The sequence below is a fragment of the Rhodoluna sp. genome (genome assembly GCF_049276775.1).
Taxonomy (GTDB): Bacteria; Actinomycetota; Actinomycetes; order Actinomycetales; family Microbacteriaceae; genus Rhodoluna.
In genome coordinates, this window is sequence record NZ_JBASXC010000024.1 from 1 (window position 1) to 50,483 (window position 50,483).

The window sequence follows — 50,483 nt, forward strand, 5'->3', positions numbered from 1 at the left end:
GTTTGTGGGATCGAGGATCTTTGGAGTTGAGCCGAACGCCGTGACTTCAGACATGAGGGCCCAGGTAAAAGCAATGAGTTACGGGCTGGTCTATGGGCTTAGCGAATACGGGCTTGCCAAGCAACTGGGGCTTGCGAACGCCGAAGCGAAGCAGCTCATGAAGGACTACTTCGAAAGATTTGGGGGAGTTAGGCGCTATTTGGCCAAGGTAGTTGAAGACGCCAAGGCGGTTGGGTATACCAAAACCCTCCATGGCCGAAGAAGGCCGTTTGATGACCTAAATAGCTCGATTTTCCAAGTGAGGGAAAATGCACGCCGGGCGGCTCTAAACGCACCGATTCAGGGCACTGCTGCGGACCTCATGAAGCTTGCGATGAATGCAATCCAAGTCCAGATGCTAGCCACAGGTCTGAAGTCCAAAATGCTGCTGCAGGTTCACGATGAGCTGGTCTTCGAGGTTGCCAAGGGCGAACTGGAGACTCTGAAGAAGCTGGTTGTGGACAAGATGTCAAACATTGTGGAGCTATCCGTGCCCCTAGATGTGCAGGTTGGGACCGGACGAAGCTGGGACGAGGCTGGCCACTAGCCTTTGTCAGGCTTCACTATTGTCGCTAAGCTTGTAGGGCGCCTAGGCGCATAACCCTTATCCGCTGTTGCGGTGGAGCTCATCTTTTGAAAAAAGGTTTTGAACACCATTGCGACCTGAGAAAACAAAAAATGGAGTCACTATCTCTATGACCACCGAAACGACCGCAAAGGCACCCAAGCAGGTAGCTGTAAACGACATCGGCACCGCTGAGGAATTTCTAGCTGCAGTCGAAAAGACCCTCAAGTTCTTCAACGACGGAGACCTAATTGAGGGCACCGTTGTAAAAATTGACCGCGACGAGGTTCTACTCGACGTTGGATATAAGACCGAGGGTGTTATTCCCTCCCGTGAGCTTTCTATTCGCCATGACGCTGACCCGGGGGACATCGTCTCGGTTGGCGACAAGATCGAGGCACTTGTTCTTCAGAAGGAAGACAAGGAAGGCCGACTAATTCTCTCCAAGAAGCGCGCCCTCTACGAGCGCGCGTGGGGTGACGTTGAAAAGGTGAAGGAAGCCGATGGCACCGTCACCGGTACCGTCATCGAAGTTGTAAAGGGTGGTCTGATTGTTGACATCGGGCTGCGCGGATTCCTACCGGCGTCTTTGATTGAACTTCGCCGCGTTCGTGACCTAGGTCCATACCTTGGCCAGGAAGTTGAAGCGAAGATTCTGGAGCTTGACAAGAACCGAAACAACGTGGTTCTTTCTCGTCGTGCGCTTTTGGAGCAGAGCCAATCTGCTTCTCGCTCAACTTTCCTAGCCGATCTTGCCAAGGGCCAGATCCGCACAGGTGTTGTTTCTTCGATTGTCAACTTTGGTGCATTCATTGACCTAGGTGGAGTCGATGGACTTGTACACGTCTCAGAGCTGTCCTGGAAGCACATTGAGCACGCCTCTGAAGTTGTTGAGATTGGTCAGGAAGTCACCGTTGAGGTGCTCGAAGTCGACCAAGACCGTGAGAGGGTCTCACTGTCGCTAAAGGCAACACAGGAAGACCCATGGCAGGTATTTGCTCGCACCCACTCAATCGGTCAGTATGCTCCTGGAAAGGTCACCAAGCTCGTTCCGTTCGGCGCATTTGTCCGAGTAGCTGATGGCATCGAAGGACTCGTTCACATCTCTGAACTTTCCACGAAGCACATTGAGCTTGCCGAGCAGGTAGTTGCTATCAACCAGGACGTGTTTGTAAAGGTGATTGACATCGATCTGGATCGTCGCCGTATCTCGCTTTCGCTCAAGCAGGCTTTGGAGGAAGTTAACCCTGAGGGTACCGACTTCAATCCAGCTCTCTACGGAATGTATGCCGAGTATGACGACAAGGGGCAGTACAAGTACCCTGAAGGTTTTGACGCCGCAACCGGTGAATGGCAGCCAGGTCACGAAGAGGCAAGGGCTAAATGGGAAAAGGAATATTCCGAGGCCAACGTGCGCTGGGAAGAGCACAAGAAACAGGTTGCCGAGGCGAACAAGCTTGCTGCTACTCTTCCTGATGCACCTGCAGCCTCTGAAGGAAACGCGTCAGAGTCTCACACCAGTGAAACGGCTGACACCGCAAGCGCGGGAACTCTATCTGAGGATGAGTCACTTAGCGCACTGCGCGATAAGCTCAGCGACAAAGAGTAATCCAAGTCCTAATAGAACGGGGGCCAGCGAATGTCTGGTCCCCGTTTCTTTGTTTGTAGGCTTGTACCGTGTTTCTAATTGGCTTAACAGGCGGTATAGCATCGGGTAAATCCACCGTTGCTAAACTGCTCGCTTCCCACGGAGCGGAAACTATTGACGCCGACCAAGTGGCCCGCGAAGTAGTTAAGGCCGGATCTACAGGGCTATCCACCGTTGTTGAGGAGTTCGGGGAAAAAGTTTTATCGGACAATGGAGAACTGGATCGTGAGAAGCTTGGAGCTATTATCTTTGCCGATCCAGATAGACGGCTAAAACTTGAGTCGATACTGCACCCTCTCATCAAAACTCGGACGACCCAGCTGATTGCTGAAAGTAAAAAGATGGTGGTGGTTTACGCAGTTCCACTTTTGGTGGAGGCAAATGTCGACTACCAGTTTGACATGATAGTCACGGTAGAGGCGGGAGTTGACAATCAGATCGCTCGCATAGTTAAATCCAGAGGCCTTACCACTGACCAAGCCAAAGACCGCATCCATGCCCAGGCATCAAGGCAAGAGCGTGAAGCTATTGCCGATGCCGTGATTGATAGCTCCGGAACCCATGAGCAGCTCGGCACTCAAGTAGATGCTCTGTGGGAAAGAATTCAGTTGGCTTTACCGAGGAAGCAAACCTGATGGACAGAACCAGGTCCTTCACCCCGTTTAAGGTAATAAGCGATTACCAACCCGCTGGTGATCAGCCAGAAGCTATCGCCCAGCTAACGAGTCGCATTCTCGCGGGTGAAAAAGACGTTGTCCTTATGGGAGCAACCGGAACCGGTAAATCTGCAACCACTGCATGGCTCATTGAGGCGCTTCAACGACCAACTCTAGTGATGGCCCACAACAAGACCCTGGCGGCACAACTTGTCACGGAGCTTCGCGAGATGTTCCCCAATAATGCCGTTGAGTACTTCGTAAGCTACTACGACTACTACCAGCCAGAGGCATACGTACCGCAGACCGACACCTTTATTGAGAAAGACTCGAGCATAAACGAAGAGGTTGAGAGGCTTCGGTATTCAGCAACCATGAGTTTGCTGTCTCGAAGGGACGTCATTGTGGTTTCCACGGTGTCCTGCATCTACGGTCTTGGAGCCCCGAAGGAATATCTAGAACAATCGATCCCACTGCAGGTCGGTCAGTCCTTAGATCGAGATGACCTTATTCGCAAGTTTGTTGCCATGCAGTACCAGCGCAACGACTTCGACTTCTCGCGAGGGAACTTCCGGGTCAAGGGGGACACCCTTGAAATAATTCCCGTTTACGACGAGTTCGCCACCAGGGTGGAGTTCTTTGGTGACGAAATCGAGGCGATCTACTCGCTGCACCCCTTGACCGGTGATGTCATCAAGCAGCTCGACGCCGTTGCAATTTTTCCAGCCAGTCACTACGTGGCATCCCCAACCCAGATGGGTCGGGCAATAGAGGCGATTGAGAACGAGCTGGCCGAGAGGCTAAGGGAGTTTGAATCTGCGGGCAAGCTACTTGAAGCACAGCGAATCAAAATGAGAACTAATTTTGATCTTGAAATGATCCGCGAACTCGGTTTTTGTTCTGGGATTGAAAACTACTCCAGACACATCGATGGGCGCCAACCAGGTGAACCGCCATCTTGTTTACTGGACTATTTTCCCGACGATTTTCTTACAGTCATTGATGAGTCTCATGCTACCGTGCCTCAAATTGGTGCTATGTATGAAGGCGACTCATCTAGAAAACGTACCCTGGTTGAGCACGGCTTCCGACTGCCATCAGCCCTAGATAACCGGCCTTTGAAGTGGGCGGAGTTTCAGGAACGCGTCGGGCAGACCGTTTACCTCTCGGCAACTCCGGGCAAGTATGAAATGAATGTAGTGGACGCCGTGGTTGAACAAATCATTCGACCAACTGGCCTCGTTGACCCTGCAATTATTCTCAAGCCAACCAAGGGTCAGATTGATGATCTGCTGGAGGAAATACGCGTGCGCTCTGCCAAGCAGGAGCGTGTCCTCGTGACTACGCTTACCAAAAAGATGGCCGAGGAGCTAACTGACTATCTGTCCGAGTCTGGTGTCAAGGTTCGTTATCTGCACTCTGATGTTGACACCCTAAAAAGAGTGGAGCTTTTGCGACAACTTCGACAGGGAGTCTTCGATGTTCTAGTCGGAATCAACTTGCTCCGGGAAGGTCTTGACCTGCCTGAGGTCTCGATGGTTGCAATTCTCGACGCCGACAAAGAAGGCTTCTTGAGGTCATCAACTTCGCTCATTCAAACCATTGGACGAGCTGCTAGAAACGTAAATGGTGAAGTACACATGTATGGCGATAACCTCACCGACTCTATGAAAAAGGCCATTGATGAAACTAATCGCCGGAGAGAAAAGCAGGTTGCGTACAACAAGGCTCGAGGTGTTGATCCCCGGCCGCTCCAAAAGAAGATTATCGACATTACTGATCAGCTCGAACGGGAAGAGCTTGATACTGCCGAACTGATCGCCGAGTTTGGCTCTGGAAAAGGAAAAAAGAAGCAGGCTGTTCCACTTCGCTCAACCAGGGGAATAGCGGCAATGGCGGAGGATGAGATCATGGCCGTGGTTATTGACCTGGATGCTCAGATGAGGCACGCGGCCAAGGAGCTGCAGTTTGAACTGGCGGCGAGGCTTAGAGATGAAATCGGCGAGCTAAAGCACGAACTTCGCCAGATGAAGCGGGCCGGACACATCAAGTAGGGCTCTAGCTGGCGATTAGGCTGGTACTCGTGAATCCCAAGGTAGATAGCTCCCTCGATAACCTTGTCGTCAAGGGCGCGCGAGTTCATAACCTGCAAAACGTGACAGTTGAGATGCCCCGAAACTCACTCGTTGTATTCACAGGACTATCTGGATCGGGAAAATCCTCGTTGGCGTTCGACACAATTTTCGCCGAGGGTCAAAGGCGCTATGTTGAGTCGCTCTCCGCTTACGCGAGACAGTTCTTAGGACAGGTAGATCGGCCCGACGTTGATTTTATAGAAGGTCTCAGCCCAGCGGTTTCTATTGATCAGAAATCAACAAACCGAAATCCGCGATCAACGGTTGGAACGATAACCGAAATTCACGATTACCTCAGATTGCTTTGGGCACGGATTGGCGTCCCGTATTGCTCGGAGTGCGGCGAGAAAATCGTCAAACAGACTCCTCAACAAATTGTTGACCAGATTCTAGAGAATCCGGAGGGCACCAAGTTTCAAGTGTTAGCCGAACTCGTGGATCAGAAAAAGGGAGAGTTTGCAGACCTATTCAAGGACCTGATTGCCCAGGGTTACGCAAGGGCAATGGTTGACGGCGAGACAATAACTCTGGCAGACGCCAAGCCTCTAAAAAAGTCCTATAAACATGACATAGCTGTTGTTGTTGATCGACTCGCAATCAAGACAGGGGTTATTGGGCGCCTAACCGATTCGATTGAGACCGCACTGAAGCTCGCTGGTGGCAAGGTGACCATTGATTTTGTTGACCGGAAGGGAGCTGATTCAAGGCGGAGCTTTTCAGAGCAAATGTCCTGTCCAAACGACCACGCGCTAGCTATTACTGAAATCGAGCCGAGAACATTTTCCTTCAACGCACCCTTTGGGGCGTGTCAGGAGTGTTCGGGGCTGGGAACCAAAATGGCGGTGGACTCGGACTTGGTCATCGGTGACCCCGAGGCTTCGATTATTGATGGGGTCATCATTCCCTGGTCCACCCAAGGAAAAGGCCTATTCCACTATTTCTCAAGAATGTTGCAGGGCCTTGCAAAAGACCTCGGCTTTTCACTAAAGACACCGTGGCAAGACCTCCCGGAAGAGGTGCAGTATGCAGTTCTGCACGGCAATGATTTCGATGTTCAAGTCCGATGGAAAAACCGATACGGCCGGGAGCTTAGATACACCACCGGCTTCGAGGGTGTTTTGAACTACATCGAACGCAAGTATCTCGAGTCCGAAAATGACTACGCCCGTGGCAAGTGGGCGGGATTTCTAAGAGAAATTCCCTGCCCGTCTTGCGAAGGAGCAAGACTTCGTCCGGAAGTTCTAGCCATTAAAGTTGCGGACACCTCTATTTCAGAAGTTGCCGCGCTTAGTCTGGGCGACTGTGTGGAATTTTTTGCCAGAATAAAATTAGATAAACGAGACGAGAAGATCGCGGCTCAGGTGCTGCGCGAAATTAGGGCAAGACTGGATTTCTTGATGTCCGTTGGGCTTGACTATCTATCCTTGGAGCGATCTGCAGGTTCTCTGTCGGGCGGTGAGGCCCAAAGAATTCGGTTAGCAACTCAAATTGGTTCGGGACTTACAGGCGTTCTTTACGTCCTGGACGAGCCTTCAATTGGTTTGCACCAGCGCGACAACCGTCGACTCATTGACACCCTTGTGAAACTTCGAGAACTTGGTAACACCCTGATTGTCGTAGAGCATGACGAGGACACGATAAGAACCTCGGACTGGGTGGTGGACATTGGTCCCGGCGCAGGAATCAATGGCGGAAAAGTAGTGCACTCCGGTCCTTACAAGGAACTGCTTAAGAACAAGCAATCCATAACCGGCGATTACTTGTCCGGTCGTCGCAAAATTCAAACCCCTTCCAATAGAAGACCAGTAGACACGAAGCGAAGCCTCTCTGTTGTTGGCGCGAGGGCAAACAACCTTAAGAACCTGACCGTGAGTTTCCCACTCGGAACATTCATCGCGGTCACTGGGGTCAGCGGCTCCGGAAAGTCAACGCTGGTTAACGACATCCTCTACAACGTCTTGGCAAACTCACTGAACGGAGCCAAACTTGTAGCTGGAAAGCACACCCGAATTACCGGCTTGCCCTTGCTAGACAAAGTAGTCCACGTCGATCAAAATCCAATTGGTAGAACGCCAAGATCTAACCCCGCTACATACACTGGGGTTTTTGATCACATCCGGAAACTGTTTGCCGAAACGTCTGAATCTAAAGCTCGCGGCTACCAGCAGGGGAGATTCTCATTCAACGTCAAGGGAGGCCGTTGCGAGGCGTGTAGTGGGGACGGCACTCTAAAAATTGAGATGAACTTCCTACCGGATGTCTATGTCTCTTGTGAGGTGTGCCACGGAGCTAGATACAACAGAGAAACTCTTCAGGTTAAGTACAAGGGAAAATCAATCTCGGATGTTCTGGAAATGCCCATCGAGGAGGCGGCCACTTTCTTTGAAGCGATTTCTTCGATTTCTAGGTATTTGAGCACCTTGGTTGATGTTGGGCTTGGCTATGTCCGACTTGGCCAATCCGCGACCACGCTTTCGGGTGGCGAGGCCCAGCGAGTCAAGCTGGCAACGGAACTACAGCGCCGATCAACCGGCAGAACTATCTACGTACTTGACGAGCCAACCACCGGGCTCCACTTCGAAGACGTAAGAAAGCTCTTACTGGTTCTAAATTCTCTGGTCGAAAAAGGCAACACCGTGATCGTAATCGAACATAATCTCGACGTTATCAAGTCTGCCGACTGGATTATTGACCTGGGTCCAGAGGGTGGCTTTAGGGGCGGAGAGCTGGTCGCCGAGGGCACTCCCGAGCAGGTTGCCAAGAACAAAGCTAGCTTCACCGGTACCTTCCTAAAGGAAATTCTTAAGTAAATGGCAAGCGATCTTTCGTTTCGACCAAAGACATCCGAGATCCCAACTAGACCAGGGGTCTATCGCTTCTTCGATGACAAGCGTCGAGTTCTCTATGTTGGCAAAGCGAAAAACCTTCGCGCCAGACTTCAAAGCTATTTCGTGCCAGTTGATTCACTCCACGAGAGAACGAAGCGGATGGTGCTATCGGCTTCCGATGTTGATTGGACGATAGTAAAAACCGAGTTTGAAGCTCTTCAGTTGGAGTACACCTGGATAAAAGAATTTAATCCACCTTTCAATGTTCGTTTTAAGGACGATAAGTCCTATCCCTATCTCGCTGTTTCGCTTAACGAGAAAATGCCAAGGGTCTTTGTCACCCGCAATCGTGACCTCAAGGGCATAAAGTATTTTGGTCCCTATACGCAGGCTTGGGCAATCAGGCAGACACTTGATACTTTGCTAAGGGTTTATCCAATTAGGTCTTGTTCTGCGGGCGTCTATAACTCCGCAAAGCGAGCTAATCGCCCGTGCCTACTGGCGGACATCGGCAAATGTTCGGCCCCCTGTGTCGGTCGGGTAAACGAAGTGGAACATCTCGAGATTGCCAAGGAACTTGTCGGCTTTATGAATGGAATGGATCCAAAACAGGTCGCAATTCTGCAGGAGCGAATGGAGAAGGCATCGGAAGCCCAGAACTACGAGCTCGCTGCAAGACTTCGAGACAACATCGGGGCTTTGGAAACAGTTCTAGAAAAAAGCACGGTGGTGTTCAACGACCTGACTGATGCCGATCTGTTTGGCGTCGCTCACGATGAGCTGGCCGCGGCGGTTTCGTTGTTTTCGGTTCGGGGAGGCCGAATCAGGGGAGTGCGAGCATGGGTTGTAGACAAGGAAATCGAACAACCACTTCAAGAGCTTGTTCGTCAAATTATTCTCTACGCATACACCGCTTCCGAAGGTGTCGAGGCTCCCAGTGTTCCAAAGGAAATTTTGGTTCCCGCCCTTCCCGAAGACGCAAGTGATTTAGAGCTGTTCCTGGAACAGTCCCGCGGAAGCTCGGTTTCGCTGCGCGTTCCAAAACGTGGTGATAAGGCAGCTCTTGCAGCAACTGCACTAGAAAATGCAGAACATTCTCTGGCTCTTTACAAGACAAGACGAACCGCGGACTTTACATCGCGATCGGAAGCACTCAGTTCCCTTGCAAAAGCACTAAATCTCTCTGAGGCACCCCTACGCATCGAATGCTATGACGTCTCTCACTTGTCTGGAACGAATATCGTGGCGTCGATGGTGGTCTTCGAGGACGGGCTTCCCAAGAAGTCTCAGTACCGCCAGTTCAACATAGAGTCCGCAGCTGACGACACCGACGCGATTTTCCAGGTACTAAGTCGGAGACTGAAATACCTCCGGGACCCAGAAACTCTGGACGATGGACGCTTTAGCTACCTACCCTCACTCATTGTCGTCGACGGTGGAATTCCTCAGGTCGGAGCGGCGGCTAGGGCGATTGCCGAAAGTCCCGTTCCTGAGCTTTCCTTGTGCGGCCTCGCAAAGAGACTAGAGGAGGTTTGGCTGCCAGGTTCCGAGTTCCCCGTGATCTTGCCGAGGGGCTCCGAAGAGTTGTTCTTATTGCAGCGGGTTCGGGATGAGTCTCATCGCTTTGCACTAACGGCTTCAAGAAAGAAGCGCTCCAGTAGCATCTCAAGCTCCCTTCTGGAGATCCCCGGCCTTGGTGAAAAAAGGGTGACGGCTTTGCTAAGAAGATTCGGTTCTGCAAAGCGTCTTCGGCTTGCAAGTCTCGAGGAGATTTCGGACGTTGCCGGAATCGGGCCGGCCCTTGCCGAAGAGATTCTGAAGCACTTGAAGTAGTCCCAAAAGAAAGTCTCGGGCGTGTCGCCAATTGGTTAGACTCTTCTAGAACGAGGGGACCCAACGAATGCCTGAGAATATGGGCCATGAACTGCTTATTGTGACCGGCATGTCCGGCGCAGGCCGTTCGACCGTTGGAAACGCCCTAGAGGACCTCGGCTGGTATGTGGTGGATAACTTACCACCCCAGATGCTTGGGCCGATAGCTGATCTTTTCACCATCACCAAAAATCCCGTGCCAAGGCTCGCCGTAGTCATTGATGTTCGAGGCGGAGAGTTCTTTAGCGAACTTGAGGAAAACCTCTCACTACTTGGTGGCAAGGCTGTGGCGGTTCAAGTTCTATATCTGGAAGCAAACGATGCAACCTTAGTTCGCAGATTCGAATCAGTTAGAAGGCCTCATCCTCTGCAGGGGGACGGCACCATTTTGGACGGAATAGCAGCAGAACGGAAAAGGCTGCTGGCGCTTAGGGAATCTGCCGATGTTGTCATTGACACTTCTGATTTGAACATCCACCAGCTCTCCACAAAAACAGCAGAACACTTTTCTGTAAATTCAACAGTCAAGCTGCAACTTACAGTTTTAAGTTTCGGTTACAAATATGGAATACCGGCAGACGCTGACAACGTCGCGGACGCGCGGTTCCTACCAAATCCTTTCTGGAACGAGGAATTGCGGCCTTTTACCGGTCTTGATTCCCAAGTCAGCGAGTACGTGTTGGGTCAAACCGGAGCCATGGAGTTTATCGACGGCTACGTCAAGGCAATTGAGCCTGTTCTGGCCGGATACCTTCGTGAGAATAAACACTATGCAACTTTTGCCATCGGTTGCACCGGAGGTAAGCACCGATCGGTGGCAATTTCAAACAAACTTTCCGAAATGCTTTCCGGAAATAATGAGATCAACGTGACGGTCAGACACCGTGACCTTGGTAAGGAGTGAGAACTTGGCACTAACCGCCGACATCAAAGACGAGCTAGCGAGAATTGACGTTGCAAAGAACGGCGTTCGCGCTGCTGAGCTTGCAACGATTCTAAGGCTTGCTGGGGGGCTTCACCTAGTATCCGGCAAGGTCGTGATCGAAGTAGAAGTCGATTCCGCCCAAGTTGCGAGACGCATACGAAAGGACCTCACTGAACTGTTTGGTTGCGATAGTGAACTTGCAGTCATTTCGGCAGGTGGAATTCGAAAGACAAATCGCTACCAAGTTCGTGTGCTTGGCCAGGGAGAAGTCCTGGCAAGGCAAACCGGTTTAGTGGACAGCCGAGGACGACCCGCCAGGGGACTACCCGCTGCTCTTGTCACAGGCTCGATCGGTGAAGCCCAGGCTGTTTGGCGAGGTGCCTTCTTGGCACACGGCTCTTTGACTGACCCCGGGAGGTCGGCTGCTCTTGAGGTAACAGCACCAGGGAATGAGGTGGCAATGGCCCTTGTGGGTGTTGCCAGGAGGCTTGGAATTATTGCGAAACCCCGTGAGGTGCGCGGTGTGTTCAGGGTTGTCATCCGAGATGGCGACGCCATCAGCGCGATGCTAACTCAAATGGGAGCACACGGGCAGCTTCTGAGGTGGGAGGAGCTAAGGCTACGTCGGGAGGTTCGGGCAACCGCGAATCGACTGGCTAACTTTGATGATGCAAACCTTAGAAGATCCGCTCAGGCGGCTGTGGCAGCAGGAACGAGAGTTGCAAGGGCGATTGAAATCCTCGGTGACGATGTCCCAGAGCACTTAAAGTACGCGGGAGAGCTAAGGCTAAAGCATAAGCAGGCCAGTCTCGATGAGCTTGGACGTCTAGCGAATCCACCAATGACCAAAGACGCAGTTGCCGGCCGCATCAGAAGACTGCTTTCAATGGCTGATAAAAAGGCCGAGGATTTGGGTATTGAAGGAACCGACGCTTTTTTACCTGATGATTTGGACAACGACTAACTACTCCAGCACAAATCAACGCATAATAGAAATAGACCCCGAGACAAAGGACAAGACAAATGGCCAACTACTCACTCCCAGACCTTGAATACGACTACGCGGCACTAGAGCCACACATCTCGGGTCGAATCATGCAGCTACACCATGACAAGCACCACGCGGCCTACGTCGCAGGTGCAAATGCGACCCTTGATCTAATGTCCGAGGCCAGAGAGAAGAATGACCTCACATGGATCAATAAGCTCCAAAAAGACCTTGCCTTCAACCTCGGAGGCCACGTAAATCATTCGATTTTCTGGAAAAACCTGAGTCCCGATGGCGGCGACAAGCCCACCGGCGAACTAGCCAGTGCAATAGACGAGTTCTTTGGAAGCTACGACGGTTTCAAGGCCCACTTCACCGCAAATGCGATGGGGATCCAGGGTTCGGGTTGGTCAATTCTGGCCTGGGATGTCCTCGGACAGCGCCTGATTATCGAGCAGCTCTATGACCAGCAGGGAAACCTAGTGGCTGCCTCCGTGCCTCTTTTGATGCTTGACATGTGGGAGCATGCTTTCTACCTCGACTACCAGAATGTCAAGGCAGACTACGTGGCCGCCTTCTGGAACATCGTCTCCTGGGGAGACGTTCAGGCACGCTTTGAGGCCGCGAGAGGCCAAACCAAGGGGATACTGCTAGTCTGAGCTAGGCTGTTCCACCCAAGGGCGCGTGGACCTAATTTACACAGAATCCGCGCGTAGCGCGCCCTAGGAAAGGCAGAATCATGGCAATCAAAGTAGGAATCAATGGCTTCGGCCGAATCGGTAGAAATTACCTTCGGGCCGCCCTCGCTTTGGGTGTAGATCTTGAGATTGTTGCCGTAAATGACCTTTCGGACCCCAAGGCCCTGGCTCATCTTTTGAAATACGACTCTGTCACTGGACGTCTGGACCAAGAAGTGAGCGTCGAGGGCGATTCAATAATCGTGGGTAAGCACAAAATCAAGGTTCTGGCAGAAAGAGACCCTGCCGCTCTTGGTTGGGGCGGACTCGGCGTAGACATCGTAATCGAGTCAACCGGACGTTTCACCGATGCTAAGGACGCCATCAAGCACATTGAGGCCGGGGCAAAAAAGGTTCTTATCTCGGCTCCTGCCACCGGTGAGGACGCCACATTCGTTATCGGAGTAAACGAGCACCTTTACGATCCAGCCAAGCACCACATCATCTCTAATGCCTCCTGCACCACAAACTGTTTGGCTCCTCTGGCTAAGGTCTTTCATGATGAGTTTGGGATTGAGAACGGTTTAATGACCACTGTTCACGCCTACACGGCCGATCAGAACCTGCAAGACGGGCCGCACAGCGACCTGCGTCGTGCACGTGCGGCCGCTATCAACATTGTTCCTTCGTCGACGGGAGCAGCCAAGGCCATCGGGCTTGTAATGCCTGAGCTCAAGGGAAAACTGGATGGCTACGCTCTCCGGGTACCAGTTCCAACCGGTTCCATCACAGATCTGACACTGCTTTCCAAGAAGAAAGTGACTATCGAAGAGATCAAGGCGGCTTACAAGAAGGCAGCCGATGGTCCACTCAAGGGCATCTTGAAATACACCGAGGATGAGATTGTCTCTTCGGACATCGTGACAGACCCGCACTCGTCTATTTTTGACGCTGGTCTTGTAAAGGTAATTGACCAAACCGTAAAAATCAGTTCTTGGTATGACAACGAGTGGGGATATTCAAACCGCCTTGTTGACCTAACCGTTTTGGTAGCCAACAAACTTTAGAACCTTGAGAACTATTTCCGATCTCGGCGATCTCGCCGGTAAACGTGCGCTGGTGCGCTGCGACTTGAACGTACCGATTCAAGACGGGGTTATTGCCGACGAGGGGCGCATCATTGCGGCGCTTCCAACAATCCAGATGCTTCAAAAGGCGGGCGCTAGCGTGTTGATCTGTTCACACCTTGGCCGACCCGATGGCCAGGCTGACCAAAAGTATTCCCTGCGTCCAGTTGCGCTCCGTCTAGGAGAGCTACTCAATCAAGAAGTGTTCTTTGCATCCGACAGCGTTGGAAGCGACGCCAAAGGGGCCGCCAAGGCTCTGTTGCCCGGGGGAGTAGCGGTGCTCGAGAATCTCCGTTTTAGCGAGGCAGAAACCAGTAAGGATGAGGCCCTGAGGCTGGCCTTTGCAAGCAAACTGGCAACCCTGGCAGACGCGTTCGTTAGTGATGGCTTCGGTGTAGTACATAGAAAGCACGCAAGCGTCTATGAACTGGCTCAATTATTGCCATCAGCTGCTGGACTCTTGGTTGAAGCTGAAGTCCGAGTGCTTCAACAGCTGAGCTCGTCCGAGGATCGCCCATACACTGTGGTCCTTGGCGGATCAAAAGTCTCCGACAAACTCGGAGTCATAGGTTCACTGCTACCAAAGGTCGACAATCTGGTAATCGGCGGTGGAATGCTTTTCACTTTCCTAGCTGCAAAGGGGTTGAGCGTGGGCTCCAGCCTTCTTGAAGCGGATCAAATACCAATAGTGCAGCAGTACCTTGAGCGAGCAAGCCAACTGGGTGTGAACATAGTTTTGCCAACCGATATCAAGATGGCTGGAAAATTCGCACCAGACGCTGAGTTCGAACTTGCAAAAGTCGAAGCGCTCGAAGCTACTTCTTTCGGCAAAACCGGTATCGGGTTGGACATTGGACCCGATTCTGAGATGCGCTTTGCAGAGATCATCGCCGGATCAAGAATCTGTTTCTGGAACGGGCCGATGGGAGTTTTTGAGTTTGAAGCCTTCGCCTCTGGTACCAAAGCAATTGCAACGGCGCTGAAACAGCTGTCTGGGTTCACTGTGGTTGGCGGCGGAGATTCCGCGGCAGCTGTTCGTGCTCTGGGCTTTGCGGACAACGATTTTGATCATATCTCCACCGGTGGTGGAGCTAGTCTTGAATTCTTAGAAGGAAAACCATTACCAGGCCTGGAGGTTCTAAATTGAGCGACCGTATACCGCTGATCGCAGGCAACTGGAAGATGAATCTTGACCACCAACAGGCCATTGCTTTGGTACAGAAAATCGCATGGACACTAAAGGATGTGGGCCACGACTACGACAAGGCAGAAGTTTCGGTCTTTCCTCCCTTCACAGACCTCCGAAGCGTTCAAACTCTTATTGATGCTGACAAGCTTCAGCTGGTTCTTGGTGCACAGGATCTTTCAAAGTACGAATCCGGCGCTTATACGGGGGAGATTTCAGGAGCTTTCTTAAAAAAGCTTGATGTTAGATACGTTCTGGTTGGCCACTCCGAGCGCCGGCAATATCACAGCGAGGATGACGAAGTAATCCAGGCCAAGGTTGCCGCTTGCTTCAAGCACAACCTGATACCAATTATTTGCGTCGGGGAGACACTCGAAGAGCTTGAATCTGAGGGTGCGGCAGCTGTTCCAGTTAGGCAGCTCGCCAAAGCTCTTGAGGGGCATAAAGACATTGGCGAGTTCGTGGTTGCCTATGAGCCGGTTTGGGCTATAGGTACCGGAAAGGTCGCAACCTCCGAGCAGGCAGCGGAAGTTGCCAAAAAGCTCCGTGAATCAATCAATGAGCTTGTTTCTGAGGAAGTAGCCGCGGCAACCCGCATTCTTTACGGAGGATCTGTAAAAAGTGCCAATGTGGCGGGTTTCTTGCTTTCTGAGGAGGTTGACGGGGTTCTGGTTGGTGGAGCGAGCTTAGATGTCGATGAATTCACCGGTATCTGCCGCTTCCAGAAGCATGTCACCTTATAATCGTCTAGTACCAAAAATAGAACAGGTAAATTCATGGCCGCCATTCAAATAGCCCTCCAGGTGCTTCTTGCTATCACTAGCTTGTTGCTTATCCTTATGATTTTGCTTCACAAAGGGCGCGGAGGCGGACTCTCAGACATGTTTGGCGGTGGGGTCACTTCCAACGTTTCATCATCAGGAGTTGCAGAGCGCAACCTGAACCGAATCACGATTATTTTGGGTCTGGTTTGGCTATCCACCGTGGTTGGTCTTGGACTATTCACGAGATTCGGATTTTAGGGGACACCATTGGCTAACGGCGGTTCAGCAATAAGAGGTTCTCGAGTTGGAGCTGGCCCGATGGGCGAGCAGTACCGCGGATTTAAATCCGAGCGCGTCCAGCGAAGCTATTACTGCGTAAACGGGCACGTCCAAGAGCCAATGTTCGCCGCTCACATTGACCCGGTTGAGATTCCGGACCTGATCGACTGTCCAAACTGTGGAATGCCAGCTGGGCAAGATAAGAAAAACCCTCCTGAAACGGCCAAGCACGAGCCCTATAAGACTCACCTCGCGTACGTTAAGGAGAGAAGAACTTCTGATGAGGCCAAGGCACTTCTCGACGAGGCCCTTGCATCAATCCGAGAAAGACGCCAGAAATTGGCCCAAGAGGCCACCAAGCAGGCCAAGCTGGCAGTTGCCAGAGCGGCTGCGGCAAAGGTGGCAGCGGCTAAGGCCGCCGCAGCTAAAGCCGTAAAGCCAATCAAGCCTGCCAAGCCAGTCGCAAAGACTGCCAAGCCCGCCAAAGCCACCGCCAAGGCCGCTACGAAGACTGATGCAAAGAAAGCTACTGCGAAGCCGGTTTCAAAGAACGCCGCAAAGCCGGCCACCAAACCTAAGACTCAACGTGCTTCAAAGGTAGCGCCGAAATCAAAACCTAAGGCTTCTGCAGCTAAGGGCAAATCAAAAGTGGTGGCTAAGCCGACCGCAAAAAAGGGAACTAAAAAGTAAGTTTCTTACCCGCTGCGGCATCCAGATACCAGCGAGTGAGCTCTTTCCCAGTCACACGTGCCGCTGGCAATTCCTTTTTGACGAACACCTCTGAAACAGCACATGCCTTGTCCTCGCCTGCCACCAGGAACCAAACCTCCCTTGCACTCGAAAGGGCTTCAAAGCTCAGAGAGATTCGTTCAGCGGGAGGCTTGGGTGAATTTGACTCAGTAACAACCAGGCTTCCGTACTTCTGCGTTTTTGCTCCGGGAAATAGTGAGGCTACGTGACCGTCTGGCCCCATACCAAGCAGAACTATATCAAACTCTGGTGAAGCCGATACCAATTCGGATGCGAAATTCGCGGCAGCTTCGTCGAGCGAGAGGCCTTTCTTTGATGGCATGGGATGGATGTTGTGGGCGGGTATCTCAATATGTAAGAGCAGCGCCTCGCTCGCTTGAACAAAGTTTCGTTCTTGACTTTCCTCGTCGACAAAACGCTCATCGCCCCACCAGAGGTGCAGATTAGTGAGGTCTTTCCCTTTTAGGAGTGGTGCCAGTTCTGAAAGGGCTTTGATGCCAACACGTCCGCCGGTGACAACTACGTGAGTAGCATTGTTCTGAACCAGCGTAAGTACCCTTGCAGCTAAATCTTGTGCGACTTGCTTAGCCAGCTCCTCGCTGGACGCGAAGTGCTTTAGGACTTCTTGGCTCATTTTGCTTGCCTCGAAACTAGTGGGAGGCCAATCGTAATCACTTTCTCGAAAGCCACGTCCGGGTCGAGCCGTCTGAGATCTTCAGCCAAGCAGTCTCGAAGCGATCTAACGGGAAGGGAAAGTTCTTTTGGAGGTTGATTGGTCTGCGATAAAACTGCAATGTTCGACTGATCTCTCAGTATTTCAATTTCTCCTCCGGGTCTATTAAACCGAACGAGGTAAACAGCCTTGACGCCGGCTGTGTCCTCACGATGTTCGGTGGCAACCGGGCAGTCCAGTTGAATCTTCAGCCAAGCAGCCAGTAAAAGAACGCTCGGATTGTTTAGGTCCCCAATTATTTCGATTGACTGAATTGGTTCGTAGGGTGGCTGATCCAAAAGAGCAGCGAGCTGGGCTCGCCACAGCGTCAGCCTGGTCCATGAAAAATCACTATCTCCGGGGGCATAAGTTTTTGACAGGTTCGCCAAAAATCCAGCTGGGTCTTCCTGGCTGAGGGCGTCGGTGATTCTCCTGGTGGCAATTTTTCCAATCGCAGAATCAGACACAGTTTCTGGTGCTCCGTTTGGCCACCAGGCAACCACAGGCGCATCAGGAAGAAGAAGTCCCATCACCAGCGACTGGGGATGAGTTGCCGCTTCTCCGGCTGGCCTTAGAACTATTACTTCAGAAGCGCCGGCGTCCCCACCAACTCGTATCTCAGCGTCGAGAGATGGCTCTACGTCGAGAGTCGGGTCCACTAAAACGATGATGCGCGAAGGGTGCTCTTTTGATGCAGCGTTAGCAGCCTCAATAGCCGCCTCAGCACTTTTCGCGTCTGTTTGGATTATGAGAGTGAGCACGCTGCCTAGTGCAACAGCTCCACCCTGCTCGCGCATTTGGACAAGGGATTTAGAGATTTGACTCACGGTAGTGTTTGGAAGATTGACTATCACGGACGCCTCCAACTTCTGCCGTCTACCGCCATCATGGCGTCTGCCGATTTGGGGCCCCAGGAACCTGGCAGGTAGCTCTCCGGCTGCCCGTTGCTCGACCAAAATTCCTCAATCGGATCAAGGATCTTCCAAGAAAGCTCAACTTCCTCGTGGCGAGGAAATAGGGGAGGATCGCCCAGCAGAACATCAAGTATTAGGCGCTCGTAGGCTTCGGGTGAATCCTCGGTAAACGAGTGACCGTAGCCAAAGTCCATGGTCACGTCACGCACCTGCATGCCGGGTCCAGGAACCTTTGAACCAAAGCGTATTGTGACGCCCTCATCAGGCTGAACGCGTATGACTATCGCGTTTGGACCCTGTGTGGATGTCTGTCTTTGACTGAATAGTTGTTGGGGAGCTTCCTTCATAACCACTGCGATTTCTGTCACGCGACGGCCAAGACGTTTGCCGGCACGCAGATAGAAGGGCACACCAATCCAGCGAGGGGTGTCAATGTCCAAGCGCATGGCGGCAAAAGTCTCGGTTTTGGATTCGAAGTTGATCCCGTCCTCTTCCAAATAACCGGAAACCTCCTCACCGCCCTGCCATCCGCCCCGGTACTGCCCACGTGCGGTATGGCTGGCCAAGTCCGCAGGGATCTTTACGGCTGCCAAGACCTTTTCTTTCTCCGCACGCAAGTCTGCAGCGTCAAAGGTGCTTGGTTCTTCCATGGCAGTCAGTGCAAGAAGCTGCAAAAGGTGGTTTTGAATAACGTCTCTGGCGGCCCCTATGCCGTCGTAGTAACCAGCACGTCCGCCAACACCGATATCCTCCGCCATCGTGATTTGCACATGGTCGATGTAGTTCGCATTCCAGATTGGTTCGTAGAGTTGATTTGCGAAGCGAAGAGCAAGGATGTTCTGAACTGTTTCTTTCCCCAGATAGTGATCGATTCGGAACACCGAATCTGGCGGGAACACTGATTCGACGACTTCGTTTAGCTCCCTCGCGGACACTAGGTCCGAGCCAAAGGGTTTTTCGATCACCACACGTCGGAAGCTATCTGGCTTCGGTTTGGCAAGGCCCGATCTTGACAGCTGCTTTGTGACAGTCGGGAATGACCTCGGCGGTATTGATAGATAAAAGGCGTGATTACCGTTTGTACCCCGCACCGCGTCTAGCTCATCGATCGTTTGCTTGAGGCGATCAAACGCTTCATCGTCATCAAAGTCTCCAGCCACGAACCGTATGCCGCTGGAGAGCTGCCTCCACACATCTTCGGACCAAGGTGTCCTGGCGTGTTCTTTTACTGAGTCGTATACAACCTTTTCAAAATCCTGTTGTGCCCACTCCCGTCTAGCAAAACCCACTAAACCAAATCCCGGGGGCAAGAGTCCTCGGTTTGCAAGGTCGTAAACCGCAGGCATAAGCTTCTTCCGAGACAAATCTCCCGTAACTCCAAAAATTACCAGCCCCGACGGACCCGCGATTCTAGTGAGGCGATTGTCGTCCGGATCACGCAGTGGGTTAACAAAAGTCTTGGGCTTGGGCATTGTTAGCTCAGTAACCCCAGAAGACGCTGTATTCCCGAAGCCGGATCCGAAAGACTAACGATCAACACGGGCAATCCTTTTTCGGCCAACACATTTGCGTCACCATCGGCCTGAGAGCCAATTAGCTGACGGTAGCCAAACGCCCGTCCTGGAATGACTTGATCATGAGCTTCGCCAGAGACAATCTGGAGAAATACGCCCTGCCTAGGTCCGCCCTTGTGGTACTGACCGGTGGAGTGCAAAAACCTTGGACCCCAACCAAAAGTCGTCGGCCTACTCGTCTTGATGGCGACCAGATTGCGCAGATTCTCTGCAGCCCTAAACACATCTCGGTTTAGATAGCAATTAATCGACACAAAACTATCTGGTCTTAGCTGCGCAAAAAGTTCTTCTAAAGCGCCTTCTAGACTTGTCGCATTTTGAACAAATCCCTTTGCGCCAAAACGGATTGATTCTTCCACGTGAGCAAGCTCTGTTGATTCTGTGGGGGAGTCGAGCAAGGCTCGGGCAGCGGTCTTAGCGGACTCGACATCGGGTTGATCAAAAGGATTTACTCCTAACAACCTTGCCGCGACAGCTGTTGCAACCTCCCAAAGCAATAGTTGTTCCCCAATTGTTCCCGACACAGCTAGTTCATGCGCTGAAGAAGTGGCATCTTCAGAAAGTTCGGCCAACAGCAGATCGCTTGGGGGGTTTGTGACCTCAGCGGAATCATTTTGTAGTACCACCGGTAGAACTCCGAGGCCCATCTTCCCAGTTGATTCGGCAATCAGCTGCTCAGCCCAGTCGCCGAAACCGATGATTTTGCTGGCGCCAGATAGCAGGCCAATCTTGTCCTTAAACCCACTACCGCCTGCGGTTTTTGCCATAGCAGCGCCCAAGATTAGCCCTGGATTTCCCAAGTCATCTTTGCTGAGAAGCTCGGCTGCGCTGGATGCTTCTTCCAAAACGGCCTTCATGTCTACTCCCGCGAGCACTGCCGGAACAGCGCCAAATGCGGTGAGGGCCGAGTATCTTCCGCCAACCATCGGGTCTGCAAGAAAAACCCGGTAGCCGTCCTTGACTGCTTGGTTGTGCATTGGGGAATTTGGATCGGTCACCACAAAGATTCGTTCGGTTTTTGAGAATCCCGCATCAGTAAATGCCTGCTCAAAACTTCTTTTCTGGCTGTCTGTTTCAACAGTCGAACCGGATTTCGAGGATACGACAACAACGGTTTTACTGAGATCTCCGGATAGGGCCAGTTTGACCTCCGAGGGATCTGTTGAGTCGAGCACCAAGAGCTCTTTTCCAAAAGTCTTGGTGATGACCTCTGGGGCCAGGGAGGAACCTCCCATTCCGCAAAGCACAACTCTTGTGAGCCCTTTGGCCAGAAGCTCTTGTCGGAGCTCTGAAAGCTCAGCTAGTAGCGCGACAGTCACGCTTGCTGCGTTGACCCATCCAAGCCGAATAGCGGACTCCGCTTCGGCGTCTTTACCCCAAAGTGTGTGGTCTTTCGCAAAAAGCCTTGAGGCAACTTTGTCTGCGACCAGAGTCGGAACATACCTCTCAACGGCTTCAGAAACGCTCCCAGCCTGAAAGATCTTAATGGTCATCGAGCAACGTTTAGGGAAGCCGAAACTGTTTCAACAAGTTCGTTCCAGGAAACGACGAACTTTTCCACGCCCTCTTTTTCGAGCAGGCTTACAACATCATCGTAGGAGATTCCAACCGACTCAAGTTCTGCAAGCACTGCCTTCGCCGAGTCATAGTTCTCAGTTATGGAATCACTCGTGATAACACCGTGGTCGAACACAGCTTCCATAGTCTTTTCGGGCATGGTATTGACAACCATCGGTGCAATCAACTCGGTGACATACAGCGTGTCCGGAAGTGCGGGGTCTTTCACGCCCGTGGAGGCCATTAGTGGCCGCTGCCTGTTAGCACCAAGTGCTTCGAAGATGTTCCAGTCTTCACCGTCGAATTCCTGCTGGAACAGTTCATACGCCAATCGCGCGTTTGCAACCGCAGCTTTTGACTTTAGGGCTTTGGCCTGCTCGGTCCCAATTTCATCAAGTCTTTTGTCGATTTCGGTATCTACTCTTGAAACAAAGAACGAAGCAACCGAGTGGATGGTCGAGAGATCGTGTCCCTCAGCCTTAGCCTGAGCAATTCCTGCCTTGAAAGCACCAATTACCGCGCGGTATCGTTCTAGTGAAAAAATCAAAGTGACGTTCACCGAAATTCCGGCTGCGATCACCTGAGTTATTGCGGATAGGCCAGGAATAGTTGCGGGAATCTTAATCATCACGTTCTTGCGATTCACGGCTTCGTAAAGAGCCTTTGCTTGTGCGACGGTTTTTTCGGTGTCCATCGCAAACCCCGGCTCTACTTCAATTGAAACTCTTCCATCAACGCCAGAGCTCTCTTGGTAAACATCCGCAAAGACATCACAGGCTGCTCTGACGTCGTCCGTGGTGGCTTCAAAAATTGCTTCGTCGGCAGTGGCACCACGTGAGGCAAGCTCGGCGAGCTGGGTTGCGTAGGCCGCACCCTTTGAGAAAGCGCCCGCAAAAATTGTCGGGTTAGTAGTCACTCCCGAGACAGCACGGGAGGAAATAAGTTCCTTGAGTGAACCGGATTCGATGCGTTCCCTAGATAAATCATCAAGCCAAATACTTACGCCAGCATTTTTCAGTGCGTGAAGAGGTGAATTCATTTTTGCCTTTCCAGGACCTTTTTAGCTGCCGAAACAACAGCTTCCGTTGTAATCCCAAACTTCGAGAAAAGAGTCTTGTAATCGGCAGACGCTCCGAAGTGCTCAATTGAAACACTTTCTCCATCACCAATATATTTGGACCATCCAAGCGCCAGTCCAGCCTCAACTGAGACTTTGGCTCGAACAGATGCCGGGAGCACAGATTCTTTGTACGTATCCGGTTGCTCATCAAACCACTCAAGACACGGGGCCGAGACGACGCGAGTAGCAATGCCGGACGCCTCCAGCTCGAGCCTTGCTGCAATAGCCAGTTGGACCTCTGAGCCCGTCGCAATGAGAATCAGTTGTGGAGACGCTGTAGCCTCGGCCACGATGTAAGCGCCTTTTTCGACGTTCTCAGCAGCCGCGTAGACCACTCCGGTGGCATCCTTTGTGCTTCGATTCAGCACAGGAATATTTTGTCTGGTGAGTGCAATGCCCGCTGGGCCGTTTCTTCTTTCAAGGATCTTCTTCCACGCGTAAGAAACCTCGTTAGCGTCTGCCGGCCTGACTATGTCGAGGCCCGGAATCGCCCTCAGAGTGGCCAGCTGTTCGATCGGCTGGTGTGTTGGTCCATCTTCACCAAGTGCAATCGAGTCGTGAGTCCAAACAAAAATCGACGGAACCTTCATAAGGGCAGCCAGTCGGACGGCGGGTCTCATGTAATCACTAAAGATAAGGAAGGTGCCACCATAGGCCCGTGTTAATCCGTGAAGTGAAATGCCGTTTACAATCGCTGCCATTGCATGCTCACGTATTCCAAAGTGAAGGACCCTACCGTAGGGGTCCGCTGACCATTCGGAAGTTGAATGTTCGGAAGGAGCAAAGGATTTGGCTCCAGCAATCGTAGTGTTGTTCGACTCAGCGAGATCGGCAGAACCGCCCCAGAGCTCTGGCATGACAGCGGCAACAGCGTTCAAAACTTTTCCGCTGGCAGCACGAGTTGAAACCTCGGTGTCGAAATCAAAAGCCGGTAAAGCCTCGGAGAGTTCGGCTGGTGTTTTTCCAGATTCCAACCGGTCGAATAGCTCCTTGCTTTCTGGGTTGGCCTTCGCCCAATCATTGAACGACTTTTGCCATGAGACTATAGAGCCAGCAGACCTTTCGCGTAGACCGCGGGTGTATTCGAGAACCTCTGGCGCCACATCAAAGGTCTTTTCCTCATCGAAACCGAGAACCTTTTTTAGGCCCTTGAGCTCAGCTTCGCCGAGCGCTGACCCGTGGATTTTGCCCGTGTTTTGCTTTCCCGGGGACGGCCAGCCAATGATGGTTCGAATTGTTATCAGGGACGGTTTGTCGGTGACATTTTTCGCAGCCTCAATTGCTTTGTAAAGCTCGGTCACATCCTCGTTGTAGTCACCGGTTTTCTTCCAGTCCACAACTTGAACATGCCAACCGTATGACCGGTAGCGATCCTCAAGGTTTTCGGTAAAAGCAATGTTAACGTCGTCCTCGATTGAAATCTGATTGGAATCGTAGAGAACGATTAGGTTACCCAGCTGTTGATGGCCAGCCAGCGAAGAGGCCTCAGCGGTAATACCTTCTTGCATGTCGCCATCCCCGGCGATGCAGTAAATGAAGTGATCAAATGGACTAGAACCAGCCGGAGCCTGCTTGTCAAACAAACCGCGCTCAAATCGTGAAGAGTAAGCAAAACCGACCGCCGAGGCGAGGCCTTGGCCTAGTGGTCCTGTGGTGATTTCAACGCCCTTGGTGTGTCCGTACTCTGGGTGTCCCGGGGTCAATGAATCCCAAGTGCGAAGGGCCTTGATGTCGTCAAGCTCAAGACCAAAACCTGCGAGAAACAGCTGGTTATAAAGAGTGAGAGAGGAGTGACCGACACTCAGAATAAAGCGGTCTCGGCCAATCCATTCAGGATTCTCTGGGTCGTGACGCATGACTTTCTGAAACAGTAGGTGTGCTACCGGTGCCAAACTGATGGCTGTTCCCGGGTGGCCATGACCAACTTTCTCAACCGCGTCCGCCGCCAAAACCCTAGCTGTATCTACTGCTTTTCGATCTAGGTCGGTCCATGAAAATTCACTCACTTGCTAGTACATCCTTTTTTTGTAGGAGGGCCGAGGAAAGAGACGTTCAACCAGCGACGCTGCTCAGCTAAATCTCCAAAGGGTGAGAAAGCACGTAACCTCAACATTCGGGCTACCTCACCTAGCCTCCACTTTACACACTTAGCAGTTGGCTAGTTTGAGGCCTAATCGAGCGATTTTTCAGCTTAGACTTATATCAACTCATGACCACACAAGCTCCTACTCTGACGCCCCAGCGCGTTAGTTTTAGGCGCAAAGCCAAGGCCTATTTTGAGCTAACTAAGCCCAGAGTTGTCGAACTACTGCTGGTTTCAACCGTCCCGACCATGATATTGGCGCAGCGCGGAATTCCGGATTTGTGGCTCATTGTTGCCACCGTAGTTGGGGGTGCATTTAGCGCCGGCAGTGCCAATGCCTTCAACTGCTACATTGACGCGGACATCGACAAAATTATGGGCCGCACCAAGGGGCGCCCGCTTGTCACCGGAGAACTAACAAAGTCAGAGGCCTATAGGTTTGCCTGGGGTCTTGGTGTGCTTGCTGTCGTGTGGCTCGGTGTGTTGGTCAACCTCTTGGCTGCGGCTCTCTCGCTGGCGGCCATATTGTTCTACGTGTTCGTTTACACACTCTTACTAAAGCGTCGCACGCCTCAAAACATCGTCTGGGGTGGCGCGGCAGGCTCAATGCCGGTCCTAATTGGGTGGACCGCCGTCACGGGCGAGGTCTCGGCTGCTGCCTGGGTCCTTTTTCTGATCATATTTTTGTGGACTCCGCCGCACTACTGGCCTTTATCGCTTCGCTATAAGCAGGACTACACCGACGCAGGCGTCCCGATGCTCCCCGTTGTTAGAAACAACAAGACGGTTGGCGTGCAGATCATTTTGTACGCGTGGGCTCTGGTCGCATCAACAATCCTGTTGATCCCAGTCGCAAACATGGGTCTTATCTATGCCCTGACAGCTTTGGTAACCGGAGCCTGGTTCATAATTGAGTCTTATCGGCTATACCGTCAGGCAAGCGTTGGAGAAATATCAAACCCCATGAGGTTGTTTCACGGCTCAATTAGCTACCTCACACTGCTTTTTATTTCGATAGCAATCGATCCGCTACTGTACTTTAATTTCTTTTAGGCGAGCAAGCGACTCATCGCGCTCGGTTGCGTGATCTAACATCGGCTCGGGATATCCATTTACCAGCCCGTCAACAAGTGTCCAAGGTTCGTGGACTTCATTTCCAGGGATGTGGGCAAGTTCGGGAATGTACTTACGCACGTAGTCACCGTGCGGATCAAACTTATAACCCTGAAGTATCGGATTAAAAACTCTGTAGTAGGGCGATGCGTCAGTTCCGCAGCCGGCGGTCCACTGCCACCCGTGTGAGTTTGAGGCCGGATCGAAATCCGAAAGATTTTCCTCGAACCACTTGGCGCCTTCCTGCCATTCCAAATGAAGGTCTTTCACCAAGAAGGAAGCAACAATCATGCGAACCCGGTTATGCATCCAACCGGTTGCAAGAAGTTGTCGCATACCGGCATCAACCATCGGAAATCCAGTTTTTCCAACTTTCCAAAGGTCGAGCTTGGCCTTAGCGTCTTTTCCCTTGTCGTATCGCATGGCCTTGAATCTTGGCTCGTAATAGTCATCAACGGTGTGTGGATTTCTGTACAAAACGTCAGCGTAAAACTCTCTCCAGGCGATCTCTTTTCTAAAAACATTGTGTCCATCAACGTCAGATAGTTCGGCCAGAAGAGTCCTGGGGTGAATCTCTCCGTGCGCCAGAGCATGGGAGAGATTCGAGGTGCCCGAAAGGTCGGCTCGATTACGATTCTCGGAGTAATCGTATAGCGATCGTTTTTTAAACCTCTTGAACGTCTCGAGTGCAAATTGCTCTCCAGCCCTGACCTTGATCGGAGAGACCTTGTTGGGCTGAGGGATTTCACTTTTCTCTTTTCGTGTTGCCCACACAAATCCTTTTGAAAGTATTGCTGGAGCCGGCAAGCCAATTTGGAACCAGTCCTTGAAAAATGGTGTGTATACCCGGTAAGCAGTTCCATCAGTTGGCTTCAAAACGGTTCCAGGCTTTACCGCGTAGTAAGAATCTTGCAGAACAAGATCGACGCCAGTTCCTTTCAGCTTTGAAGCTAGGGAGCGCTGCTCTGCGATACCTTCGGGATCAAAGCTCTCGGTGGCGTGGATGAATTTGACTTTGTTTTTGAGTGCAAATTCCACTACTCCTGACATTTCTGGAGCCCTAATGACATGCAGAGATTGCTGCATTGATTCATCGAGTGCCTTCAGTGACTGAGTGAGCGAGTGCTGTCTGATACCAGACAGCGCTTCATAATCTTTTTCGTTGTACCAAAACATAGGGATGACAGTTTTGTCGCCGTCTTTTATTGCCAGCTCGGCGCATCCATTGAGCGCGAGATTATCGCTTAGCCTTCGGTCTCTTCTAAACCAAAAGATGCGAGCCAATTAGTCACGACCAAATCTTTGATACCTCGACCGAAGTGCGAGTAGCTGGAAGGTAAGTAGGGCAATAATGACGGCCGCCCCAAATAGGTGCGCTGCCGCCATCATGGCTGGTACCGCGAGGTTTGACTGCACGACCCCGAGCACGGCTTGGGAAATTGCAACCGCAAGCAAGATACCTAAGGACTTCACGGCCGGGCTTGAAAACGCACCCTTACCAAGAGGTAACCACGCGGCGACAAACGCCCAAGCTATCAGCGCCGTCATCAGGTATGCCGGGTAGGAGTGGTAGTGCTGCCACACCTCAAGATCTAGACCGTTTCTTGGGGTATAGGCGTCCCCGGCATGTGGACCTGCGCCTGTGACTACAACTCCGATAACTACAGTCACCCATCCCACAACAAAAATTGGCCAAGCAAGCAACACTGCCGTATAGCTAATCGGTGAGTGAACCGGAGAGTAGACCCGCCAGACCAGAACAGCGGCAATTGAAATAAGGACACCTGAGACCAAGAAGTGGGCCCCCACCACCCAGGAGTTGAGGCCTGTAAGCACCGTGAGCCCACCGAGAAGTGCCTGTGCGATTATTCCAAGGCCCAATACCAGTGCTGGCCAGGTGAGGCCGGAACGAAGGGACTTGGCAGTTCTTCTAACGACTACAAATGTGAGCAGAGCAATGATGATCAGAACAAAGGTTAGAAGCCTGTTTCCAAACTCAATGATGCCGTGCCACCCCATTTCAGGCACGGTCACGAAGGAATCCTCAGTGCATCTGGGCCAGGTAGGGCATCCAAGACCTGAGCCAGTCAAACGGACCAAGCCGCCGGTGACTACAATCAGGATCTGGCTTACCAAAGACGCCCACGCGTAAACCTTTAACCGATTCGGCGAGAAAAGCGCCTTGAATAGCTTCATTTAGGAGTAATAACCCTTCTTGGGCCTGCTGGCGGACATTGTTGGTAAACTCTTGTTGCGGCTTTAAGTTTCTCACGGTTTTCTGTTGGGAATTCCGCACCGCTGAGGCGGGTTGTACCAAAAGCTAATCAAATCACCTATAGAGGGGTTCCAAATGACTGAGAACATCATCGAACGTCCCGAACTAGACAGCCTGGGTACATACGAGTATGGCTGGTCCGATGGAAACGATGCCGGTGCCACAGCCAAACGTGGAATCAGTGAAGAGGTTGTCCGCGACATCTCTGGGCTCAAATCGGAGCCGCAGTGGATGCTTGACCGCAGACTTAAAGGCTATGAGTACTTCCTGAAAAAGCCAATGCCGGCTTGGGGATCAGACCTTTCCGGAATCGATTTTGACAACATAAAGTACTTCGTACGTTCGACCGAGCGTCAGGCTCAGACATGGGAAGATCTGCCAGAGGAGATTAAGGACACCTACGAGAAACTGGGTATCCCGGAAGCGGAGCGTCAGCGCCTGGTCGCAGGTGTTGCGGCACAGTATGAGTCCGAGGTCGTTTACCACCAGATCAATGAAGAGCTTGAGAAAAAGGGTGTCCTGTTCTTGGACACCGACACCGCTTTGAAAGAGCACCCGGAGATCTTCAAAGAGTATTTTGGAACCGTTATCCCAGCTGGTGACAACAAGTTCGCTGCGCTAAACACCTCAGTGTGGTCCGGCGGTTCATTCGTTTATGTTCCCAAGGGCGTTCAAGTAGAAATCCCACTTCAGGCTTACTTCCGAATTAACACTGAGAACATGGGCCAGTTCGAAAGAACTCTTATAATCGCCGACGAAGATTCCTACGTTCACTACATCGAGGGTTGCACCGCTCCGGTGTACAAATCAGACTCGCTTCACTCGGCAGTAGTAGAGATAATCGTTAAAAAGGGTGCTCGCGTTCGCTACACCACTATTCAGAACTGGTCCAATAACGTTTACAACTTGGTCACCAAGCGTGCAATCGCGCACGAGGGAGCCACCATGGAGTGGATCGATGGGAACATTGGATCCAAGGTCACCATGAAGTATCCATCGGTTATCTTGGCCGGCGAACACGCCAGGGGAGAAACCCTCTCGGTTGCGTTCGCAGGTGAAGGCCAGCACCAGGACGCTGGAGCCAAGATGATTCACCTCGCTCCTTACACCTCTTCCTCAATCATTTCAAAGTCAATTGCCCGAGGCGGCGGAAGAACTTCTTACCGAGGAGAAATCCGTGTCAATCCTGGAGCTCACCACAGCGCGAACACCGTGCGTTGCGATGCGCTCTTGGTAGACACCATTTCAAGATCGGATACCTACCCCGCCGTTGATGTTCGTGAGGACGACGTCTCAATGGGACACGAAGCGACCGTATCCAGAGTCAGCGAAGAGCAGCTGTTCTATCTTCAGTCACGCGGAATGCCAGAAGACGAAGCGATGGCAATGATTGTTCGTGGCTTCATCGAACCGATCGCAAAGGAACTTCCAATGGAGTACGCCCTCGAGCTCAACAAGCTCATTGAGATGCAGATGGAAGGGGCCGTCGGCTAGTGGGGGAAACGACAAAGACAGTTCAACACGGGCTGTCGGAGCACAGCCATGGCTTCGGCGTTCCGATTCAGACCCGCTCCGAAAGACTCAAGTCCCAGAAGCTATCTGATTTCGAGGAGATTTCCACGCGTGAAGAGCAGTGGCGCTACTTAGGCGCAGATCGCTTGGGTGGCCTTGATCAGGCAGGGCTCGACGAGTTCTCGGGTGATATTGAAACCAAGCTCGCCGATGGTGTTGAGACTTCCTGGATAGACGCCGACCACAAACTATTTGGCTCAGCAGGGATTCCAGAAGACCGTGTAGCAGCTGCCGGATGGGAAGCCGCGAAGGCTGCCTACCTGGTCTCTATTCCAGCCAGCGTCACCGAATCAGCCCAGAGCACGCTGACAATCACGTCGGTTAGCAAAGACCCTGCCGCACTTCACATCATCGTGGAGGCTAAACGCGGGTCAGACTCCGTCGTGGTTATCGATCACCGTGGCGATGCAATTCTTTCTGAGAACATTGAATTCGTTCTTGAGGATCAGGCCAAGCTAACAGTGGTGAGCATTCAGGATTGGAACCTCGGTTCGATTCACAATGGAGCTCAGTACGCAATGTTGGGCAAGGACTCAACTTTCAAGCACGTTATGGTCACACTCGGCGGGTCCGTTGTTCGAATGACGCCATCGGCTTACTTCGGCGCTGCCGGGGGAGATGCCGCGCTATACGGCTTGTACTTTGCTGACGCAGGTCAGTACCTGGAGCACAGGATCTTTGTTGATCACGCCACCCCCAACTGCAAGTCTCGCGTGACTTACAAGGGTGCATTGCAGGGAGCAAAAGCCCACACCGTTTGGGTAGGCGACGTTCTTATTCGAGCCGCTGCCGAAGGCACGGACACCTATGAGCTGAATCGAAACCTTTTGCTTACTGATGGCGCAAGAGCGGATTCGGTTCCAAACCTTGAAATCGAAACGGGTCAAATCCAAGGAGCCGGACACGCCAGTGCATCGGGACGCTTTGACGATGAACAGCTGTTCTATCTGCAGGCTCGAGGACTTCCCGAGCTTGAGGCAAGAAGGCTAGTTGTTAGAGGTTTCCTAATGGAAGTAGTTCAGCAAATCTGTGTCCCGGAACTCGAAGAGCGCCTCGCAGCATCGATTGAGGATGAGCTCGAAAGGAGTGCGGGGTAGTGGCACTAAAGATTTGCAAAGTAGAGGACATCGCTCCCGGCAAGGCCCTTCGCATCAAAATCGGCGAGGACGCGATCGCTCTGGTACACACCAAGTCTGGTCAGTTCAAGGCTTTGGCCGACAAGTGTTCACACGGTGAAATCTCCCTCAGCGAAGGATTTGTTGATGACGAGACCATTGAGTGCTGGGCCCACGGTGCGAAATTTTCTCTGGACACAGGTGCGCCTCTGAGTCTTCCAGCCTATGAACCGGTTGCGGTTTATGAAGTGCTTATTGAAAATGGCGAAGTTTATATCGAATATGACAAGGACACGGAGTAATCAAATGGCGAAACTAGAAATCAAGAACCTACACGTATCGGTTGAGACCGAACAGGGCAAGATTGAGATTCTCCGCGGCGTTGATTTAGTTATCAATAGCGGTGAGACCCACGCGGTCATGGGACCAAACGGTTCCGGTAAGTCGACTTTGGCTTACTCGATTGCGGGTCACCCCAAATATGAGGTGACAGAGGGTGAGATTCTGCTCGATGGAGAAAACGTCCTCGAGATGGCTGTTGACGAAAGAGCAAGAGCTGGTTTGTTTTTAGCCATGCAGTACCCGGTCGAGATCCCAGGGGTTAGCGTTTCTAACTTTCTAAGAACCGCAAAGACCGCAATCGATGGTAAGGCTCCAGCTCTTCGTGGCTGGGTCGCGGATGTCCGCGCCGCGATGGAGAGTCTGAAAATGGATTCGGCGTTCACCGAGAGAAACGTAAATGAAGGATTCTCAGGTGGAGAAAAGAAGCGACACGAGATTCTCCAGATGGAGCTTCTAAAGCCAAAGATGGCCGTTCTCGACGAGACCGACTCCGGCCTTGACGTCGACGCGCTACGCGTTGTTGCCGAGGGTGTGAATCGAATTAAGAGTGAAAACGAGATGGGTCTTTTGTTGATTACCCACTACACCCGAATTCTCAACTACATCAAGCCTGACTTCGTCCACGTTTTTGTTGCAGGAAAGATTGCAGAGCAGGGCGGTCCAGAGCTTGCCGACCGACTTGAGGCAGAAGGTTACGACAGGTACGTGAACGCCTAATATGCCAAGAGAACTCGAGCCAGCTCTATACGACAAGGTCGAAGAGGCCCTCAAGGAGGTCATCGACCCCGAAATTGGTGTGAACATTGTCGACCTTGGCCTCATCTACGGATTAGAAAAAGCCGACGAGGACGAGTCTTTGCTTATCAACATGACTCTGACTTCCGCAGGATGCCCGCTCACTGATGTTCTTGAGGAGCAAACAGCAGAGGCACTAGATGGTGTGGTTGACGCGTTTAGAATCAATTGGGTTTGGATGCCACCATGGGGTCCAGAGAAAATCACCGAAGATGGTCGCGAGCAAATGCGCGCCATCGGATTTTCTATTTAGTACCTAGATATTTCCAAGCCAGCGGGAGCGCGGCGGCGGCAAGAGCCATCTTGATTGCGTCTCCAATCAAAAAAGGGATCAAGCCTGCGGCCAGGACTGCACTTAGGTCGCTTGCCAAATTTAGGCTAGATAAAGCAAACGCCAACCAGGGCAGACCGAAAAGGTAGATAACGGCGTTTCCGATCATGAAGCTTGCCAGCACTCCGGTGACTTTTTTCTGCCAGTTCAACTTAGCCAACCAGCCAACAACCGCCGCTGCGGCAATAAATCCGACCAGGTATCCGAAAGTGGTTCCAAATGTTACACCCGATGCCATCCCGGTAAACACTGGTAGTCCAGCTGCTCCCAATGAAAAATAAGCAATCATCGAAATTGCACCGCGTGAGGCGCCAAGGACAGCCCCGACAAGCAGAACTGCGAAGGTCTGACCTGTTATTGGTACTGGCCACATTGGAATGGCAATTTGTGCGGCGACAGCGGTAAGTACCGCTCCGCTTAGAATTAGAGCAACGTCGTTGACAAAACTGCGGGGGATAACGCGGTCAATAAGATTCGTTCCAGTCGTTAGCTGAAGTGACATGGGGCCTCTTTTCTATCCGAACAGTTTGTGTCGCTCCTGACGATTGTAGACTAAAGCTTTTGCCATTACACCCAACAAAGGATTTGCCCATTGCTCAGTGTCAGAGACCTTGAGATAACAATTGGTGCCAGGACCCTGATGAGTGGGGTCAATTTCAGGGTTGCCGCTGGGGATAAAATTGGACTTGTAGGCAGGAATGGAGCCGGCAAAACAACTCTGACAAAAATTCTCGCCGGCGATGGTCAGCCAACCCAGGGAATGGTCGAGCGCATCGGTGAAATTGGCTATCTTCCACAAGACCCACGTTCGGGCGACCCAGAGGAGCTCGCTCGTGATCGAATTCTGAACGCTCGCGGCCTTGGAGACCTGCTGCATCAACTAACCGCCTCGACCCATCTCATGGCTAACGCTAGAGGAGATGAAACAGAGGCAGCCATGGCCAAGTACTCCAGGGTGGAGGAGCGATTCCAGATTGCGGGCGGTTATGCCGCTGAGGCTCAGGGAGCCGCTATTGCGAGCAATCTTGGTATCGAAGAACGTATTCTGAGTCAGCAACTAAGGACCCTATCGGGTGGTCAACGGAGAAGGGTCGAGCTTGCAAGGATTCTTTTCTCAAGCGCTGAAACAATGCTTCTCGACGAACCGACGAACCACTTAGACGCTGATTCGGTGGTGTGGCTGCGGGAGTATCTAAAAAGTTATCAGGGCGGGCTAATTGTCATTAGCCACGATGTCGATCTTGTTGAGACCACAGTAAATCGAGTGTTTTATTTGGACGCAAACCGTCAGCAGATCGATGTCTACAACATGGGCTGGAAGTCTTACCAAAAGCAGCGCGAGGCCGATGAAGAAAGAAGAAAGCGGGAACGAGCCAGCGCTGAAAAGAAAGCTGCATCTCTAACCCTGCAAGCGGCTAAGTTCGGGGCAAAAGCCAGTAAGGCTGTTGCTGCGCAACAAATGGCAAGAAGGGCGGCCAGGATGTTGGATGATCTGGACGATGTTGGACAACTGGATCGAGTGGCGAAGATACGTTTCCCAGACCCTGCACCCTGCGGGAAGACACCTCTGATGGCTTCTGGATTGAGCAAAAGCTATGGCTCTCTAGAAATCTTTACCGCGGTCGATTTGGCCATTGATCGAGGTTCCAAGGTTGTCATCATTGGACTAAACGGTGCCGGAAAGACCACACTGCTTCGCATACTCGCAGGAGTCGACAAGCCCGATACTGGTCAGATCGAACCCGGTCACGGTCTAAAGATTGGCTACTACGCCCAAGAACATGAAACGCTCGACGTGAGTAAGACTGTTCTCGAAAATATGCAGAATTCAGCTCCTCACCTTGGTGACGTCGACGCGCGAAAAGTTCTTGGTTCTTTCCTATTCTCGGGTGACGATGTGACCAAAAAGGCTTCCGTGCTGAGCGGTGGAGAAAAGACCCGGCTTGCACTTGCTGCGCTGGTAGTTTCCTCGGCAAATGTACTGCTGCTCGATGAACCCACGAACAACCTGGATCCGGCATCGAGAACAGAGATCTTGAATGCGCTGTCGAGCTTTACGGGTGCTGTTGTATTGGTTTCCCACGATGAGGGTGCGGTGCTGGCTCTGAACCCCGAACGAGTCCTGATTCTTCCGGATGGAACCGAAGATCACTGGTCGGATCAGTATGCCGACCTGATTGCTCTCAGCTAACTTTTCGAATCGAGCAACTGGTCCTCGATGTCTCCGTCGGTGATCTTTTTGTTGCGCATCGATTTTGGAACGTAGTTCGGGTCCTTCTCCATCTTTCGATACTCACGCTCTTGACGAATCGCCCAGAACAGGGCGTAGAACCCCATTAGGGCAAACAGGATCCACTGAACCGCATAGCTAAGGTGATTTCCCTCGTCTAGCACTGGCTGGCTTAGCGGCTGCGGAGAGATTGCCTCGCCGGGAGATTCGGAAATAAGCCTGAGATAAAACCGCTGCTCGATCGGGTTGTCAAACAACTCGTCAAGACTTTCTAGGTGTAAAGAAGTAGCAAACCCTGGCGGCGAGTCTCTATTTGGGTTTGGTTCGCTCAATCGAACTCGAGCCTTCACAGTTTTGAATTCCGAGGAGGGAGTCATGACAGTTGCGGGCGCAAGATTTGAGTCGGCTTGAATCCAACCTCGCTCAATCATCACAACTTCACCGCTTGCAACTCGAAACGGGAGAATTTGAAGGAAACCGGGCTGGCCGGCAATCGGGCGATTTCTAACAAGAAGCTCATCTTCAATTAGGTATTGCCCAGTGATCTCAACCGGAGTCCACTCAAAGGGTATGACTTCTTCCGTTGAAATTCCCGTCAGCGCAGATATTTCAATTGGTTGCTTTTCGTAGTTATCAACCATGCGTTGAATCTTCGAAACGGCCTGATCGCGGCGCTCAAGCTGCCAGTTTGCCAACACCACGCAGGCGGCGGCAAAAAGCACTGCAACCACAAACCAGGTTGTCCAGCGAAACCATGATGTTGCCAGTAGCTTCATGGTCTTGCTCTGACTTCCAAGAGAAATGACCTATCGGTAAGGTATCCCTTCAAGAAATCAACATGTTCATCGCATGCAAGCCAGGTTTTAGTTCTAGCACCGGTGTGTATTTTTGGATTAGCCCAGATGAGCTCCCTGGTTCCTTCGCTTGAGCAACCGGCTCGAGAGCATTTCACTGTCTTGGAATTTAACCCGAGCACGGTCTAGGGTTTCTGGAATTTGGAGCCAAGATCAACCGTTATTGGCTTGGCCACTACTGTGACTTTGTCTAGAGATCCACTTCTTGAGACCTGGGCGTTCGCAATTACGACAGCAAAATATGGAAGAAAAATCGCTCCAGCAAAGCACAGCCACATTAGCCACCCCTCAACAAAAATGGCCGCCACAATACAGATGACACGAATGATCATCGCAATTAGATACTTCACCAGCCGAGACTTGCGCTCTTGCTCGGGTGATTCCCCGACGGTAGTGATGTTTTGGGCTTTTTCCAAGGTCGCTTTCCAGATCGCTGGCTTGATTCAAGGCTAAGACTAGACTTCAATAAGTTCAAACCAGACTCAGTGCTGGCTATTCCCGAAAGGACTAGAAAACGCGATGACACAGCCAAGAGTAGTCCTGGTTACCGGCGGCAATCGAGGTATCGGGTACGCCATCGCGAAGGAGTTCCTCGCGGCCGGACATAAAGTGGCGGTCACGGTCCGAAGCGGCAATGGGCCAGACGGAGCCCTTTCCGTTATAGCGGATGTCTTGGACTCTGACTCAATTGATTCAGCCATCAAGGAGGTCGAGGAGGCACTTGGGCCAATCGAGGTCCTGGTAGCAAATGCCGGCATCACCAAGGACACGCTTTTACTGCGCATGAGCGATCAGGACTTCGAAGAGGTAATTAATACAAACTTAAATGGAGTCTTTCGGGTGATGAAGCGAGCCACCAAATCCATGATCAAGCAGCGCTTCGGCAGAGTTTTGCTCATCGGATCCGTGGTTGGTCTACTTGGATCACCGGGACAAATTAACTACTCGGCTTCAAAATCTGCCCTCGTTGGCATGGCTCGGTCGTTGAGTAGAGAGCTTGGAGGCAGGGGAATCACGGCAAACGTTGTCGCTCCAGGCTTTATCGATACCGACATGACCGCTGAACTAACTGAGGACCAGCAAAGGGACTACCTTTCCAGAATTCCCGCCGGTCGTTTTGCCAGCCCTCAAGAGGTTGCAAAGGTAGTCACCTGGCTTGCTAGCGATGACGCCGCATACATAACCGGAGCCGTAATTCCGGTTGACGGTGGACTCGGAATGGGTCATTAGCTGTGGACCTGACGGTCACAAAATCCAAGAGCCAAATCGATAGAAAGCGAAACTAAATGGGAATCCTAGAGGGTAAGAAAATTCTGATTACGGGCGTGCTAACTGAGGCTTCGATTGCGTTCTCGGTAGCAAAGCTTGCCCAGGAGCAGGGAGCCGAAATTATCCTCTCTTCCTTCGGCCGGATGCTTCCAATCACCACAAAGATTTCTGAGCGCCTGCCCAAGGCGGCTCCGGTTATTGAGCTCGACGCAACCAGCGAAGCTGACCTTGAGGCACTTCCTGTCCGTATCAAGGAACATCTTGATTCAATTGATGGGATTGTGCACGCGATTGCTTTTGCACCGCAGACGGCACTCGGGGGTAACTTCCTTGAGACCCCATGGTCTGATGTTTCAACAGCTGTTGAGGTTTCTGCTTATTCCCTTAAGTCGATAACCATGGCGGCAAAGCCCGTGCTAAACAACCCGTCATCAATCGTCGGATTAACATTCGATGCAACGGTTTCCTGGCCGGTTTATGACTGGATGGGAGTGGCTAAGGCAGCTTTTGAATCAACTTCTAGATACCTGGCTCGCTACCTCGGTAAAGACGGCATTCGGGTCAATTTGATTTCCGCGGGACCGCTTCGCACAACCGCCGCAAAAGGAATCCCTGGTTTTGCAACCATGGAAGAACTTTGGACCGATCGCGCTCCACTCGGATGGGATCTGGCAGACACCGAGACAGCAGCCAAAGGAATCATCGCACTACTGTCGGATTGGTTTCCTGCCACTACAGGCGAAATGATTCACGTCGATGGCGGTATGCACTCAACTGGCGCTTAGCTCCAACTTGTCAATTACAGGGAGTAGAGAGTTCTGCTCGATTACAAGATCTGCGTACTCTCGCAATATGGGTTTCGGACAAAATGCAATTGCGAAACCGGCGGCCTGCAGCATCTGAATGTCGTTTGCACCATCACCAATTGCAATCGTGTTTTCCATTGAGACCCCCGCCTGAGCCGCCCAGGTCTTTAGGGCTTTGGCCTTTGACTCTGCGCAAATCACCGAACCAATGACTTTTCCGGTTAGCTTTCCGTGTTCGACTTCTAACTCATTGGCGAGCCAGTAATCAAGTCCAATTTTCCGAGCGAGGGGATCAAGAATATGGCTAAACCCTCCGCTGACGGCTCCGACTTTTCCTCCCAAGGCATGCACCGCGGCCACCAGCTCATAAGCTCCAGCAGTGAACTCAATTTGTTCAAGCACTTCCGCGAATGACTCAGTTGAAAGACCTGCAAGCAATGCAACGCGCTGCTCGAGAGACTGAACAAAATCTAGCTCGCCCGACATTGCTCGATCGGTGATGTCCTTTACTTCGGGCATCACTCCGACCTGATTTGCCAATAGCTCAATAACCTCTTGCTGAATGAGTGTTGAGTCCACATCCAGCACAACCAAAACACTCAAGGGGTGACCAGTACTCCCTTGCCAACCACTGTCACGCCGCTATCTGAGACCGTGAATCCGCGATCTAGATCTCGATCTCTGTCCACTCCGATAGAGGCCCCGTCGGCAACCACAACTGATTTATCCAAAATTGCCCGTCTAATGGTGCAGTCACGGCCTACCTGGACTCCGTCGAGTAGTACCGAGTCCGTGATTAGCGCTCTTGAGTGAACGCGGACATTTGGGGAGAGCACACTTCTTTCCACAATTCCACCGGACACCACGGTTCCAAGAGAGACGATCGAATCTGTGGTGCGACCCTGATTTCCCTCGCCGTCGTGAACAAACTTTGCAGGGGGAAGGTTCACCTGTTGGGTGAAGATGGGCCACTGCTCGTTATATAGATTAAATACCGGCATAACAGAGATTAGATCCATGTGGGCCTCGAAGTAAGAGTCGATACTTCCAACGTCCCGCCAATAGGACTTATCGCGCTCGGTTGAGCCCGGTATCTCGTTGTATGTGAAGTCGTAGACTCCAGCATCTTGCCTCGAAACAAAGTATGGGATTATGTCGCCACCCATGTCGTGTTCTGAATCCTCCAGAGTCCCATCGTGCTCAATGGCGTCTATAAGTGCCTGGGCAGTGAAGACGTAGTTTCCCATCGAGGCCAAGACTTCGCCGGGAGATTCGGCGAGTGGCTTTGGATCCGTTGGCTTCTCACGAAAGGCTGAAATCATCGTGGGGTCAGCCTCACTGGTTTCGATAACTCCGAAGGAACTAGCGAGTTCAATTGGTTGTCTGATCGCCGCCACCGTGACACCCCGGCCGGATTTCACATGAGCATCAATCATCTGGGAAAAATCCATCCGATAAACGTGGTCTGCTCCGACCACCACGACGATGTCTGGGGTTTCGTCGCTTAGGAGGTTCATGCTTTGCAAGATTGCATCCGCGCTTCCCGAGAACCAACGCTTACCAAGACGCTGCTGCGCTGGAACTGAAGCTACGTAGGAGCCCAGCAGTGGTGACATTCGCCACATTTGGGAAATGTGGCGGTCGAGGCTGTGAGATTTGTACTGAGTCAATACGACAATTCGTCGAAGCCCTGAGTTCACCAGATTCGAGAGAGCGAAATCAATCAGCCGGTAGCTTCCTCCGAAGGGGACAGCAGGCTTGGCACGATCAGCGCTCAGGGGCATAAGGCGCTTGCCTTCACCGCCTGCCAACACCATCCCAAATATTCGCAAAGCGTTCATACTCAAGATGTTAGGGCAGTTTTATGAATCTTTGTGCTGTGGCGATAACATCGGTGTATGAGAGTGGATGTCCTAAGCCGTGAATACCCACCGCAAATTTACGGCGGAGCGGGCGTACACGTAGCAGAACTGGTCAAAGTTCTCCGATCAAACATCCAGGTTATGGTTAGAACCTTCGGTGAAGACCGTAACGAAAAAGATACTTTTTCGTATCCCTTGCCATCCTCCTTCGAAGTGGCAAACCCCGCGCTTCAAACTCTCGCTGTAGACCTGGCGATGGTGCCAGATATCGAAGGTGCCGATTTAGTGCACTCACACACCTGGTACGCCAATTTTGCAGGGCATGTGGGCTCCGAGCTACACGGAATACCGCACGTGATAACAGCTCACTCACTTGAACCCCTGAGGCCGTGGAAGCTAGAACAACTTGGCGGCGGCTATCGGGTGTCTTCCTGGATTGAATCCAGTGCGTACGAAGGCGCCAGCAAGATTATCGCCGTGAGCGAAGGAATGAAACAGGACATCCTGCGTTGCTACCCGCAGCTGGATCCGGAGAAGATAACAACCATCCACAACGGCATAGATTTATCTGCCTTTCAGTCAACTGCAAACCCGGACCTAGTTCGTTCTCTTGGAATTGATCCGGACAAGAAGTCCGTCCTATTTGTCGGGCGCATCACAAGGCAAAAGGGCTTGACTTATCTCTTGAAAGCTGCGGCCTCGCTTCCAGATGATGTTCAACTGGTTTTGGCGGCAGGTTCACCCGACACCCCAGAGATTTTTGCGGAAGTTAGCACCTTGGTGGATCAACTCAAGCAAAAACGCGGGGGAGTAATCTGGCTAAACCAGCAACTCTCGCGCCCCGAATTAGTTGCCCTGCTCTCGGCGGCCACTGTATTTGCCTGTCCTTCTATTTATGAACCACTCGGGATCGTTAACCTGGAGGCCATGGCATGCGGGACACCGGTAGTGGCAACAGCTACCGGGGGAATCCCGGAGGTAGTAGCCCACGAGGAAACTGGATTACTAATCCCAATTGAGCAGGTTCTCGATGGTTCTGGCACGCCACTTGATGAGGCCAAGTTTGTCTCGGACTTCGCGGCAGGACTGAATCAGCTGCTAGCTAGCCCGGTGCTTGCCAGATTCGCTTCTGCTGGAAGAGCTCGAGTTGAGCAGCACTTCGCCTGGGAGAAAATCGCAGCCGAAACCATAGCCGTCTATAAGAGCGCATTGGCCTAAAGCCTCTAGGCTTAAAAACCATGAGCCTAGTTTTAGATTTTAACAACATCACGGTTTTACGGGACCAAAAGCCAATTCTAAATAACGTCGACTGGCAGGTTAGCTCCGATCAGCGCTGGGTAATTGTTGGTCCAAACGGAGCAGGTAAGACCACTTTGCTTCGGGTTGCAGCGGCCCAAATTCATCCCTCAACCGGAACTGCAAAACTTCTAGGCTCGACCCTTGGTGAGGTCAACGTATTTGAGCTAAGAACCAGAATTGGCTTTGCCTCAAACGCCCTTAGCTCCCATATTCCGAATTCGGAAACGGTGCTGGACATGGTGATGACCGCAAGCTACGGGATTACGGGGCGTTGGAATGAAAAGTACGAAGATGTTGATGAGCGAAGAGCCAGGCGAGTGCTGGCCGAATGGCAACTTGATGAGCTGGCTGACCGCCCCTTTGGGACCCTGAGTGACGGTGAAAAAAAGCGTGCCCAGATTGCTAGAGCCGTGATGCCCGACCCGGAACTGCTACTTCTAGATGAACCCGTTGCAAGCTTGGACATGGCGGCCCGTGAGCACACCATTTCGGTTCTAGGCAACTACGCCTCTGCCCCCACCGCCCCAGCCATAGTCATGGTGACCCACCACATCGAAGAGATCCCCAGAGGTTTCACCCACGCCCTGATCCTCTCCAGGGGTCAGGTTTATGCTGCGGGGGAAATAGCGACCACACTGACTTCTGAGAAGATCACGGGTGCCTTTGGTTTTGGGCTTGAAGTGACCCGCGAAGGGGAGCGCTTCAGGGTAAAGGCCAAGAATTAGAGCCTAGTTTTTACCTTTTTGCTCTGGTATAGTGGGGAAGTTGCCGTTTCAGGCACCAAAAGTCAATTTCGAGAAAGCATTCGATCATGAAGTCAGAAATCCACCCGAACTACCAGGCTGTAATTTTTCACGACCTAGCATCAGGGGAGAGCTTCCTTACTCGTTCGACTTTGACCAGCAGCAAGACAGCCAAGTGGGAAGACGGACAGGAATACCCAGTATTCGACGTTGAAATTTCTTCTGCTTCACACCCGTTCTACACCGGCAAACAGAGAATTATGGATGCTGCCGGAAGAGTAGAGCGCTTCAACGCTCGTTACAAAAACTTCGGCTCCTAAAGCTTTATTGGCCAGCCTCGCTTGACCGTAAATTCCGGAGCACTGCCTCTTCTAAATTTCTCGTAAGACGCATCTTGGCTAGCACTCCATTCAATTTGTGAATTGTGCAGCACAACCAAATCCTCAGGAAGCTTATCCGCGTATCGCTTTGCGATAGCTTGAGCCACTCGCCCTGCCGCAACGGCATCAGCTGTGGCGTTGTGCGCATCGTCCAGAGAAACTCCGTAGGTTTTGGCAGCTACCTCTAGAGTTCTTTTCCCCGAGCGGTAGGTATCGACGAATTTGTCTATTACCAGTGGATCGATAATGGGTTTGGGCTCTGGAATTGGCTCCAATCCATGACGGAGGGCCTCGAAGTGCAAAATTGTGAAATCATACGGAGCGTTGTAGGCAACAACAGGCAGGCCCTTTGCAAAAAAACCATTTAGGGTTGCAATCAGCTCAGCAACAACTTCCTTAGCGGCTCGGCCACTTGCCCGAGCGATTTCCGTTGTGACCCCGTGAACGTTTGATGCGGCTTCCGGGATCTCAATGCCTGGGTCTGCGAGCCATTCGAAGTTTTCCCCAACAACATCACCGTTTTCGTCGATCTCCAGCGCGCAAGCCGTCACTATTCTGGCTTCTTTGAGGTCCAGTCCGGTGGTTTCAAGATCAAACACCGCTAGCCGTCTAGACCAGTCGGGCATTTGGGTAAATTCAAAACTCAGCTGTTCGTTCACATTCAAAGACTATGGCAGGCGACCGACGTTTTCTGTAGCGCGGGGAGTGATGTTGTTCAAATTCAACCAATCTAGACTTTAGATTGTGAACACCATCCAGCTGGCCAAGAGCGCAAGCGTGAAAGGCATGCGACGCACAATCGAGATTACCGGGAAGAAAGTTGTTTACTTTGAATACCCTGCCGCAAATGACGGAGCTTTGACTCTTCTAATGATTCACGGTTACCGAGGCAACCACCGCGGCCTCGAAGCAATTGCGGCAGGTCTTTCTGACTATCGAGTTTTGATTCCCGATCTGCCGGGTTTTGGGGAATCAGAACCACTGGCCACAATTCACTCGGTTGATAACTACTCGCATTGGCTGGGCAAGTTCGTTGAGCGGATTGGTTTAGCTGACAACCTCCACCTAGTCGGGCACAGCTTTGGAACCCTAATCGTAGGTCAGTATGCGGCGAACAACGCGGTCAAGTCTGTTTCTCTCGTGAACCCGGTATCAAAACCTGCGCTAACCGGACCTCGCTCGGCGCTATCAAAACTGACCAGGGTTTACTATGCCCTTGCTGCGGCAGCGCCGGATGCAATCGGACAGTGGCTTCTTCGAAGTAATCTCGCCGTGATGATCATGAGTGTGGTGATGGCAAAAACTGAAGACAAAACACTCAGGCGGTGGATTCACACCCAGCACCTGAATAACTTCAGCGACTTTGCTGCGGTTCGAGTCGCAACTGAAGGCTATGAGGCATCCATCTCGACAGACCTTTCGATACTGGCGCCACACATAAACAAACCGGTTCTCATTGTTGCGGCTGAATTGGATGACATTACCGACATCAACTCGCAACGTGAGGTGGCCTTAACGTACCCGAACTCGGTGATCCGTGAAATTGACGGCGTAGGCCATCTCGTTCATTACGAGGCTCCCGATCAGGCCGCCCGATTCATTGGAGAGTTTGTCGAGAGCCGAAAATGAAACTGGTATTTGATTGCAGATTTATCCGTTTTGATCACCATGATGGAATCTCTAGATTCTCCAGCGCCCTGTTTGCCGCAGTTTGCAAGAGGGTCGAGGCTATCGCCCTAATCAGCGATTTACGACAGCTTCACTTTCTGCCTGAAGGGGCCAAATACACAGTGGGCAACGACCCCCTTGATGCTTTATCGGAACTTAGGCTGCCTGCCAAGCTCAATGCCCTTGGAGCAACCCACGTCTTTTCGCCGATGCAGACCATGGGCTCTTTTGGTAGAAGATACAAGCTCATACTTACTCTCCACGACCTGATTTACTATTCTCACCCAAAGGCTCCGCCTGCCTTGCCGCTCCTGGTTCGCATCGCCTGGAGGGTCTACCATCTCGGTTTTTGGGCCGCGAGGTTTTTGCTAAATAGAGCGGATGCTGTCGTGACGGTTTCGGAAACCAGCAAGCAGCTCATCCTGCAACATAACTTGACGGTGAAGCCGGTTCACGTCATCTACAACGCGCCCGCCATGTCATCTCTGCATAGTGTCACTACTGCAGCTAAAACCGCTCTGGGTCGAAATCAACTTCTCTACATGGGGAGCTTCATGGAGTACAAAAATGTTGAGTGCCTAATCCAGGCCATGAAGGACCTGCCCGATCATGAACTGGTACTGCTGAGCAAAATTCAACCACCCAGACAAGCAGAACTACTTACGCTGGCTGGAGACAGCAAGGAACGAATCATCTTTCGAAACGGAGTAGATGATGCCGAGTATCGCAAACTGCTTGAAGGGGCATTTGCTCTGGTGTCGGCATCTAAGGACGAGGGATTTGGGATCCCGCTGGTGGAAGCCATGTCAGAAGGTATTCCGTTGGTAGTTTCCGACATCTCCATTTTTCGTGAGGTTGCCGGAGACGCCGGCTATTTCTTTGACCCGACGGCCCCTAATGACTTTGCCTCGAGCATAAAAAGACTCTCCGAGGAACAAGTCTGGGAGGCTGCCAGTCGAAGGTCTTTAGAACGTGCCGCCTTTTTTAGTTGGGATGACTCGGCCGACGTTTTATTAGCCGCGCTAAAACAGAGCTAGGGAGTGAGCGGTTCGAGGCGATAGTGCAGCACTCGCCACTTGTTATCCTCGTGTCCAATTATGTTCAAGGAGGCATTGCCCAGTCTTTCTCCGTCTCGTGGAAGCTCGTTTTCACTTGCTATCGCAATTACCGTTCTGATGAGTGCACCGTGAGATACCGCCAGAACACGTCTTCCTGCAAATTGGTTTGAAATGGTGTCCAAAAGTAGCTGGGAACGCTGCGCCAACGCAGTTCGACTTTCTCCTCCGGGAATTACATCAAGGTTTGAATATTTTTCACGCCACTGCTCGTGGGAGAGGCCCTCTGCCTCACCAAAGGAGCGCTCGATTAGAAGCTCTTGCTCAACAACCGTGTCAAAACCGACCTGGTCCGAAATTATCTCGGCAGTTTGCCGAGCACGGCCGAGTGGGGAAGTCAGGATCAGATCCCAATCATCTTTTCTCAAGGCCTTGGCCGCAAGCTTGACTTGCTCGATTCCGGTCTCGTTCATGGGAATGTCGGTGACGCCCTGCAATAAGAAGCTTATGTTCCAGTCAGTTTGACCATGACGGAATAACCCAAAATTTGTTTCAGGCAATGAGTAGCTCCTCAAGTGCAATCGAGGTTGGGGCTTCGATTTTTGCAATCGCAATCTCATCGGCTCTAGTTGGACCGATGTTCACAATTACAATTGGCTTGCCCTGCTTGGCCGCGGCGCGAGCAAAACGCATTCCACTGTTCACCGTTAGAGAGCTGCCCGCAACCAGAAGGGCATCTAATTTCTCGAGCTCCGCCATGGTTTTAGACACACGCAGACTTGGCACGCTCTCGCCAAAAAAGACTACGTCTGGCTTGAGAACTCCATGGCAGTTTGGACAGTCCGGAATTTGAAAATCCGCAGCCGCCTCAACCTCAGCGTCGCCATCCGGAGTGAACTCTATGGCCGCACCCTTGGTTATTCCAGGATTCAGATTCTCAATGTAACCATCCATCTCTAACCTCGGAAGGTAGGCTCCGCAGGACATGCAAACCACTTGATCTAACCGCCCGTGCAGGTCGGTGACCTTCTTTGATCCAGCCTGCTGGTGTAAGGCGTCAACGTTTTGCGTCACTATGTGACCGACTCGGCCAAGACTCTCTGCTTGAGCAAGAGCGAAGTGTCCGGGATTTGGTTTTGCGTTTGCAATTACGGACCAACCAACATAGCTTCTTGCCCAGTACCGCTTGCGCGCCTCCACGCTTCCCATAAAGACGTCGAAAGTCATTGGGTGACGCTCTTTTTTACCCTCGCCCCGGTAATCGGGAATCCCTGATTCAGTTGACACTCCGGCACCGGTTAGTACCAAAATTGACTTGCCTGCGAGTTGTTCCCTGGCGTAGCCGAGTCCATACTTGGCGGTCTCGGATAAAGTCAGTGGTTTGGGGTCTGTGAACGTCATTAGAGACATAAGTCTAAGTTAGGGGAGCTTGGGGTGATCAAATACCTAGGTTCGAAGCGAGCACTAATGCCAGTGCTGGAAAAGCTCTTCGTGGCCTCCGAAGCCCAATCCGCTGTTGACCTATTTACCGGGACCACGCGGGTTGCCGCCTCCATGAAGCAACTGGGAATGCACGTCACGGCGGTAGATTCCGCAAGCTACTCAGAGGTTCTGGCAAAGGCTTTTATCGAGCTGGACGCCAGACAAGTCAATCTAACTGAGCTTTCCTCGGAAATTGATCGCCTCAACCAACTTGCAGGTGAGGCCGGGTACTTTACCAAGACATTTTGCGAAGAAGCCAGTTTTTTTCAGGTAAAAAACGGTATGCGAGTCGATGCCATCCGAGACGCGATCGAGTCAGACTACAAAACTAGCTGGCTCTACTTTCCACTTTTGGCAAGTTTGCTGATTGCCGCAGACAAGGTTGACTCCACTACGGGCGTTCAAATGGCTTATCTAAAAACGTGGTCGAGAAGAAGCTTCTTTGATTTAGATCTAAAGGTGCCGGAGCTGCTTGACGGCACGGGGCTATCGATTAGGGCAGATGCCAATCAAGTTGTGCCCGATTTACCGGAGGTAGATCTTGTTTACTTGGATCCTCCCTACAACCAACACCGCTACTTTGGCAACTATCACATCTGGGAGACGTTAGTGCGCGCAGATAAACCCCAGTATTACGGTGTTGCCAATAAGCGAGTCGATACTAAAGACCCTAAGAACAAGAGTCCCTTTAATTCAAAACTCACCATGCCAGAAGCACTCAGAAAACTAGTCTCGGGGCTGAAGACAGAAACACTTGTACTTAGCTACAACAACGAATCTTGGCTTTCTCGAAGAGACCTTTCCGACATGTGTTCAGGATTCGAGGAAGTGCAGATATTGGATTTTGACTTCAAAAGATACGTCGGATCCCAGATTGGTGGATACAACAAATCTGGTGAGCTAGTTGGGCGTCCGGGGGCAAAGCGAAACCTTGAGCACATTGTTTTGGCAGGAAGTAGCCACAAGGTGGGCCAAATGCTGGCTGGCCTAAAGCGGTAGTTGAAATATTTGGTCTACCCTATTGGGGGAGAAGGCCCGCTTACAAAACCAAGGAATGACGCCATGGCCAGTGAAGAGAAGTTGGAGCTAAGCGAACTCATTTACCTTATCGAAGAAGCTCTCGAAGCAGGTAATCTCAACGACTTGGCCAAAGTTGTAAAAAGACTCAAGGCTTCACAGTTGGTATCAGTTATCGAACGACTAAACGACACCGACCGCGCTATTGTATTTCGCGTTTTGCCAAAGGCATTGGCCCTCGAAGTATTTGAATCTCTGGCCACCACTCTCCAGAGTGAACTTATTGAAGAGCTGAGCTCCGAAGAAGTTTCAGCCATTTTCTCCAAGCTCGATCCGGATGATCGAGTGGGACTACTAGATGAGCTTCCCGCTAGCGTTGCTCAACTACTTCTAACGGGACTTTCTGCAAGAGAGAGGAATCTGACCGGAGAAGTTCTGGGCTACCCACAGGGTTCCATCGGAAGAAGGATGTCTCCGGAATACATTTCTGTTAAGGGCTCGGATTCCGTTTCACAGGCGATAGCAAAAGTTAAAGGCAAGCTGCAAAATGCTGAGACGATTTATACGTTGCCGGTTATTGATCTAGCGAAACAACTGATTGGCGTTGTGAGCCTCAGGGACCTGCTAAAGGCGCCGCCGAGGACTAAGGTCTCCAAGATAATGCAGGAACCCCACATGGTCAACGCCGGAGACGACGAAGAGCTTGCTGCAAGAACTTGTTCAGATTTGAAAGTTCTTGCGCTACCGGTTGTCGACAACGAGCAGCGACTGGTGGGCATCTTGACCGTGGACGACGCTCTTCGCATTCTCGAGGAGGAAGAATCCGAGGATGCGGCCCGCGCCGGAGGTGCCGAACCACTTCGAAGGCCTTACCTTTCAACACCGGTTTTCTCGATCGTTCGATCAAGGGTAATCTGGCTGCTGGTTCTAGCCCTGGGTGCAACTTTCACAGTCTCCGTCTTGGGAGCATTTGAAGCGGCAATCGAAGAGCTCGTAGTGCTCACTTTGTTTATTCCGCTCCTGATTGGTCTTGGCGGAAATACCGGGAACCAGGCCGCAACTACTGTGACAAGGGCATTGGCACTACAGGACGTGCGCGCCAGGGACATCTGGTCGGTGCTTTATCGTGAACTCAGAGTAGGTCTGCTACTTGGTCTACTACTTGGGCTGATTGGTTTTAGCCTGACAACTTTAATTTTTGGCTTCAATATTGGCTTGGTAATTGGCCTGACGTTGTTCGCAATTTGCACCGTTGCGGCAACGGTTGGGGGAGTCATGCCGCTTGTGGGGCTAGCTCTTCGAGCAGACCCGGCGGTGTTCTCAAATCCGTTTATTACAACTTTCGTGGATGCCGCAGGACTGATTATCTATTTCTTGATTGCCAAGGCTGTTTTGGGTATCTAAACCTCAAAAGTTTGTGTCCGAGAGGGGACTTGAACCCCTACCCCCTTGCGAGGACTAACACCTCAAGCTAGCGCGTCTACCATTCCGCCACCCGGACGTGACTTGTATTACGGCCCTTATGCTAGCACGGGCATTATGCCCAAAAATTCTTGAAGAGCTTGGAACCAAAGGCTAATGCGGGTAGTTTTGCCTTATGGCTACTGATCCAAGAACCGCACTGTCCCAACTAATTGCAGCCTTCGAAAGGCACTTTGACGCAGTCAGTAGAAAGCGTGGCGATGAGGACTCAACTACCGAGCAGGCGTACTACCAGCTTGAGGATGCCTTTCTAAACTATGAAGAGGCGCTTAGTGCCGAGCACGGTGAGTTTTTGCCCTTCACATTGGCCGAAGAAGATCAGTGAGTTTTTTTGAAGCTCTAATTCTCGGTCTAGTTCAGGGTCTTACCGAGTTCCTGCCGATTTCTTCCTCGGCTCACGTGCAGATCGCCCAGCAACTGATGAACCTTTCCGAGCTTTCTAGACCTGAGCTGACCGCGTTTATTGCGACCATTCAATTGGGAACCGAGTTGGCGGTAGTTGGCTACTTCGCAAAAGACATTTTTCGAATCGGTTCAAGCTGGTTTAGATGGGTTGCTCGGCCAACACAAGTCATGACTAAAGACACCAAACTTGGCTGGCTCATAATCATTGGAACCTTGCCCGTTGTTATCTTGGGTCTTTTGTTTAGGGACTTTATCGAAAACGACGTAAGAAACCTCTGGGTCATTGCCTGGATGCTAATCGGATTTGGAATACTCCTTGGAGTTTCCGACCTGGTTGGAAAAAAGACCAAGCAGATTGCTGACTTGAACTACCGACATGGAATCATTTTTGGGCTAGGTCAGGCACTCGCGCTAATTCCAGGGGTTTCAAGATCCGGTGGAACAATAACCGTTGGCCTATTTCTTGGATACAGCCGAGAGGCCGCTGCTAGGTATAGTTTCCTGCTGGCTATTCCCGCGGTACTGGGCTCTGGTCTGTTTCAGTTTTTCGCTAGCTACCAAGACCTAAGCCAGCAGCTTTTAGTTGCCACATTGGTGGCAACCGTTATCTCGGGAGTCGTCGGACTAAGCGTCATTCACTTTTTGCTCAAGTACCTACAAAAGGGTTCGTTTATGCCTTTTGTTATTTGGCGGCTCTTAGTCGGTGGCTGGTTGCTGTTTATGCTTTCAACCGGTGCACTTTTGGCCTAGGCTTCAGGCGGTTTTTCTTCGGACTGTAAAAACTTTTCAAGTTCTTTAGCGATGGCTTCACCCGAGGCAGCCTCAGATTCAAACTCGTCATGGTTTTTTTCTAGCTGCTGGATGTAGCCAGCCATTTCCTCATCATTTTCTGCAATCTCGTCTATTCCGCGCTCCCACTCAAATGCCTGATCAGCCAGATCACCTTGACTGAAGCTAACCCCGAGCATTTTCTCAAGCTCAGCCATCAGGGCAAGGGTTGCCTTTGGCGAGGGGGAGTTGTGAACATAGTGGGGAACTGCCGCCCAAAGCGCCATGGTCGGAACGCCAATGTCCTCTAGAGCGATGCCAACTGTTGACAATATCCCAACCGGGCCCTCGTAGCTTGAGCGTTCGATGTTCATCTCAGCGCGGACTCTCTCGTTCTGGCTGGTCGCGTTGACTGTGATGGGTCTGGTGTGCGGGGTATCAGCTAGCATGCCGCCAAGAAAAATAACCGCCTCAATTTCCCGATCTTCGATCATCTCTAGAATCTCAGCAGTAAAGGATTTCCATCTTCTGGCGGGCTCAGTTCCAACCAGAACGCTGAACCTTGCAAGGTTGGGATCTTTATCGGTTGAAATCATAAATGTGGTTCCCGGCCACTCCAGCTCCCGATTTCCTGAGTCATTAAAGGACACGGAGGGCCTCGTGAATTGGAAGTCGTAGTAATCCTCGGAGTCAACCTCCGCAACAATTTGGCATTTTAGGGATTCACTTATGAGCTTTGCCGCTTGGCTTGCCGATTCGGCTGCGTCGTTCCAGCCCTCGAACGCACAAATCAGCACTCGGCCACTAAAAATGCTGTCTTCACCGCTCACTTTGAAAAGATCTAGCCCCTAGCTCGTGTTGAAATCGTTCTACTTAACTGTAGAGCTTAAACGCGAAGCTAGACTTCAACCATCATGATTTTTAAGCAGTTTCCTGCCGCCGTTTTGTGGGATATGGATGGGACCCTAATCGACTCGGAGCCCTACTGGATGAAAAGTGAGGGCGCTTTCGCGAGGGCCAATAACGGCAACTGGACCGAGCAGGACGGACTTGACCTGGTCGGAATGTCTCTTTATGACTCTTCAAAAATAATCAAAGATAAAGTCGGCTCAGACCTTGAGCCTGAACAGATTATTGAGCAGCTAACAGATGAGGTCACCGCTCAACTAAAGCAAGAAATTTTGTGGCGGCCGGGAGCGAAGGAGCTGCTTCAGCTGCTTA

Annotated in this window: 49 protein-coding genes, 1 tRNA gene and 1 pseudogene; 33 read left to right on the forward strand and 18 right to left on the reverse strand. The window is 51.7% G+C overall.

What is annotated here, in order from left to right; translation table 11 throughout:
• The 14 genes and pseudogenes from WAO31_RS01570 to WAO31_RS01635 all read left to right on the forward strand — a co-directional run.
• Positions 1 to 586, forward strand: a 586-nt coding sequence (locus tag WAO31_RS01570) for a DNA polymerase (protein ID WP_509589385.1), incomplete at its 5' end; no start/stop codon positions are given.
• Between the two features lie 148 nt (positions 587 to 734).
• Positions 735 to 2,213: a 30S ribosomal protein S1 gene (gene rpsA / locus WAO31_RS01575; RefSeq protein WP_509589387.1), complete on the forward strand. Its 1,479-nt coding sequence runs from the start codon at positions 735 to 737 to the stop codon at positions 2,211 to 2,213.
• 68 nt (positions 2,214 to 2,281) lie between these two features.
• A complete protein-coding gene (coaE, locus tag WAO31_RS01580; RefSeq protein ID WP_509589389.1) occupies positions 2,282 to 2,887 on the forward strand; it encodes a dephospho-CoA kinase in 606 nt (201 codons plus the stop codon).
• Positions 2,887 to 4,962, forward strand: a complete 2,076-nt coding sequence (gene uvrB, locus WAO31_RS01585) for an excinuclease ABC subunit UvrB (protein WP_509589495.1) — start codon at positions 2,887 to 2,889, stop codon at positions 4,960 to 4,962. Before coaE ends, uvrB begins: the two co-directional genes overlap by 1 nt.
• A 29-nt stretch (positions 4,963 to 4,991) precedes the next feature.
• Positions 4,992 to 7,853 carry an excinuclease ABC subunit UvrA gene (gene uvrA, locus WAO31_RS01590; protein ID WP_509589392.1) on the forward strand — a complete coding sequence of 954 codons (2,862 nt, stop codon included), beginning with the start codon at positions 4,992 to 4,994 and terminating at the stop codon, positions 7,851 to 7,853.
• The gene (gene uvrC / locus WAO31_RS01595; protein ID WP_509589394.1) at positions 7,854 to 9,704 is read left to right on the forward strand and encodes an excinuclease ABC subunit UvrC; all 1,851 of its coding nucleotides are present in this window, start codon (positions 7,854 to 7,856) and stop codon (positions 9,702 to 9,704) included.
• Positions 9,705 to 9,771: 67 nt separating this feature from the next.
• Entirely contained in the window at positions 9,772 to 10,647 is an 876-nt protein-coding gene (gene rapZ / locus WAO31_RS01600; protein ID WP_509589396.1) for an RNase adapter RapZ, read from the forward strand.
• A gap of 4 nt (positions 10,648 to 10,651) precedes the next feature.
• On the forward strand, positions 10,652 to 11,632 hold the full coding sequence (gene whiA / locus WAO31_RS01605) for a DNA-binding protein WhiA (protein ID WP_509589398.1): 981 nt from the start codon (positions 10,652 to 10,654) through the stop codon (positions 11,630 to 11,632).
• Positions 11,633 to 11,691: 59 nt separating this feature from the next.
• Positions 11,692 to 12,315, forward strand: coding sequence for a superoxide dismutase (locus tag WAO31_RS01610; protein WP_509589401.1), 624 nt, complete (start codon positions 11,692 to 11,694; stop codon positions 12,313 to 12,315).
• An 80-nt stretch (positions 12,316 to 12,395) separates the two neighbouring features.
• Entirely contained in the window at positions 12,396 to 13,400 is a 1,005-nt protein-coding gene (gene gap, locus WAO31_RS01615; RefSeq protein WP_509589403.1) for a type I glyceraldehyde-3-phosphate dehydrogenase, read from the forward strand.
• Between the two features lie 4 nt (positions 13,401 to 13,404).
• On the forward strand, positions 13,405 to 14,607 hold the full coding sequence (locus WAO31_RS01620; RefSeq protein WP_509589405.1) for a phosphoglycerate kinase: 1,203 nt from the start codon (positions 13,405 to 13,407) through the stop codon (positions 14,605 to 14,607).
• Positions 14,604 to 15,389 carry a triose-phosphate isomerase gene (gene tpiA / locus WAO31_RS01625; protein WP_509589407.1) on the forward strand — a complete coding sequence of 262 codons (786 nt, stop codon included), beginning with the start codon at positions 14,604 to 14,606 and terminating at the stop codon, positions 15,387 to 15,389. The genes WAO31_RS01620 and tpiA overlap by 4 nt, the downstream gene beginning before the upstream one ends.
• A gap of 33 nt (positions 15,390 to 15,422) precedes the next feature.
• Positions 15,423 to 15,668 carry a preprotein translocase subunit SecG gene (gene secG, locus WAO31_RS01630; RefSeq protein ID WP_509589409.1) on the forward strand — a complete coding sequence of 82 codons (246 nt, stop codon included), beginning with the start codon at positions 15,423 to 15,425 and terminating at the stop codon, positions 15,666 to 15,668.
• Between the two features lie 9 nt (positions 15,669 to 15,677).
• Positions 15,678 to 16,022: pseudogene (locus WAO31_RS01635) on the forward strand (RNA polymerase-binding protein RbpA); the annotation flags it as partial.
• A 346-nt stretch (positions 16,023 to 16,368) separates the two neighbouring features.
• On the opposite strand, the gene pgl reads toward WAO31_RS01635, so the two are convergent.
• Genes pgl through tkt form a run of 6 tightly spaced genes read right to left on the reverse strand, consistent with a single transcriptional unit; the run spans position 16,369 to position 24,322 of the window.
• The gene (gene pgl, locus WAO31_RS01640; RefSeq protein WP_509589412.1) at positions 16,369 to 17,073 is read right to left on the reverse strand and encodes a 6-phosphogluconolactonase; all 705 of its coding nucleotides are present in this window, start codon (positions 17,071 to 17,073) and stop codon (positions 16,369 to 16,371) included.
• Complete coding sequence (locus WAO31_RS01645) at positions 17,070 to 18,005, reverse strand: glucose-6-phosphate dehydrogenase assembly protein OpcA (protein ID WP_509589414.1); 936 nt, start codon at positions 18,003 to 18,005, stop codon at positions 17,070 to 17,072. The genes pgl and WAO31_RS01645 overlap by 4 nt, the downstream gene beginning before the upstream one ends.
• Entirely contained in the window at positions 18,002 to 19,537 is a 1,536-nt protein-coding gene (gene zwf / locus WAO31_RS01650; RefSeq protein WP_509589416.1) for a glucose-6-phosphate dehydrogenase, read from the reverse strand. Before zwf ends, WAO31_RS01645 begins: the two co-directional genes overlap by 4 nt.
• Before the next feature lie 2 nt (positions 19,538 to 19,539).
• The gene (locus WAO31_RS01655) at positions 19,540 to 21,132 is read right to left on the reverse strand and encodes a phosphoglucose isomerase-related protein (RefSeq protein WP_509589418.1); all 1,593 of its coding nucleotides are present in this window, start codon (positions 21,130 to 21,132) and stop codon (positions 19,540 to 19,542) included.
• Complete coding sequence (gene tal, locus WAO31_RS01660; RefSeq protein WP_509589420.1) at positions 21,129 to 22,235, reverse strand: transaldolase; 1,107 nt, start codon at positions 22,233 to 22,235, stop codon at positions 21,129 to 21,131. The genes WAO31_RS01655 and tal overlap by 4 nt, the downstream gene beginning before the upstream one ends.
• Entirely contained in the window at positions 22,232 to 24,322 is a 2,091-nt protein-coding gene (tkt, locus tag WAO31_RS01665) for a transketolase (RefSeq protein WP_509589422.1), read from the reverse strand. Before tkt ends, tal begins: the two co-directional genes overlap by 4 nt.
• Before the next feature lie 203 nt (positions 24,323 to 24,525).
• Between tkt and WAO31_RS01670 the strand changes: the two genes are divergently transcribed.
• Positions 24,526 to 25,452 carry a heme o synthase gene (locus WAO31_RS01670; protein ID WP_509589424.1) on the forward strand — a complete coding sequence of 309 codons (927 nt, stop codon included), beginning with the start codon at positions 24,526 to 24,528 and terminating at the stop codon, positions 25,450 to 25,452.
• Here the strand turns inward: WAO31_RS01670 and WAO31_RS01675 are convergent.
• Together WAO31_RS01675 and WAO31_RS01680 are read right to left on the reverse strand one after the other, a co-directional pair.
• On the reverse strand, positions 25,429 to 26,796 hold the full coding sequence (locus WAO31_RS01675) for a cryptochrome/photolyase family protein (RefSeq protein WP_509589426.1): 1,368 nt from the start codon (positions 26,794 to 26,796) through the stop codon (positions 25,429 to 25,431). The genes WAO31_RS01670 and WAO31_RS01675 overlap by 24 nt on opposite strands.
• Entirely contained in the window at positions 26,797 to 27,708 is a 912-nt protein-coding gene (locus WAO31_RS01680; protein WP_509589428.1) for a COX15/CtaA family protein, read from the reverse strand.
• Between the two features lie 154 nt (positions 27,709 to 27,862).
• Between WAO31_RS01680 and sufB the strand changes: the two genes are divergently transcribed.
• The 5 genes from sufB to WAO31_RS01705 are packed head-to-tail and all read left to right on the forward strand — an operon-like array spanning position 27,863 to position 31,864.
• Positions 27,863 to 29,281 carry a Fe-S cluster assembly protein SufB gene (gene sufB, locus WAO31_RS01685; RefSeq protein WP_509589431.1) on the forward strand — a complete coding sequence of 473 codons (1,419 nt, stop codon included), beginning with the start codon at positions 27,863 to 27,865 and terminating at the stop codon, positions 29,279 to 29,281.
• Positions 29,281 to 30,456, forward strand: coding sequence for a SufB/SufD family protein (locus WAO31_RS01690; RefSeq protein ID WP_509589433.1), 1,176 nt, complete (start codon positions 29,281 to 29,283; stop codon positions 30,454 to 30,456). The genes sufB and WAO31_RS01690 overlap by 1 nt, the downstream gene beginning before the upstream one ends.
• Entirely contained in the window at positions 30,456 to 30,776 is a 321-nt protein-coding gene (locus tag WAO31_RS01695; protein ID WP_509589435.1) for a non-heme iron oxygenase ferredoxin subunit, read from the forward strand. The genes WAO31_RS01690 and WAO31_RS01695 overlap by 1 nt, the downstream gene beginning before the upstream one ends.
• Before the next feature lie 4 nt (positions 30,777 to 30,780).
• Positions 30,781 to 31,533 (forward strand): Fe-S cluster assembly ATPase SufC, encoded by a 753-nt coding sequence (sufC, locus tag WAO31_RS01700; RefSeq protein ID WP_509589437.1) that lies wholly within the window; start codon positions 30,781 to 30,783, stop codon positions 31,531 to 31,533.
• A gap of 1 nt (position 31,534) precedes the next feature.
• A complete protein-coding gene (locus WAO31_RS01705; protein WP_509589439.1) occupies positions 31,535 to 31,864 on the forward strand; it encodes a metal-sulfur cluster assembly factor in 330 nt (109 codons plus the stop codon).
• Here WAO31_RS01705 and WAO31_RS01710 read toward each other — a convergent pair.
• On the reverse strand, positions 31,857 to 32,444 hold the full coding sequence (locus WAO31_RS01710; RefSeq protein WP_509589441.1) for a biotin transporter BioY: 588 nt from the start codon (positions 32,442 to 32,444) through the stop codon (positions 31,857 to 31,859). The two genes, WAO31_RS01705 and WAO31_RS01710, sit on opposite strands and share 8 nt — an antisense overlap.
• Positions 32,445 to 32,534: 90 nt before the next feature.
• On the opposite strand from WAO31_RS01710, the gene WAO31_RS01715 reads away from it, so the two are divergent.
• Positions 32,535 to 34,133 carry an ABC-F family ATP-binding cassette domain-containing protein gene (locus WAO31_RS01715; RefSeq protein WP_509589443.1) on the forward strand — a complete coding sequence of 533 codons (1,599 nt, stop codon included), beginning with the start codon at positions 32,535 to 32,537 and terminating at the stop codon, positions 34,131 to 34,133.
• Here WAO31_RS01715 and WAO31_RS01720 read toward each other — a convergent pair.
• Entirely contained in the window at positions 34,130 to 34,948 is an 819-nt protein-coding gene (locus WAO31_RS01720) for an SURF1 family cytochrome oxidase biogenesis protein (RefSeq protein WP_509589445.1), read from the reverse strand. The two genes, WAO31_RS01715 and WAO31_RS01720, sit on opposite strands and share 4 nt — an antisense overlap.
• A gap of 203 nt (positions 34,949 to 35,151) precedes the next feature.
• Positions 35,152 to 35,442 carry a DUF3099 domain-containing protein gene (locus WAO31_RS01725; protein ID WP_509589447.1) on the reverse strand — a complete coding sequence of 97 codons (291 nt, stop codon included), beginning with the start codon at positions 35,440 to 35,442 and terminating at the stop codon, positions 35,152 to 35,154.
• A gap of 103 nt (positions 35,443 to 35,545) precedes the next feature.
• Here WAO31_RS01725 and WAO31_RS01730 point away from each other — a divergent pair, with 103 nt between their 5' ends.
• Together WAO31_RS01730 and fabI are read left to right on the forward strand one after the other, a co-directional pair.
• Positions 35,546 to 36,256, forward strand: coding sequence for a beta-ketoacyl-ACP reductase (locus WAO31_RS01730; RefSeq protein WP_509589449.1), 711 nt, complete (start codon positions 35,546 to 35,548; stop codon positions 36,254 to 36,256).
• Positions 36,257 to 36,312: 56 nt separating this feature from the next.
• A complete protein-coding gene (gene fabI, locus WAO31_RS01735) occupies positions 36,313 to 37,080 on the forward strand; it encodes an enoyl-ACP reductase FabI (RefSeq protein ID WP_509589451.1) in 768 nt (255 codons plus the stop codon).
• Here fabI and serB read toward each other — a convergent pair.
• Together serB and glgC are read right to left on the reverse strand one after the other, a co-directional pair.
• Positions 37,066 to 37,704, reverse strand: a complete 639-nt coding sequence (serB, locus tag WAO31_RS01740; RefSeq protein ID WP_509589454.1) for a phosphoserine phosphatase SerB — start codon at positions 37,702 to 37,704, stop codon at positions 37,066 to 37,068. The genes fabI and serB overlap by 15 nt on opposite strands.
• The gene (glgC, locus tag WAO31_RS01745) at positions 37,701 to 38,942 is read right to left on the reverse strand and encodes a glucose-1-phosphate adenylyltransferase (RefSeq protein WP_509589457.1); all 1,242 of its coding nucleotides are present in this window, start codon (positions 38,940 to 38,942) and stop codon (positions 37,701 to 37,703) included. The genes serB and glgC overlap by 4 nt, the downstream gene beginning before the upstream one ends.
• Before the next feature lie 57 nt (positions 38,943 to 38,999).
• Between glgC and glgA the strand changes: the two genes are divergently transcribed.
• The 3 genes from glgA (at position 39,000) to WAO31_RS01760 (ending at position 41,325) form a co-directional block, all read left to right on the forward strand.
• Positions 39,000 to 40,181, forward strand: coding sequence for a glycogen synthase (glgA, locus tag WAO31_RS01750; protein ID WP_509589460.1), 1,182 nt, complete (start codon positions 39,000 to 39,002; stop codon positions 40,179 to 40,181).
• 20 nt (positions 40,182 to 40,201) lie between these two features.
• Positions 40,202 to 40,987, forward strand: a complete 786-nt coding sequence (locus WAO31_RS01755; RefSeq protein WP_509589463.1) for an ABC transporter ATP-binding protein — start codon at positions 40,202 to 40,204, stop codon at positions 40,985 to 40,987.
• Between the two features lie 86 nt (positions 40,988 to 41,073).
• On the forward strand, positions 41,074 to 41,325 hold the full coding sequence (locus WAO31_RS01760) for a type B 50S ribosomal protein L31 (protein ID WP_509589466.1): 252 nt from the start codon (positions 41,074 to 41,076) through the stop codon (positions 41,323 to 41,325).
• Here WAO31_RS01760 and WAO31_RS01765 read toward each other — a convergent pair.
• Positions 41,322 to 42,044: an exonuclease domain-containing protein gene (locus WAO31_RS01765; protein ID WP_509589469.1), complete on the reverse strand. Its 723-nt coding sequence runs from the start codon at positions 42,042 to 42,044 to the stop codon at positions 41,322 to 41,324. The two genes, WAO31_RS01760 and WAO31_RS01765, sit on opposite strands and share 4 nt — an antisense overlap.
• A gap of 85 nt (positions 42,045 to 42,129) precedes the next feature.
• On the opposite strand from WAO31_RS01765, the gene WAO31_RS01770 reads away from it, so the two are divergent.
• Entirely contained in the window at positions 42,130 to 43,014 is an 885-nt protein-coding gene (locus WAO31_RS01770; protein WP_509589472.1) for an alpha/beta fold hydrolase, read from the forward strand.
• Positions 43,011 to 44,090 (forward strand): glycosyltransferase family 4 protein, encoded by a 1,080-nt coding sequence (locus tag WAO31_RS01775; RefSeq protein ID WP_509589474.1) that lies wholly within the window; start codon positions 43,011 to 43,013, stop codon positions 44,088 to 44,090. Before WAO31_RS01770 ends, WAO31_RS01775 begins: the two co-directional genes overlap by 4 nt.
• On the opposite strand, the gene WAO31_RS01780 is transcribed toward WAO31_RS01775, so the two are convergent.
• Together WAO31_RS01780 and WAO31_RS01785 are read right to left on the reverse strand one after the other, a co-directional pair.
• Positions 44,087 to 44,668: a histidine phosphatase family protein gene (locus WAO31_RS01780; protein WP_509589477.1), complete on the reverse strand. Its 582-nt coding sequence runs from the start codon at positions 44,666 to 44,668 to the stop codon at positions 44,087 to 44,089. The two genes, WAO31_RS01775 and WAO31_RS01780, sit on opposite strands and share 4 nt — an antisense overlap.
• A complete protein-coding gene (locus WAO31_RS01785) occupies positions 44,661 to 45,509 on the reverse strand; it encodes an NAD-dependent protein deacetylase (protein WP_509589479.1) in 849 nt (282 codons plus the stop codon). Before WAO31_RS01785 ends, WAO31_RS01780 begins: the two co-directional genes overlap by 8 nt.
• Before the next feature lie 33 nt (positions 45,510 to 45,542).
• On the opposite strand from WAO31_RS01785, the gene WAO31_RS01790 reads away from it, so the two are divergent.
• Together WAO31_RS01790 and mgtE are read left to right on the forward strand one after the other, a co-directional pair.
• Positions 45,543 to 46,589 carry a DNA adenine methylase gene (locus tag WAO31_RS01790; protein ID WP_509589482.1) on the forward strand — a complete coding sequence of 349 codons (1,047 nt, stop codon included), beginning with the start codon at positions 45,543 to 45,545 and terminating at the stop codon, positions 46,587 to 46,589.
• A gap of 63 nt (positions 46,590 to 46,652) precedes the next feature.
• Entirely contained in the window at positions 46,653 to 48,011 is a 1,359-nt protein-coding gene (mgtE, locus tag WAO31_RS01795) for a magnesium transporter (RefSeq protein WP_509589485.1), read from the forward strand.
• A 14-nt stretch (positions 48,012 to 48,025) separates the two neighbouring features.
• Here the strand turns inward: mgtE and WAO31_RS01800 are convergent.
• Positions 48,026 to 48,108 (reverse strand) — tRNA-Leu (locus tag WAO31_RS01800).
• A gap of 96 nt (positions 48,109 to 48,204) precedes the next feature.
• On the opposite strand from WAO31_RS01800, the gene WAO31_RS01805 reads away from it, so the two are divergent.
• Together WAO31_RS01805 and uppP are read left to right on the forward strand one after the other, a co-directional pair.
• Positions 48,205 to 48,414: a primosomal protein gene (locus WAO31_RS01805; RefSeq protein WP_509589487.1), complete on the forward strand. Its 210-nt coding sequence runs from the start codon at positions 48,205 to 48,207 to the stop codon at positions 48,412 to 48,414.
• Entirely contained in the window at positions 48,411 to 49,244 is an 834-nt protein-coding gene (gene uppP / locus WAO31_RS01810) for an undecaprenyl-diphosphatase UppP (protein WP_509589489.1), read from the forward strand. The genes WAO31_RS01805 and uppP overlap by 4 nt, the downstream gene beginning before the upstream one ends.
• Here the strand turns inward: uppP and WAO31_RS01815 are convergent.
• Positions 49,241 to 50,092 carry a proteasome assembly chaperone family protein gene (locus tag WAO31_RS01815; RefSeq protein ID WP_509589491.1) on the reverse strand — a complete coding sequence of 284 codons (852 nt, stop codon included), beginning with the start codon at positions 50,090 to 50,092 and terminating at the stop codon, positions 49,241 to 49,243. The genes uppP and WAO31_RS01815 overlap by 4 nt on opposite strands.
• 84 nt (positions 50,093 to 50,176) lie before the next feature.
• Here WAO31_RS01815 and WAO31_RS01820 point away from each other — a divergent pair.
• On the forward strand, positions 50,177 to 50,483 hold a 307-nt coding region (locus WAO31_RS01820; RefSeq protein ID WP_509589493.1), incomplete at its 3' end, for an HAD family hydrolase.

Coding starts and splice junctions, on each gene's coding strand:
- WAO31_RS01785 (WP_509589479.1), bottom strand. CDS start 45,509: ATGACGTTCACAGACCCCAAACCACTGACTTTATCCGAGACCGCCAAG.
- gap (WP_509589403.1), top strand. CDS start 12,396: ATGGCAATCAAAGTAGGAATCAATGGCTTCGGCCGAATCGGTAGAAAT.
- WAO31_RS01705 (WP_509589439.1), top strand. CDS start 31,535: ATGCCAAGAGAACTCGAGCCAGCTCTATACGACAAGGTCGAAGAGGCC.
- secG (WP_509589409.1), top strand. CDS start 15,423: ATGGCCGCCATTCAAATAGCCCTCCAGGTGCTTCTTGCTATCACTAGC.
- glgA (WP_509589460.1), top strand. CDS start 39,000: ATGAGAGTGGATGTCCTAAGCCGTGAATACCCACCGCAAATTTACGGC.
- WAO31_RS01655 (WP_509589418.1), bottom strand. CDS start 21,132: ATGACCATTAAGATCTTTCAGGCTGGGAGCGTTTCTGAAGCCGTTGAG.
- WAO31_RS01610 (WP_509589401.1), top strand. CDS start 11,692: ATGGCCAACTACTCACTCCCAGACCTTGAATACGACTACGCGGCACTA.
- WAO31_RS01755 (WP_509589463.1), top strand. CDS start 40,202: ATGAGCCTAGTTTTAGATTTTAACAACATCACGGTTTTACGGGACCAA.
- WAO31_RS01670 (WP_509589424.1), top strand. CDS start 24,526: ATGACCACACAAGCTCCTACTCTGACGCCCCAGCGCGTTAGTTTTAGG.
- pgl (WP_509589412.1), bottom strand. CDS start 17,073: ATGAGCCAAGAAGTCCTAAAGCACTTCGCGTCCAGCGAGGAGCTGGCT.
- rpsA (WP_509589387.1), top strand. CDS start 735: ATGACCACCGAAACGACCGCAAAGGCACCCAAGCAGGTAGCTGTAAAC.
- sufB (WP_509589431.1), top strand. CDS start 27,863: ATGACTGAGAACATCATCGAACGTCCCGAACTAGACAGCCTGGGTACA.
- rapZ (WP_509589396.1), top strand. CDS start 9,772: ATGCCTGAGAATATGGGCCATGAACTGCTTATTGTGACCGGCATGTCC.
- tal (WP_509589420.1), bottom strand. CDS start 22,235: ATGAATTCACCTCTTCACGCACTGAAAAATGCTGGCGTAAGTATTTGG.
- sufC (WP_509589437.1), top strand. CDS start 30,781: ATGGCGAAACTAGAAATCAAGAACCTACACGTATCGGTTGAGACCGAA.
- mgtE (WP_509589485.1), top strand. CDS start 46,653: ATGGCCAGTGAAGAGAAGTTGGAGCTAAGCGAACTCATTTACCTTATC.
- zwf (WP_509589416.1), bottom strand. CDS start 19,537: ATGCCCAAGCCCAAGACTTTTGTTAACCCACTGCGTGATCCGGACGAC.
- WAO31_RS01710 (WP_509589441.1), bottom strand. CDS start 32,444: ATGTCACTTCAGCTAACGACTGGAACGAATCTTATTGACCGCGTTATC.
- WAO31_RS01760 (WP_509589466.1), top strand. CDS start 41,074: ATGAAGTCAGAAATCCACCCGAACTACCAGGCTGTAATTTTTCACGAC.
- WAO31_RS01730 (WP_509589449.1), top strand. CDS start 35,546: ATGACACAGCCAAGAGTAGTCCTGGTTACCGGCGGCAATCGAGGTATC.
- uvrB (WP_509589495.1), top strand. CDS start 2,887: ATGGACAGAACCAGGTCCTTCACCCCGTTTAAGGTAATAAGCGATTAC.
- WAO31_RS01680 (WP_509589428.1), bottom strand. CDS start 27,708: ATGAAGCTATTCAAGGCGCTTTTCTCGCCGAATCGGTTAAAGGTTTAC.
- WAO31_RS01805 (WP_509589487.1), top strand. CDS start 48,205: ATGGCTACTGATCCAAGAACCGCACTGTCCCAACTAATTGCAGCCTTC.
- fabI (WP_509589451.1), top strand. CDS start 36,313: ATGGGAATCCTAGAGGGTAAGAAAATTCTGATTACGGGCGTGCTAACT.
- uvrC (WP_509589394.1), top strand. CDS start 7,854: ATGGCAAGCGATCTTTCGTTTCGACCAAAGACATCCGAGATCCCAACT.
- WAO31_RS01775 (WP_509589474.1), top strand. CDS start 43,011: ATGAAACTGGTATTTGATTGCAGATTTATCCGTTTTGATCACCATGAT.
- WAO31_RS01720 (WP_509589445.1), bottom strand. CDS start 34,948: ATGAAGCTACTGGCAACATCATGGTTTCGCTGGACAACCTGGTTTGTG.
- glgC (WP_509589457.1), bottom strand. CDS start 38,942: ATGAACGCTTTGCGAATATTTGGGATGGTGTTGGCAGGCGGTGAAGGC.